Source organism: Empedobacter sp. R132-2, assembly GCF_030324375.1.
In the GTDB taxonomy this organism is placed as follows: Bacteria; Bacteroidota; Bacteroidia; order Flavobacteriales; family Weeksellaceae; genus Empedobacter; species Empedobacter falsenii_B.
The window spans coordinates 126,261-183,931 of record NZ_JACAGG010000003.1 but is presented as its reverse complement, the minus strand read 5'-3'; the positions used below and the strand labels follow the sequence as shown (position 1 = coordinate 183,931).

Here is a 57,671-nt window from a genome sequence, read left to right as displayed (position 1 = left end):
CATGTTGATCTTTCAAAGATTTAGAAACAAAAGTATTTGTTCCATTAATTCTATATGCATAAGCGGTCATTCCCAAAATCATTCCTTGGTTGATAAGTTTTTTTGCATACTCATCCGTTGGAACTAAACCTTTATCGAATAAGAATTTTTGCCAAAAACGAGAATATAATAAGTGACCAGTAGCATGCTCAGATCCACCCATGTATAAATCTACATTTTGCCAATAATCAACAGCCTCTTTAGATACAAAATCGTTGTCGTTTTTTGCATCCATATAACGTAACCAATACCAAGAAGAACCTGCCCAACCTGGCATTGTATTTAGTTCTATTGGGAAAATAGTTTCGTTATTGATTAAAGTATTATCTACAACTTCGTTTGTTGTTGTATCAAAAGCCCATTTTGTCGCACGTCCTAATGGTGGCTCACCATCTTTTGTTGGCAAATATTCGTCAACTTCTGGTAAAATAATTGGCAATGCTGCTGTTGGAATTGTATAAGGCATTTCGTCTTTGAAGTAAACCGGAACCGGCTCTCCCCAATAACGTTGACGAGAGAAAACTGCTTCGCGTAAACGGAAGTTTGTTTTTCCTTGTCCAAAACCTTTTTCTTCTAAAGCTTCAATTGCTTTTGCAACCGCTTGTTTATAATCTAATCCGTTTAAGAAATCAGAATCTTGTAATTCGAATCCACCTTTTTCTGTAAAAGCAGCTTCAGAAATATCTTTTCCTTTGAAAATATTAATAATTGGTAAATTGAAATGATTTGCAAAAGCAAAATCACGTTCGTCACCAGCTGGAACAGCCATTACAGCACCCGTTCCATAAGAAGCTAATACATAATCACCAATCCAAATCGGAAGTTGTTTTCCTGTGAAAGGATGAATGGCATAAGCGCCTGTAAATTCTCCCGTAATATTTTTAGCATCTGCTAAACGATCTCTTTCCGAACGCTTTGAAGTATAATCGATATAAGCATCAACTTTTGCTTTGTGTTCTGCAGTTGTAATTTGAGAAACCAAAGGATGTTCTGGCGCTAAAGTCACGTAAGAAACACCAAAAACAGTATCAGGACGAGTTGTAAATACTTCAATTTTAGCATCGTCGAAATTCGAAATTTGAAATTCGATACTTGCTCCAGTCGATTTACCAATCCAGTTTTTTTGTGATTCTTTGATCGGATCTGGCCAATCTAATTTATCTAAACCAGTTAATAAACGATCAGCATAAGCCGTGATACGCATCATCCATTGTGTCATTTTTTTGCGCACAACAGGGAATCCTCCACGCTCAGATAATCCGTTAATCACTTCGTCATTCGCTAAAACAGTTCCTAAATCTGGACACCAGTTTACTTCTGCTTCTGCTAAGAAAGTTAAACGATATTTTAATAAAATTGTTTGTTGTTCTTTTTCAGAATAAGCATTCCATTGCTCTGCTGTAAAGATTTCGATATCATCATCTGCCACAGCGTTTACATTCGCATTACCTTCTGATTTGAATGTTTCAATTAATTTAGAAATTGATTCAGCTTTATCAGTTGAATTATCATAATATGAATCAAATAATTGATTGAAAATCCATTGTGTCCATTTATAATATTCAGGTTCCGAAGTTCTGATTTCGCGATCCCAATCATATCCTAAACCAATTTTTTTCATTTGGTTTTCGTATCCAGCAATCACATTTCCTTGTTTATCAACTCCACCTTCGATATTCGTTGTTGTTGTAATCGCAGGATGTTGACCAGTTTGAATCGCATATTGCTCCGCAGGCAAACCAAAAGAATCGTAACCCATTGGGTGTAAAACGTTGAAACCCTTTAATTTTTTGTAACGAGAATAAATATCAGACGCAATGTATCCAAGTGGATGACCTACGTGTAATCCTGCTCCAGAAGGGTAAGGAAACATATCTAATACGTAAAATTTAGGTTTTTCTGATTGATTTTCAGCTTTGAACGTCTTGTCTTCAATCCAAAATTTTTGCCATTTTGGTTCGATTTCATTCGGATTATATTGCATTATTGGAAGTTATATTAAAATTAAATTTATGCAAATTTACATTTTTTATGTATCTTTTGGGTTAGAATAGCGATATTTGTACATTAACAATCAACACCTAAACCAAATCCATGAAAAAAGAATTGATATTATATTATATCGGTATCCTTATTTTTTTTACTATCCTAATATTTTCTGTTCGTCATATTGTAAATACAACACGCATTTTTGTGGGGTACGAAGATGGTTTTAATCCTGTTAATATCAAATGGAATTTTGATGAAAAGGATTCAACACTTCGTGTCAAAGATCCTATTTATGTCAGAAATGATTATTATTTAATTGATTATAAAGACAAAGCATTCTTAAAAAAAGATACAATTCTTTATGCTGAACTTTTTGAGGATTCGTTGGCTGTAAAAGGAAATGTACTGAATTTGAAACCTCCTTATTTCTTGTGGAAAGAGGCTAAAAATGATACATTAAAAGTCTTTAAACACAACGTTACCTTGAAATTTACCAAGAAGCGAGGACAATATTAAGCCTTCTGTAAATAAAACGAAAAAGTAGAACCTTTTCCTATTTTACTTGTTACATAAATTTTTTGTTTATGAGCTTCTAAAATATGTTTTACAATTGCCAAACCAAGTCCAGATCCACCATTGTTACGATTTCGAGATTTATCAATTCGGTAAAAACGTTCGAAAATTCGGTCAATGTCTTCTTGTTTTATCCCAACTCCTTGATCTTTTATTGAGATTTGAATTTTATCATCATATTCTTCAAAATCGATGTCAATTTCTGTATTTGGATTTGAATAATTGATGGCGTTTACAATCAAATTAATCAAAACTTGTTGAATTTTCTGAATATCACCTACAACTTTTATCGGTTGATGAATAGGATAATTTAGAGAAATTTTGATGTTATTTTTTTCAGCTTTAATTTCTAATAAATCAATCACATCTTGTACAAGCGCTGTCAAATTGAAAACCGAAAATTCGATATTGATTCGTCCACGTTCAAGTTCTGCAATCATGTCCAAATCTTTGACCAAATAAATCAATCGATCAACCGATTTATTAATTCGGTTTAAGTATTTATCGCGAATAGATTCGTCTTCAACTCCACCTTCTATCAGCGTTAATAAATAACCTTGTACCGAAAAGAGAGGCGTTTTTAATTCATGTGAAATATTTCCAAGAAAATCTCTTCTGTAATTTTCTCGCTCATGCAAAACATCAATCTCTTTGGATTGATCTTCTGTAATGGTAGAAATTTTTTGAGAAAGTTCTTCAAAATCCATTGTGCTGGATTGAAATTGAGGAATATTTTTCGAGATTTCAGTAAAATCTTTTCTTCGTTGATTTTTTAAAGAAAACCAATAAAATATTGATAATCCAATCAATAAAAGAAGCATTAAACTGATGAAAAATAGTTTTTCTTGGAGAATAAAATCAATATTTCCAAACCATAAAAAAGAGAACAAAACAAATCCTAAAGCCAAGAATAATGTACTGAGAAAGGCAAATAGAAAAATGTTTTGAACTTTGAAAGTTGAAGCCATTACGAGCTTTTAGTCATTTATTTTGTATCCAATTCCTTTGATTGTTGAGAAACGATCGTTCCCAAATTTTTCGCGTAATTTTCGCATATGTACATCAATTGTACGTCCACCAACGACAACTTCATTTCCCCAAACTTTCTCCAAAATTTCTTCACGTTTGAAAACACGTTCTGGATTTGAAGCCAACAAAGCAATCAATTCAAATTCTTTTCGAGGTAACAAAAAGTCTTGTCCTTGGTAATTTACTTTATATGTTTCGCGGTTGATCTCGAAATTATTCAATTTGATAAATTCGTCTTTTGGCGCTTCGTTAGGTTGTTTTAATTTCAATAAAGCATTTAGTTTACTAACTAAAACTTTTGGTTTGATAGGCTTTAAGATATAATCATTTGCACCAGCATCATAGCCAGCTAATTGAGAAAAATCTTCGGCGCGAGCAGAAAGAAAAACGACCAAAGTATCTTGAAAAGAATCTAATTTTCTCAACTCTGCACACATTTCCATTCCGTCCATTTGTGGCATCATTACATCTAATAGAATCAAATCTGGGCGAAAAATTTTGGCTTGTTTCAAACCTTCTAGTCCGTTTTGAGCTGTTTCTACTTCAAAACCTTCTTTTTTTAAGTTGTAACCAATAAATTCTAAGATATCTGGTTCGTCGTCAACTAATAAAATTTTAATGTTCTTCATAATTGTTTGTAATAACTAAATAAAATTAGTCGATGTAAAATTAAGCTTAAATTTTAGGAGAAATTAGGTAAAAACATTTCTTAACATTCATTTAAAGTTACGATAATTTCATAACAATTACCTAACAAAACCTTTACAATTTCTAAAAATGTTTTTCATTGGATTGCAGCAACTTTGCCATCAAACAAACACGAATTATACAATCGCAATGAAACGCAATTTAACTTTACTTTTATTATTAGGTTCGGCAGCACTTTTTGCACAGACTAATATTAAATTAGAAGGAACTTTATTTGATCAAAAAACAAACCAACCACTTTCTGAAAAAACTTTTGTGGTTGAAGGATTAAATATTCAAGCAAAAACAGACGATAAAGGTCACTACGAAATTTCTGTTCCAGATGATACGTATCAATTAGATATTAAAGTAGATGGTTATCAATCTATTTCTCAAAATTTATCAGATTCGAATACATTAAATATGTATTTGAAACCAGAAGATTTAAAAGATACAAAGATTGATTTATCAACTGCTGTTGTAACAGGTAGAAAAGATAAATCTGGAGAAGCTTCTTTACTTAATATACAGAAAAAATCTGTAAAAATGGTGGAGAATATTGGTGCAGCAGAATTGGATCGTAAAGGTGTAAGTGATGCGGCTTCGGCAGTTGCGAAAATGGCTGGTGTAACGAAACAAGAAGGAACAGGAGACGTTTTTGTACGTGGATTGGGAGATCGTTATAATTATACTTCATTGAATGGTTTACCAATTCCGTCAGAAAATCCTAGTAACAAGAATGTTAAATTGGATTTATTTCCAACAGACGTTATTGATTATATTTCGTTGAGCAAAACATTCAATGTAAGAATGATGGCTGATTTTGGAGGAGCAAATATCGATATTGCATCAAAATTATACGAAGGAAATGGTTTATTAGAAATCGGAACAGGATTAAATTTAAATTCTAATGCGATTACAAATAAAAATTTCAATTTGCAAGATGGACCAAATTGGTTTGGTTTCAAAAAAACGAAAATTCCAGCAAATGCAACAACAGGATATCACTTTACAAATAGTTTCAATCCGCAATCTAAATCTGCCGTAGCGGGAGGTTTTAATATAAAAGGAGGAAAAAGTTACAAGTTTGAAAACGGAGCAAAATTCGGATTCTTTGCAACAGCTTCTTTTGATAACTCAGCTCAAAGTATCGAGAAAGGTTTAGCACGTTCTGTTGATGCTCAAGGAAATAATTTGAAAGGTTTCAACGAGTATACAAAAGATAGTTATAATACGAATACAACAGGAATGGTGAATTTGTATTATGATTTTAATCCCAATAATAGATTAAGAGCAAATAGTATTTTTATTAACAATACTTCTCAAAGTTTACAAGAATACAAAGGGTTTATTAGAGATTTAGCGGAAGATAATAATGGATTTATTCGTCGTGGAACTTACGAAAGAAACCAAGTTTTTGTCAATCAATTATTAGGAGACCACAGATTAGATGATAAATCTGAGTTTCATTGGGGCGTTTCTTACAATACGGTGAAACAAGATATGCCAGACCGTTTGCAAAATACCATGCGTTTGGATAAGCAATCTGGACAATATGTGTTAGCTTCTCAAGACGCTTCGTTAAGTAACCGTTATTACCAAAATCTTAATGAGAATGAGATTTCTGCGAACTTGGAATATAACAGAGTTTTTGGTGGAGATTTGAAAGATTATAAAGCTAAAATTTCTATTGGATACCAAGGAAGACATAAAGAAAGAGATTTTGAAGCGAATCAATTTAACTTCAAAATTTTGAGAAGTGGGATTCAAGTTGACCCAAATAATTTAGATGCTTTCTTCAATCAATCAAATTATGGTTCAGGGTTCGAAATCACAACGTTTGATATCAAATCTGACGGAAGCTACAGATCTCAAGTTTACAGTGGACAAAAAGATATACAAGTAGGTTTTGCTGAGGTAGAATATAATTTTACAGATCGATTAACAGCAGTTTTGGGCGTTCGTGCAGAATATCTTAAACAAAGCATCGATTGGTACACAGCTTTATCACAAGGTAAAAACTCATTCGATCAATTCGAATTATTACCAAGTTTGATGTTACGTTATAAATTAACAGATAATCAAAACTTGCGCTTCGCTACATCTAAAACATATACACTTCCTCAATTCAAGGAAACAGCCATGTTTGTTTATGAAGATGTAACAGAAACTTTCCGTGGAAATCCAATGTTGTATCCATCGACAAATTACAATGCGGATATTAAATGGGAATGGTTCCCGAAAAGTGGAGAAGTAATCTCTTTGGGAGGTTTCGGAAAATATATTCAAGATCCAATCAATACAACAACAATTGCTTCATCATCTAATGATATTTCCTATGCAAATACAGGTGATTGGGGATATGCAGTTGGTGCAGAATTAGAAGTTAGAAAAGCAATTTTAGATAATAAAACATCGAATCCAGAACAATTAACAGTTGGGTTTAACGGTGCTTATATGTATTCTAATCAAGAATTAAACAATGAAAAAGTATACAAAGAAACATTGTTTAATGGACAACGAATCAATACCAATTTTACAAATGCAGAAGATGCATTTACGGGAGCTTCTAAGTTTATTACAAATGCAGATTTATCTTATTCTAAGAAATGGGCAAGTGGAGGAAGCGTAATGGCAACTGTGGCTTACAACTATTTCTCTGATCGTATTTATGCGCTTGGAACTGAAACAAGAGGAAATCAAGTAGATAAAGGATTTAGCACATTAGATTTCATTTTACGTTCAAAATTGAATAAAAATATTGGAATCAATTTCTCTGCTAAAAACTTATTAAACCCTACAATAGACCGTGTACAAGAGAATTTGAATGGAGATGTAAAAACATTAAGCTATAAAAAAGGAATGAACTTCGGTTTATCTGTAAACTATCAATTTTAAAAACAAAATAAAACAAACACAATAAAACATTTAATTATGAAAAAATCAATTTCTAGATTATTCTTAGTAGGAGCTATTTCTTCATTAGCTTTAGTAAGCTGTAACAATGATGACGATAACAAAGGTAATGGAAACACAAACCCTTCTGGATTTGTTGCTAACCCAGCTGATTTCAAAGGAGAGTTAAAAAGTGGTGATAAAATTACTTTAGATGCAACTAAAACGTACTATTTAACTGGTAAAATCCAAGTAAATGATGGTGCTGTTTTAACTATCCCTGCAGGAACTAAAATCATTGCAAATGGAGGAACTTCATCTTTTATCGCAGTAGCACAAGGAGGTCAAATTTACTCTAATGGTACAGCAGAAAAACCAGTTGTATTTACATCAGAAAAAGGAACTCCAGGTTCTTGGGGAGGTGTAGTATTATGTGGTAAAGCACCAATTAACAAAGCTAAAACAGCAACTGCAGAGGTTTCTGAATTAACTTATGGTGGTGATGTAGCTACAGATAACTCTGGGTCAATTACATATACTCGTATCGAATTTGCAGGTGCTATTTATAACTCTGAGAAAGAATTTAATGGTCTTTCATTATTCGGTGTTGGTAGCGGAACAAAAATCGAGTACGTACAATTATACGCAGGATCTGATGATGGTGTAGAATTCTTCGGAGGAACTGTAAACACAAAATATATCGTATCTAACGAAAACGAAGATGATCAATTTGACTGGACAGAAGGTTGGGTTGGTATCAACGAATACTGGTACGGAAAAGAAGGTCGTAACAAAGGAAATAGAGGTATCGAAGCAGATAATAACTCAAGCAACCATACTTTAACTCCAATCTCTAATCCTTCAATCAAAAATGCTACTTTAATCGGTTTAGGAGCTACTTATACAGGAGAAGGTGAAAACCAAGCAATGAAATTACGTGTTGGTACAAAAGGTAAATTTGAAAACTTTGTATTAGCTAACTGGGCAAAAGGTATCGATATCGAGCATGATGCTACTTTAGCTTGGATTCCTAACGATTTATTCCTTAAAAATGTACAATTCGTAAATGTAACGACAGAAGCAACAGGTAAAACTTCTGCTGGTTTAGCAGTTGATGTATCTAAAGCATATGCTAAAGCAAATAATAATGGTGCAGGTGCAGGTGTAGATGTACCTACTTGGGCTAAAGGATGGACAAGAGGTCTATAATAATCATTATATAAAGAAAAACTTTTCTTATAAAAAAGTTCTTCGTGTTTGTAAATCGCTTTTTCGGATTCTCCGAGGGAGCGATTTTCTTCTATTATAACTATTTTATTTTAAGTCATTAAAAATAGTTATTTAGAAAAATTCCACATAAAATAAACTATTCGTACATTTGCAAATAATTAGAGTTGATAACAATGGCATTAACAGAACAACAATTAGATTCGATTGGAGAAAAATTGGTTGAAAAATTCAAAACAGTTTACGATCCAGAGATTCCAGTTGATATATACGAATTAGGATTAGTTTACGATGCACAGGTAAATGCAGATGGTGAAGTAAAAGTTACCATGACCCTTACATCTCCAAACTGTCCAGTAGCTGAAAGTTTACCACGAGAGGTAGAACAGCGTGTTGAAGAGATAGAATATGTAACGAAATGTTATGTAGAAATCACATTTGATCCTCCTTGGGATAGAGATATGATGAGCGAAGAAGCAAAATTTGAATTAGGAATGTTATAAGAACATTCCTAATTTTTTTTTGTACCTTAATCCAACAAAATTCAAAACACTAAAACTTATGGGAAATTTCGGACTAATAATATTTATCTTCTTATTTGCGATAATAATTATCTTCTTATTCATTTTTACAGTCAAACAACAAACTGCGATTATTATAGAACGTTTCGGGAAATTTAATAGTATTCGTAATCCTGGATTGCAATTCAAAATTCCGATTGTAGACAGAATTGCGGGAAAAATGTCACTTAAAATTCAGCAATTAGATGTTGTTGTCGAAACAAAGACGAAAGATGATGTATTTGTACGATTAAAAATTTCTGTTCAATATCAAGTCATCAAAACGCAAGTTTATGACGCATTTTACAAATTAGATAATCCTTATACGCAAATTACTTCTTTCGTTTTTGATGTTGTTCGAGCTGAAGTTCCAAAACTTCGTTTGGATGATGTTTTCGAGAAAAAAGATGATATTGCCGTTGCTGTAAAAAGTGAATTGCAAGAAGCGATGAATTCATATGGTTACGAAATTGTCAAAACGTTAGTAACTGATATCGATCCAGATGAGCAAGTAAAACATGCGATGAACCGTATTAATGCTGCGGAACGCGAAAAATTAGCTGCGCAATATGAAGGTGATGCTGCACGTATTTTGATTGTAGAAAAAGCAAGAGCAGAGGCAGAATCGAAACGTTTGCAAGGACAAGGTATTGCAGATCAACGTCGTGAAATTGCAAAAGGTTTATTGGAATCTGTAGATGTATTGAATGGAGCAGGAATTACTTCGCAAGAAGCTTCTGCGTTAATTGTGGTGACGCAACATTATGATACATTGCAAGCGATTGGAGAAAAATCTGGAAGCAAATTAGTTCTGTTACCAAATTCGCCAACAGCCGCTTCGGAAATGCTGAATACAATGGTTACTTCGTTTACCGCAGCACATGAACTGAATGAGCATCAAATAACAAAAGAAGACAATCCAACTCAACGAAAAAATAAACCAAATCAAGGTGATTCGTTTACTTTTCCAGAACATCCTTAGAAGATCATTATATCAAGTATTTTCTTAATATTATATGAAAGTCAAATCCACTAAAAAAAGAAACTTAAATAAGTGTTATTTTTTGTTTTTGGTAACCGTTTTAATGACTTTTTCGTTATATGGACAATCTAATAAAACAATTAATCAGGATTCTATCAATCAATCAAAATTATATGATGAGTTTAGAATTGATTTTGATAAATATGAAAAACAATATGGTCATTATATTCAGACAGATAATGTGAAAATGCATTATTTAGAGTGGGGAAATCCTAAAAATCCTACTCTTATTTGGATTCATGGAACTTATAGTAATAGTTATGAACTTTATGAAATTATTGATAATCTTGTCAAAATGAATTTGCATGTCATTGCAATAGATTATTATGGACATGGTTTTACTGAGATTCCTAAAAAAGATGTAAGTATCTATCATGTTGTTGATGATATAAAATTCTTGATGGATAAAAAGAGTATTAAACAAGCTATTATTGGTGGTTGGTCGAGAGGAGGTACAATAAGTTCTGCATTTTATGATGCATATCCAAAATCTGTACAAGCATTGATTTTAGAAGATGGTGGCTCAGTTGCTTGGGATTTTAATGAAAAAGTGGCTAATATTGTCAAGAGTATTGAAGAGGCAAATCAGTATTATGCAAATAAAAAATCATTGATTTTCGATTCAGAATTTGACGCTTATTGGTACATTTATAATAATTGGGGAGTAAGAGGAAAACAAGATGAAAAACTTAAAAAAGAAATTTTCATTTTGTATGCAAGAATTAAAAAGAATAATCAAAACAAATTTGAAATAAATCCAGGTGCTGAAGAGCTTACAGGAGAAAATTCTGCTGAAGAAAACATTTCAATTATTTATACTCCTTTTACTTCAAAAACAGCTTTTGGAGCTTCAACACATCAATTAAATCCTAAAATTATTTACAGAAATTTAGATAAACCTATGTTAATTTTTGATCCGATAAATGATCAAGATTGGTTTGATTTTAAAGCTGAAAATGAAAAACTAACCAATGAACATAAAGCTTATATTACGCACAAAGTTTATGAAAAAACATGGCATGGAGTAAAAGATGAAAGACCGAAAGACGTTTTAAATGATATAAAGTCTTTTTTACAATCTAATAAAATAATTAAGAAAAACTAAATATCGTAATGGCAATTAACGATTTAAATCATCAATATGTTATTGCAACTGAATTTAAACTAAAATAAAAATAAAAGCCACTTCGATGAAGTGGCTTTCTAATATCTCAATACTTATATCTAAAATCTAAGTCTATCCAACTTGAACGCCGTTTGGCGTTTCTTCTTCAGGATTTACAAATGTTAATTTTCCGTCTACTTTATCAGCGAATAATAACATTCCGTTCGATTCGATTCCACGAATTTTACGAGGCGCTAAATTTGCTAAAACCATTGCTTGTTTACCAATGATTTCTTCTAATGTAAAATGTTCTGCAATACCAGAAACAATTGTACGAACATCCATTCCTGTATCAACTTTTAGTTCGAATAATTTGTCTGCTTTTTCAACTTTTTTCGCTTCTAAAATAGTTCCGATACGGATATCCATTTTTTGGAAATCATCAAAAGAAATCAATTCTTTTTGAGGTTCTGCATTTGGATTTGTCATATTATTTTTGACTTTACTTTCGTTTAATTTATTGATTTGTGCTTCGATTGCTTCGTCCTCAATTTTTGCAAAAATTAATTCAGACTGTCCCAATTGATGTCCAGCTTTTACAAATTCGTCAGTTGATTCTAAATCGTCCCAACTCATTTTTTCTACATTCATCATAGCCAAAATTTTCTCAGAAGCGAATGGAATAAATGGTTCTCCCAATTGTCCTAATGCAGCAGCAATTTGCGTTGCAGTGTACATAATTCCTTTCACAGCTTCAGGATCATCACCTTTTTTCCAAGGTTCTTGCGCTTGTAAAAATTGATTTCCAAGACGAGCCAAATTCATATATTCTGTCAATGCAGCACGGAATTCATATTTCTCTAAATGATCACCAATGCGTTTTGCAAAATATTTGATTTCAGTTAATTCTTCAAATTCAATTGTTTTTGCAGGAACAATTCCTTCGTAATATTTGTGAGAAAGAACCATTACGCGGTTGATAAAGTTTCCTAAAATTCCAACTAATTCAGAATTATTTTTAGTTTGGAAATCTTTCCACGTAAAGTTATTGTCTTTATTTTCAGGCATATTCGCCGTTAACACATAACGTAATGTATCTTGTTGATTTGGAAAATCTTCTAAATATTCGTGTGCCCAAACTGCCCAATTACGAGAAGTTGATATTTTATCATCTTCTAAATTCAAGAATTCGTTTGCAGGAACATTGTCTGGCATAATGTAATCGCCATGCGCTTTCATCATAGTTGGGAAAATGATACAGTGGAAAACGATATTGTCCTTTCCGATGAAATGAACCAATTTTGTTTCTTCATTTTGCCAATAATCTTTCCAATTTTTACCGTTTTTCTCTGCCCATTCTTGCGTGAAAGAAATGTAACCAATCGGTGCATCGAACCAAACATACATTACTTTTCCTTCAGCACCTTCTACTGGAACAGGAATTCCCCAGTTCAAATCGCGTGTCATTGCACGAGGTTTCAAACCATCGTCTAACCAAGATTTTACTTGACCATAAACACTCGATTTCCAATCATTTTTGTGACCTTCTAAAATCCATTTTGATAAGAAATCTTGGTACTGATCTAATGGCAAATACCAGTTTTTAGTTTCTTTTCTGATTGGTGTATTTCCAGATAAAGCAGAACGAGGGTTAATCAATTCTTCTGGACTTAATGTTGATCCACATTTTTCACATTGATCTCCATAAGCATCTGTGTTTCCACATTTCGGACATTCACCACGAATGTATCGATCTGCTAAAAATTCGTGCGCATCTTCGTCATAAAATTGTTCCGTAACATCTTCTGTAAACTTGTTGTTGTTATATAACGTTTTGAAGAAATCTTGTGCAACTTCTCTGTGTTTATCTGATGTTGTACGAGAATAAATATCGAATGTCACACCAAAATTTGTCAATGTATTTTTGATATTTTCGTGGTAACGATCAACAATGTCTTGAGGTGTAACGCCTTCTTTTTTGGCACGAATTGTAATTGGAATACCATGTTCATCAGAACCTCCAATAAATGCTACATCTTTTCCTTTTCTTCGTAAAAAACGTGCATAAATATCAGAAGGAACGTAAACACCTGCCATGTGACCAATATGCAATGGTCCGTTAGCATAAGGTAAAGCCGCTGTAATTGTATATCTTTTTGGTTGACTCATTTGCTTAAAAACTATAAACGACAAAGATACGATTTGTTGTTTGTTTTGTTAAAACCTTTTTCTAATTTTATAAGGTTAATTAATTTATGATGGAATGAATATTAGAAAAGAGGAGAAGAGAGATTATGAACAAGTTTTTAAATTGATTGAAAAGGCATTTGAAAATGAAGAATATAGTGATCATCGTGAACAATTTTTAGTAGAGCGATTACGAGATTCTGATGGTTTTGTACCTGAATTGTCTTTGGTATTTGAAATGAATGAGATGATTGTTGGTTATATTTTATTGACAAAAATTAAAATTAATCATTCGGATTCTTCTTACGATTCTTTAGCACTTGCTCCTGTAGCGGTTTTACCTAATTATCAAGGAAATGAAATTGGTGGTCATTTAATAGCATTTGCTCATAATAAAGCGAAAGAATTAGGTTTTGAATCTGTTATTTTATTAGGTCATCCAACTTATTATCCTAAATTTGGTTACAGAAAAGCATCTGATTTTGATATTCAGTTACCTTTTGATGTTCCAGATGAGAACTGCATGGCAATTGAGTTGATTGAAGAAGCTCTAAAAAATGTGAATGGAATGGTAGAATATCCGAAAGAATTCTATCAATAAAAAATATTTCCTATGGAAGAAAACGCTGTTGTAACGCCAGATGAGGTGGTAACTGATACAATTACGAACTTATTTACGTATGCTAATTATTTTTTGGTTGCAGCGCTTGTAGTGTTGTTAACGTATATGACGATTCGAGATTTTAAGAAAAAACAACGCGAAAAGAAATTGTCACAAGAACGTGAAGCGTACAACAATCAGTTTGATAACGAAGAGGAAAAAGAAGAATTATAAATCATAAAAATAGCCACTCAATTTTGAGTGGCTATTTTGTTTATATAATTTAATTATTGACCTTCTTCATCAGGAATTTCATAGTTTTCGCCTACGCTTTCACTACCACTTCCTTCGATAATTGGACCTGGATCATACATTTCATCATATTGATGGAATCCGTATGTATTCGAACAATCCCAGTGTTTTTCAATGTCTTTTGGTTTGTCAAATTTATCTCCAGCTGTTACGCCAAACTTTCCTCCTTCTTTGTAAACGCCTTGCATATAATAAGCCCAAATTGGCATAGCTGTATTGGCTCCTTGTCCTGTGGCTGTACTCGCAAAGTGAGCAAATCGGTCTTCTGCACCAACCCAAACTCCAGTAACTAAATTTGGTGTTAATCCCATAAACCAACCATCAGAGTTTTCGTTTGTTGTACCTGTTTTACCAGCAATTTCGGCAGTCATTCCGTAGCGATTTCTTAATCTCGCACCAGAACCTCTATCTACAACACCTTTCATCAAATCAATCATAGTGTACGCTACGTTTTCATTAACAACTTCTCGTGTTTGAGGTGTATAATCTTTGATAACTTTTCCTTGTTTATCTTCTATTCTTAAGATTAATTGGGGTTTAATGTAAATACCACCATTAGCAAAAGCACTCATCGCACCAACCATTTCATATAAAGATAAGTCAGCAGAACCTAATGCAATTGTAGGATCTTTTACGATAGGAGATTCAACTCCAAGGTCCCGAGCCATTTGAATTACAGGTTCTTCACCTGTTTGCATAATCAAACGGGCAGCGACAATATTTGTTGAATAAGCTAATGCAGTTCTTAAATCTTGAGATCCACCATATTTACCGTTAGCATTTCGAGGAGACCATTTTCCTGGTATTCTCTCATTAGAAACGGTATGACAAGGTGTTAATCCTAATTGGTTAATAGCTGTTGCATAAACAAACGGTTTGAACGTAGAACCTACTTGACGACGTGCTTGTTTTACGTGGTCAAATTTGAAATAATTCCAATCGATTCCTCCAACCCAAGCTTTGATTGTTCCATCTTTTGGATCCATTGACATCAAACCAGCTTGTAAAATATGTTTGTGATATTCGATTGAATCCATCAATGTTTTCCCTTTTTTGTACTGAATTCCGTTCCATGTAAAGAACTGAACAGAGTCGCGAGGTGTATTGAAAACAGTTTCAATTTCAGCTTCAGATTTTCCTTCGGCTTTCATCTTTTTGTATAAATCTGTACGAGCCATTGCTTGCTTAAAGATTTGTGTTCTTTTTGCAGCAGAAATATTATAAAATGGTGCTAAACTACGTCCACGTTGCTCTCCAAAGAATTGATCTTGTAAAACTTTTAATTGTTTTTTAACCGCTTCTTCAGCTAAATTTTGCATTCTTGAGTCTAACGTTACATAGATTTTTAAACCATCTTTTTCAAGGTTATAAGATTTTCCTGTTTCTTTCTCATAATCAACCATCCATTGTTGAATTTCCTTTCTCAAAGCAGATTTGAAATATGCTGAATGTGATTCATCATGTTTCATAATATCTTGTTTATCTGTAACCAAAGGCGCATTTTGCGCGGCTTCTCCTTCAGCTTGAGAAATTTTGTTGTATTTCATCATTTGCTTTAAGACAAGATTTCTTTGCTTTTTAGAAACTTCAGGATATTTTACAGGATTATACGCAACAGGATTTTGAAACATCGAAACCAATGTTGCAGCTTCATCTAAATTTAATTCTTTCGTTGTTTTGTTGAAATAAACTTTAGAAGCAGATTCAATTCCTTTTGCATTATAAATAAAGTCGAACTTATTGAAATACATTGCAATAATTTCTTCTTTTGTGTACAATTTTTCTAACTGAACAGAAGTTACCCATTCTTTTAATTTCTGTAAAACACGTTTTACTTTATTAGAAGAAGGATCTTTTGTGTACAATTGTTTTGCTAACTGCTGTGTAATTGTAGAACCACCTCCAGATTCTCCTCCAGAAGTAATTGCACGAGCTGCTGCTTTTATGTCTACACCTGAGTGATCAAAGAAACGAACGTCCTCTTTTGCTAACAATGCGTCAACTAAATGTGGAGGTAAATCTTTGTAATCGACTGGTGTTCTGCGTTCTGCTTCGAAACGATCTAACAAAACACCATCAGAAGAAATAATTTCTGATGAAACATAAATATCAGGATTTTCTAAATCGCGTACATTGGGAATTTCACCTAACCATCCGTTAGATGTAGCCCAAAAGATTCCGAAAATTCCTAATACGGCACAAAAAAACAGTACCCAAATGGTAACGATTATTTTTTTGGCTAATGAAAAGCTATTGAACTTCTTTTTTGCTTTAGAAGTTGTGCTTGTTTTAGAATTTTTATTGTTTTCCATTCTGTATTATTCAGCTTTATCAACAATCAAACTAATGTCTTCGATTCCTTTCAAATTTTTTGTTCGCATACCTTGCCAAACTTTTAGTTGATAGCGACCAGAGTCTTTTATTGGTAAATTTTCGCGATAAACCAACATCATTTCTTTTGTTGTCATTCCTTTACCAATCCAGCTTCCATCGGGATTTGCAATATAATACTGTAAAGTATCAATCATTTCATTTCCTTTAGGATCGATGAATTTCGTGAACAAATATAAGTTACTATATTCATACGACGTATTATTTCTTAACACAAATCCAATGTTAACAGCCGAAGGTTTAGGATCTTTTACATCAAACGTAAAGGTTTGAGGTTGATTATTCTTCCATTCGTCTTTCACATCTTTTGTGTCTTGATAATAATGTTTAGCCTCGCAACTAAACAATAAAAAGACTAAAATAAAAAGCAAACTACTGTTGCGTATCATCTGGTTTTGGCCCACGATTAAATCTTTTTTTATTTCGATTCTTCGATTTATTTGGATTCGGTTGAGAATTATTTGCTTGATTCTCGTCCTTAGTTTTCGGTTTTTGCTCAGCATTTTGATTATTTTGCTGAGGTTGTTTTTTTGGTTGTTGAGTTGACTGATTAGCCTGATTTGTTTGATTATTTTGTTGGCTATTATTGCTCGGATTATTCGGTTTTCGCTTTTGTTGATTGCGATTGCGATTATTTCCTTGCGGCTTTTGCTGATCAGTATTTGGTTGAGCTTGTTGCTCTTTCGCTTGAGTTGGCTGTTGCTTCTCTTTTGGCTGATTTTGTTGTTGCTGATTCTGATTAGGATTCGAATTTTTGTTCGGTCTATTTTGATTATTCTTTTTAGACTGATTTGGATTCTTTCCTTGTTTATTTTCAGGACGATTTGCTTTATCTTTCGTCTCGTTAGGCTGTTTTTGTTTTGCCTTCTGAGGTTTCAGATTATTAGCATTCGCCGCAACTTTTTCGTTTCCAGAATTTTGATTATTCTTAATTCTTTTACGTTTTTTGTTCTGTTTTTCTTTACGTTCAAAACGTTCTAAAGAATCTTCACCAATTACATCTGTAAAATCTGGTTTCGATTCTTCTACATTTTTAGCTAAATCCTCTAAAGGTTCAGTTTTTTGACCTTTTGCAGTGATTGCTAAAAACTCTTGAATATCGTCTACCGAAAATTTGTACCAAACAATTCCGCCTTTGTCATAAGCAAACCACATTTCTTTCTTGAAAACGTCGATTTTAACACAATGTGCCCAACCTTTTTCAGTCTCGAAACGGCTTTCCATTGATGGAAAACTATTTAATGCATCTAAATATGAATCCAATTCAAAATTTAAACAACATTTTAATTTACCACATTGTCCAGCTAACTTTTGCGAGTTAATTGACAATTGTTGATAACGTGCTGCAGCAGTGCTCACAGAGCGGAAATCTGTTAACCAAGTAGAACAACATAATTCGCGTCCACAAGATCCAATTCCACCAACTTTTGCTGCTTCTTGACGATATCCGATTTGTTTCATTTCAATTCTTACGCCAAATTTCCCAGCGTATTCTTTGATTAGTTGTCTGAAATCTACACGTCCTTCTGCTGTATAATAAAATGTAACTTTCGCTCCATCTCCTTGGTACTCAACATCACAAATTTTCATTTCCAAATTAAGGTTTTTCGCCATAATTCGAGAATCAACCATTGTTTGTTTTTCTCTATCACGAAACTCTACCCAAGTTTCTATATCTTTTTGGTTCGCTTTGCGATAAACCTTCTTGACATCTTCCGCAGTCCACGAAAGATTCTTTTTTTTCATCTGGATTCTAACAAGCTCACCCGTAAGTGTAACAACCCCAATATCATGACCAGGTGTTCCTTCAACAGCGATTACATCGCCAATATTTAGAGATATGTTGTTTTCGTTTTTATAATAAAACTTTCGATCGTTTTTGAAACGAACTTCCACAAAATTGAACTTTTCTTGTCCATTTGGAAGTTGCATATTCGATAACCAATCAAAAACTGATAATTTTCCACAACCATCAGTGCCACAAGCACCATTATTGTTACATCCTTTCGGAAGGCCATTAGAAGTTCCACAAGATCCACATCCCATGCTTCTATAATTTTTTTAAATGACAACACAAAGGTATGAAAATATTTTTCTGAATTTGTGAAATCATTTCGGTTATGAAATTGATTTTAAATTGAATCAAAAACTTCTGAAAATGAATAGGTTTGATCTAATCTAACCCCTTTTTCTGTTAATTTTAACGTAGCTAATTCGTTGACATGGTCATGTTCAAAAAACAAAATATATTCATTTTCGACTGCTTTTTGTAAAAACGTTCCTTTTTCTTCAACTGTTATTAAAGGTCGTGTATCAAACCCAATTACATAAATTAATGGAATATGCCCTACAGTTGGGATTAAATCTGCGATATAAACTATTTTTTTGCTTTTATATGTAATGATTGGTAACATTTGCTTTTCGGTATGTCCATCCACAAATAAAATATCAAAACCAAGTGGAGAATTTTCTAAAATTGATCCATTTTGAGGCAAATCAATCAAATTAAGTTGTCCACTTTCTTGTAGAGGTAAAATATTTTCTTTCAGGAAAGACGCTTTTTCACGTGGATTTGGATTTACTGCCCAATCCCAATGATTCGCATTCGACCAAAATTTTGCGTTTTTGAATGAAGCTTCTAAATAATCTTTCTCTTTGTTGTATTGAATTGCGCCACCACAATGATCAAAATGCAAATGCGTCAAGAAAATATCTGTAATATCATCGCGATGAAAACCATGTTTGGCTAAAGAGTTATCTAAAGTAGCATCGCCCCATAAATAATAAAAACCAAAGAATTTTGCATCTTGTTTAGTTCCGATTCCTGTATCAATCAATATTAATCGTTTACCATCTTCGATTAATAGACATCTCATCGCAAGGTCGATTAAATTTCTATCATCAGCAGGATTGGTTTTATTCCAAATCGATTTTGGTACAATTCCGAACATGGCACCGCCATCTAATTTAAAATTTCCTGTTTCTATTGTATATAATTTCATTTTTATGTGGTTTTATTTTGTTGAATTTTCGTTTTACGAAGATAAAAAATAGAATATTATTTAAAATAAATATCTATTATAGAATTGAACGACTTAAATTTGCAAAAATTTTGATACAATGGCAAAAGAAGTTCGTGTAAGATTTGCGCCAAGTCCAACAGGTGCGTTACACATCGGAGGAGTCCGTACTGCGTTATACAATTATCTTTTCGCAAAACATAATAACGGAAAATTCTTATTAAGAATAGAGGATACAGACCAAACACGTTATGTGGAAGGTGCTGAACAATATATTATCGATTCGTTGAAATGGTTAGGCTTAACTCCTGATGAAGGTGTTGGTTTTGGTGGAGACTTAGGTTCTTACCGTCAATCAGAGCGTAAAGAAATCTACAAACAATATGTAGACGAATTATTAGCTTCAGGAAATGCATATTATGCGTTTGATACGGCAGAAGAATTAGACGCTGCACGTGCAAAAGCAGAAGAAAATAAAGAAACATTTATTTATAACTGGTCGACAAGAGGAAATTTGAAAAACTCTTTATCGTTGACGGAAGATGAAACAAAAGCTTTAATTGAGAATGGAACACCTTATGTGATTCGTTTCAAAATTGATGATTCGCGTACAGTTTTATTGGATGATATGATTCGTGGAAAAATCACGATTGATGCAGCAACTTTAGATGATAAAGTTTTGTTTAAATCTGATGGAATGCCAACGTATCACTTAGCTAATATTGTGGACGATCATTTGATGGGAATTTCTCACGTAATTCGTGGAGAAGAATGGTTACCATCAATGGCTTTACACGAATTATTGTATGATGCATTTGGTTGGGAAGCGCCTCGTTTCGCACATTTACCATTAATCTTGAAACCAGAAGGAAAAGGAAAATTAAGCAAACGTGATGGAGACAAACACGGATTTCCAGTTTTCCCAATGGAATGGAAAACAGAAGAAGGAATTGCAAAAGGATACAAACAAGAAGGTTATTTTCCAGATGCAGTGTTGAATATGTTAGCTTTATTGGGGTGGAATTCTGGAACTGATCAAGAGATTTTTACAATGGAAGAATTGATTCAATTATTTTCATTAGAAAAAGTTTCGAAATCAGGTGCACGTTTTTCTCCAGAAAAAGCAACTTGGTTTAATCACCAATATTTACAACAAGAATCTGTTGAAGAATTATTGCCATCTTTCGAAGAAGTTTTAAAAGAAAACGGAATCGAACCGAATCCAGTTTTAGATGCAAAAGTGGTTGAATTGTTAAAAGAAAGAGCAAACTTTGTAAAAGATATTTTCGAGCAAGGTCAATTCTTTTATATAGCTCCTTCTACTTACGACGAAAAAGCAGCTAAAAAAGCATGGAAAGATGATTCGAAAGAGATTTTAGGAAAATTTGTTGAAGTTTTAAATTCATCAGAATTTACTTCAGAAATTTTACACGATGCAATGGCAGAATTTGTTACAGCTCAAGAAATTGGATTTGGAAAAATCGGAATGCCTTTACGTCTTAGTTTAGTTGGTGCGTTACAAGGACCAGATGTTCCTGTGATTATGGCAATTTTAGGAAAAGAGGAAACGATTGCACGTATCAACAAAGCGATTGAAGTTTTAGGATAAAATTATTTCTATCATAAATAAAAAAGCCATTTGCATTGCAAATGGCTTTTCTGTTATAAATTGATTTTAACTTCGTCTAATTGATTAAGTTCTTCTTGAGAGAATATTCGATAATTGACTTTAAATGTTTTGCCAAGCGGAACTTCTAACGAAAAACCTCCTGCGCCAATCGCATCAATTACATCTAATTCGAAATGTGCATGTTTCCAATATTCGAACAGATCTTTGTCAATCCAAAATTCTACTCCATCAATTTCTCCAATGCAAACATCTTTGTATCGAAGATAAAATTCTCCTTTTCTGAAACATTGTGGTTGTGTTCCTTCACAACATCCTCCTGCTTGATAAAGCATTAAATCGCCATGTTTTGCTTTTAATTCATTCAATAAATTAATCGCTTTTTCAGTTGCATCAACACGTTTCATTTTTTTGAGATTTTTAATTAATTATTGATTTAGAAGAAACCTAATTTCTTTTTGCTATAAGAAACTAACATATTTTTAGTTTGACGATAATGATCTAACATCATTTTGTGGTTCTCACGTCCGATTCCAGATTGTTTATAACCTCCAAAAGGCGCTCCAGCAGGATAACTATGATATTGATTAACCCAAACACGACCAGCCTGAATAGCACGTGGAATTTGATACAATTGATGTGCATCACGCGTCCAAACACCAGCTCCTAAACCATAAATTGTGTCATTAGCAAGCTCAATCGCTTCTGCTTCATCTTTAAAAGTTGTCACAGCTAACACAGGTCCAAAAATCTCTTCTTGGAAAATACGCATCTTGTTATTTCCTTTAAATAATGTTGGTTTGATGTAATAACCATTTTCGATATCTCCTTGTAAATGATTAGCATCTCCACCAGTTAAAACTTCTGCACCTTCTTCTTTTCCTAATTTAATATAACTTAAAATTTTGTCATATTGAATTTGAGAAGCTTGCGCACCAATCATTGTTTCAGGATCAAGAGGATTTCCTGCTTTAATCATATTTACACGCTCTACAACTCGTGCAATAAACTTATCATAAATAGATTCTTGAATCAATAATCGAGAAGGACATGTACAAATTTCACCTTGATTAAGTGCAAATAATACTGCACCTTCAATTGCTTTGTCTAAGAAATCATCATCATGATCCATTACAGATTCGAAGAATACATTTGGCGATTTTCCACCTAATTCTAACGTAACTGGAATAATATTTTCTGTTGCATATTGCATCACGAAACGCCCTGTAGCTGTAGATCCTGTAAATGCAGCTTTCGATACTTTAGGATTTGTCACCAATGCGCGACCTAATTCTCCACCGAAACCATTTACAATGTTAACAACTCCTGGAGGTAATAAATCTCCAATTAATTCGAATAAATATAAAATCGAGATAGGAGTAGATTCAGCAGGTTTTAAAACCACACAGTTTCCAGCAGCCAAAGCAGGAGCTAATTTCCAAACCGCCATCAAAATTGGGAAGTTCCAAGGAATAATTTGCGCAACAACACCAATTGGCTCATGGATAATAATTGAAACAGTATCTTTATCTAATTCGTTGATAGAACCTTCCTCAGCACGAATTACCGAAGCAAAATATCTGAAATGATCGATAGCTAAAGGAATATCAGCATTCAACGTTTCGCGAACTGGTTTTCCGTTATCGTAGGTTTCTACAGCCGCAACATTTTGTAAATTTTCTTCGATTCGATCTGCAATTTTATTCAAAATAATGCTTCGTTGCGTTGGCGAAGTTTGACTCCAACTTTTGAAAGCTTCGTGAGCAGCATCTACCGCCTTTACTAAGTCTTCTTCTGAAGAATGCGCAGCTTTTGTAAAAACTTTTCCAGTAAGTGGCGTTACAACATCAAAGTATTTTCCATTTGTAGGTGGCGTAAATTGACCATTGATGTAATTGTCATAATGATCTTTGAATGTAGGTACATTAACTAAGTTTCCCATTTTATTAAAATTTTTTGTGAATTAAATTTTTTCTAATTTATTCAAATTTGTTCAATAATTATGTTTAGAAAAAGTTAATTCTATTTGGTATAAAATTTGTACATTTGGCATCCGTCAATTATTTATTGACAATTTACTTTATGGGGCTGACTGGTTTTGACAGCAAGGCCAATGGGTAAGTAAGCATGCAGTGATAGGTTGTGTACTCACTTTAATCAGGCACTTCAACTTTTTAACTGGCAACGAAGAGTACGCTTTAGCTGCATAATTCTGAATTTTAGTAAGAATACGCCACGTCTATACTAGGTATAGAAGCTGAATGTCCCTCAAAAGCCTTGACTTACGGCGTTTGATACAGGGACACGGGAAAGTAAGAATAGAAACCTTAGTGCATCGGATAGGTTTCGAGATTTTAGATGATAAGCGGTTGACAGAGTGTTTATTCTCAGGATATCGTCGAAAATTAATAATAAACTAAGCATGGAGAAAGCTTATTTGTTGCTTGTTTGGACGCGGGTTCGAATCCCGCCAGCTCCACTTTTTTAACAGCATTTAGCAGTTAAAAGCCTTATTTCAGCAGAAATAGGGCTTTTTTTATGTACATAATATACCTTTAACGGACATATTTAGACATTTAAGGAGAGACCAAATCGAGACCCAAAAGAATTCCTAAAATTAGGGTCTCGCTAAAATTGAAAATCCCTTTATTCATAAGGCTTACAAACAGTTTCTTTAACATTTTTAATGGGTGTATTAATAGCCTTTTTTATAACCTATTCATATATCGAACATCTTGATTCTTAAGAAAAAACCAATTAATTTTTTATTAACCATCAAAAATTGATCAAATGAAACAAGATTTAAAACTTCACATTTACCCAAGAAGTGCTAAAGCCAATAAAACAGGCTTAACTCCGTTGTATGTAAGAATCACCATTAATGGAAAACGTTGGGAATTCAGTACCAAAAAATTCATCGATCCTAGAACTTGGGATGCAAAAAATTCCAAAATCAAGGGTAATTCTAAAGAAGCCAGTTCAATCAATGGTTACCTTGATGTTCTAAAAATGAAGATTATTAACATCGAAATCGAATACAGTTTACGAGATGAACAACTTACATTAGATGATGTCAAAAACCTTCTAAACCATAAAAAAGAAGAAGCAGTTCGTATGCTCATTCCAATCTTTAAGCTACACAACGAACAAATGGCTAAATTAGCTAACAAAGAATTCGCACCTGGTACTGTACTCCGTTACGAAACAACTTTAAAGCATTTACAAGATTTCTTAAAGCATCAATACAAAGAAGAAGATATCCGTTTAGACAAAATAGACCATGCTTTTATTATGGATTTAGATTTCTATTTTCGTTCTGTTCGTAACTGCAATAACAATACAACAGTTAAATACATCAAGAACTTCAAAAAGATTATTAATTATTGTTTAGCGAATGATTGGATTCAGAAAGACCCTTTTATCAATTATAAAGTAAAGATTGAAAAGGTCGAACGTATATTTCTTTCACAAGAAGAAATCATCAAAATTTATGAAAAAGAACATCCAGCTGAACGATTAAACATAGTTCGTGATATTTTCATATTCTCGTGCTATACCGGATTAGCTTATGTAGATGTGGATAACTTGACCAAAAATCATATGGTAAAAGGAATCGATGGACAATTATGGATTCATACGTACAGACAAAAAACCTCAACTCCGACAAAAATTCCTTTATTAGATATCCCAATAGAGATTATAGAAAAGTACAAGAATCATCCTTTATGTAGTAATGGCAAATTATTACCTGTATTCAGTAATCAAAAAATGAATGTTTATTTAAAAGAGATTGCAGCACTTTCGGGTATTGATAAAGAATTAACATTCCATTGTGCGCGACATACATTTGCTACTACGGTTACTTTGTCTAATGGTGTTCCTATTGAATCAGTTTCAAAAATGTTAGGACATAACAGCATTACAACTACTCAACATTATGCAAGGATTACCGAACAGAAAGTGAGCAACGATATGCAGCAGCTCAAAAACATTGTTCAAAAAAAGAACATAATGTGAGTATAAAACAAACTATACTTTAAAGCTCCAATTATGGAGTGTTGTATATGTTTTTAAATATTTAATTTAGATTGATTAAATAATTGTTAACTTTATGTTAATTAACATACTAGTATACTAACCAAAATTTTTATGGGTAAGAATTTGATTTCTAATTTTGGCAATTTTGAGAGTAAATTAGCTGAAATAATATTTAAAAGCAATGATCCAATAACTGGAGCTAAAATTGCGATTAGATTAATTACTGAGTTTTTAGATGAAACTCAAAACATCTTGTGTTCTCATGAATTTAGTTCATCCGACACAGAAGTTGATTTTTTTAAAAAAGAATATCCCAAAATATATGAAAAGCTTCATTACTTTAAATCAATACAGAATTTAGAAGCTAAAAAGTTATCATTTTGTATTACAGATGAACAAGAAGTAGAACTTCTACAAAAAAAAAGAGAAAGTTTAAAGACTTTACAGGATCACGAAGTTCAAATGTTATCATACTTTAATTTAGTAGAAGATGAAGAAAAATTCTTTCTTCGTGCGCATTACAAATGGAGAAAGAACAATTTTATTTTTGCATCAAACGAGAGCTATGCCATCAATTCTATTTCAGAAATTATAGGTAAACGAAATGCTATAAAAGCATTAATTAAATATATTGATGAAAGATTGTACCAGTTAAAAAATCCAAACTCTATAATATCATCTAATTTAAAATGGACGGATACTAAAGTTAATTTAATTATATTAATTTATGGTATTTATTTATCAGACTCTGTTAATAAAGGAGAAGTCGAACTAAATCAATTAATCGAATTATTTGAAAAAATATTCAGCATTGAACTTAAAAATTTCCATACTCAACTCAACGATATTAAAGCGAAAAAAGGAAATCAACTAAAATACATTGATTTGTTTAAAAGTAAATTAGAGGACAAATTCAATTCTTACTAATAATTTAATATTCTATAACCGTAGCTTCTTGTTACGGTTTTTTTTGTTTTTAAAATACCTTATGAATAAAGGGATAAAAGAAATTTATAAAAAAATCTTTCTCTACTTGAGTTCTACTATAGAAAAATATATTTTCAACTTCTTCAACTTTGTTTCAGTAAAAAATTAAGCCTGACACAAATGAAAAAATGTAAACGTATTCATCCAGAAGACATTCAACAAATCACAAATTTGATTTGTACTGATCTTAAAGATTATTTAGAGCATAACATCAAACACAAATGGTTACGTACCAAAGATGTGTGCGAACAATTAGGTATCTCAAATTCTACACTCAAAAAAATGAGAATAAATAATCAAATTACATTCTCACGCATTGGTAAAGTGTATTACTATGACGTAGAAGATATAGATAAGTTACTCGAACAGAATAAAGTAAGTAGGTTACTTTAAAGATATTTTTCATTTGGTTAGTTGGTTTAGGTTAGGCAGGTTTAATTACGATTCAAAAAGTAATAACCCTGCCTTTATTTTTCCAATAACCACCTATAATCAACATCTAACACGTAGCAGTCATCCTGAACTTCTTTCAGGATCTCATCACACTAACATCTCAAATCTAACATCCAATATTAACATCTAAAAACTAATAATATGAATTACATCAAACACTTATCATTTTTCTTTCAAAAAATACAAGGAGACCATGAGATGTCTCCAAGTCAAATCTCAATTTATTTAGCCTTATTCAATACTTGGAACAGGCAGCAATTCTCTAATCCAATTATTGTGATTCGAGACGAAATTATGCGTCTAAGTAAAATTATGTCAAAGAGTACCTATCACCGTTCAATGAAGATTTTACATAACAATGGGTATATTATTTACGAACCATCGTACAATCCATTTTTAGGGAGTAAAGTGTACTTAATCGACTTTACAAATTCAGCTCAATTTTCAAGAATAAGCAGTAAAAAAAATACTCAAGCTAAGACAACGGATAAAAAACAAACTGAAGTAAAAAATGATAGAGCTATTAAAACAGATACCAATACAGCCATAGAAAAAGGTATCGAGCCTTTTATAAAACATATAAACAACAAACATATAAACCACAAGCAGAGCTTGTGTTCGCAAGCACAAATTCCTTCATTAATTTTTAATGAAAAAGAAAAAAATAACGTAACTATAAATCAGTCTACTGATAAAATCGAAATGAACCAAAAAGAAAAAAGTTCCGCCAAAAAAGAAAAAGGTACAATTCCAACATTAGATGAGGTCATTGCTTTTTTCCAAGAGAAGTATCAAAATACAGTAGAGGCTGAAAAATTTTATTACTACTTCGAGTCCAATGGTTGGTTAGTCGGTGGGAAATCCAAAATGATAAATTGGAAAGCAGCTGCAAATAATTGGATGATTAATGCTGATCGTTATACCAAAACGAATCCACCAAATTTCGGTGTGCAAAAACCATTAGATACATCAATCAACAAACGTTACGACGAACCATTATAACAAAAACATAAAGCAATGATCAATTACCAAAAATTTCTTTATCACTTCGAGCAATTAGGGCGTAAAAAATATGGCCCTAATTATACACTTCAAAAAGAAGATTTATCATACATCGTACGCTTAGCAGCTTATTTCTTTAAAGATGAGGCGAAGTGTAAAGAATTAGATTTAGACCTCAACAAAGGAATTCTTTTAACTGGACCAATGGGCGTAGGTAAAACAACATGGTTTAGGCTAATGCAGTTCATCTTAGCTAAAGAACATAAATTTTATTACATCACCTGTCGTGATGTCAATTTCGAATTCCTACGCAGAGGTTTCGATGTTATCGAAAAATACACAAAAGGTTTACCTAACGAATTCCAAAAATGTAGTATTTGCTTTGATGATTTAGGAACAGAAAATAACATCAAATACTTCGGAAACGAATGTAACGTTATGCAAGAAATCCTTCTTAGTCGTTATGACTTGTTCATGGATTATGGATACAAAACTCATTTAACAACAAATCTCTCCGCTTCCGAAATCGAAAAATATTACTCCGAACGTGTCCGCTCTCGCCTTCGCCAGATGATGAATGTGCTTTCTGTGCCTGCTGATAGGAAGGATAAAAGAGCGTGAATATTATAACCTCTTAATATTCAATCTATGGTTTTAGTAAAATAATATTTACTAAATTTGGGAAAACTCATTTTTAAACCAAATTAACTTACCAAAATGGCTAAAAAGAAAAAAGAAGAGGTACAAGAAACCATCGAAAAAACACTGTGGAAAGCGGCCGATAAACTACGTAAAAACATCAACGCTGCCGAGTACAAAGATGTGGTTCTTGGACTAATCTTCCTAAAATATATCTCAATTGCATTTGAAAAAATGCACGCAGAATTAACTGAACAAATCGATCAAGGAGCAGATCCCGAAGATAGAGAAGAATATACCGCAGAAAACGTATTCTTCGTGCCATCATCAGCGCGTTGGTCGTTCTTACAAAGTTCGGCGAAACAAACTACGAATGGTAAAATTGTAGACGATGGGATGGATGCTATTGAGGCAGAAAACCCTCATCTGAAAGGGATTTTACCAAAGGTATATGCCAAACAAAATCTGGATCCTACCAGTTTAGGAGATTTAATTGACTTAATTGGTAATATCGACTTTGGCGATACCCAAGAGCGTTCTGCCGATGTATTAGGACACGTTTTCGAATACTTCTTAGGGCAGTTTGCTTTAGCTGAAGGTCAAAAGGGAGGACAGTTCTACACGCCTCGTTCGGTAGTAGAGTTATTGGTCGAAATGTTAGAACCTTACAAAGGTCGTGTCTTCGATCCGTGTTGTGGTTCGGGTGGTATGTTTGTACAGTCGGAGAAATTCGTAACCGAGCGTCAAGGTCGTATTGATGATATCTCGATTTTCGGACAAGAGTCTAACCAAACCACTTGGCGTTTGGCAAAGATGAATTTAGCCATTCGTGGGATTGATTCTACGGGGGTTAAATGGAATTCGGAAGGTTCGTTTTTGAACGATGCACATAAAGATTTAAAAGCCGATTATATCATTGCCAATCCTCCGTTTAACGTGAGCGATTGGTCGGGTGATTTATTGCGTAACGATGCGCGTTGGCAGTTTGGTACACCGCCTGTAGGTAATGCCAACTTTGGTTGGTTGCAACATTTCATCCATCACTTAGCACCAACAGGACAAGCGGGTGTGGTATTAGCAAAAGGCGCGTTAACCTCTAAAACTTCGGGAGAAGGAGAAATCCGTAAAAACTTGATCGAAGAAGGATTAATTGACTGTATTGTGAACTTACCTGCTAAACTTTTCTTGAATACGCAAATACCTGCGGCCTTATGGTTTATGCGTCGTAAGAAAGTACCAAATCCTAAATACCGCAATACGGAAAATGAAATCTTGTTTATCGATGCACGAAATTTAGGTCATTTGATTAACCGTAGAAACCGTGAATTAAGCAAAGATGATATCGACTTAATTGCTTCTACCTACCACAATTGGCGTAATGTCGATGGGGAATACGAAGATGTAGCAGGTTTCTGCGCTTCGGTTCCGGTATCTAAAGTAGCGGAGTTGGATTATGTATTGACGCCTGGGCGTTATGTAGGTTTACCTGATGAAGAAGACGATTTTAACTTTGTTGAACGTTTTATGTCATTGAAAACAACTTTAGAGCAACAATTAGCCAAAGAAGCGGAACTGAATACGATTATTGCGGAGAACTTGTCTAAAATTGAACTGCCAAAAGAATGAGTAAAGATTTAACCCTTTCCCAACAACATATAGAAAACCGAATTTTTACGATTCGGGGGAAACAAGTCATGTTCGACAGAGATCTGGCAGAAATGTACCAGGTGGAAGTAAAAAGGTTAAATGAACAGGTAAAACGCAACATTGACCGGTTTCCCGAGACATTTCGTTTTCAATTGAATACCCAAGAAAAAGATGAACTGGTCGCAAATTGCGACCGGTTCGAATCGTTAAAACATTCCGCTGTAAATCCGTATGCGTTTACAGAGCAAGGTGTAGCCATGTTATCAGCCGTTTTACGAAGTGATATCGCTGTAAAAGTCAGCATTCAAATCATGAATGCTTTTGTAGAATTGAGGAAATTAGTTGGTCAAGAAACGCTACAACATATACGTCTTTCAAGTATTGAAAATAAATTGATCGAGCATGATCAAAAATTTAACAAGCTCTTTTCCGCATTAGAAAATAATGAACTACCACAACGCGGGGTGTATTTTGATGGACAAGTTTACGACGCCTATCAGTTTGTGAGCGATGTGATTAAAAACGCTAAATCATCCATTATTTTAATAGACAATTATATAGACGATAGTGTACTAACCTTATTTGCTAAACGTAAAAAAAACGTTACCGCCACGATATATACAGCAAGTATAAGCAAACAGCTTCGGTTAGATTTAGAAAAACACAATGCACAATATCCTGAGGTAAAAGCAGAATTGTTTAAACAAAGCCACGACCGCTTTTTAATCATTGATGAAAAGGAGCTGTACCATATTGGTGCTTCACTCAAAGATTTAGGGAAGAAATGGTTTGCCTTCTCCAAAATGGACAGCTTGTGTAAAGATGTATTGAGTAAAATTAAAAAAGGAGAATGATGGAGAATAGGAATTTAAGGGAAGTAGATTGGGGATTTATACCAAATCATTGGGAAGTCAAAACAACAGAGGAAATTACAGATTTTATTACTGATTATGTTGCAAATGGAAGTTTTGCGTCACTGGCAGAAAATGTTAATTACAAAAGCACTCCTGATTATGCCGCATTAATTCGATTAACTGATTATAATAATAATTTTAAAGGAAATTTTGTCTATGTTGATAAACGAGCTTATGATTTTTTAAAGAAATCAAAATTAGAAGGTGGTGAAGTAATTATTTCGAATGTTGGGGCATATGCAGGGACTGTTTTTTTAGCACCTAAACTAGATATTCCTACTACATTAGGACCAAATTCTATAATGATGAATTTTAAAACCGATAATTTGTTTTACTATTATTGGTTAAAAAGTTTGTATGGACAGCATATGCTAGAAGGCATAATTTCTGGTAGTGCTCAACCCAAATTCAATAAGACTTCGTTTAGAAAATTAGAAGTACCAGTTCCCCCACTTCCCGAGCAAAAAGCTATTGCTTCGGTATTGTCGAGTTTGGATGATAAAATCTACTTATTACACCAACAAAACCAAACCTTAGAGGCTTTGGCTGAAACTTTATTCCGTCAGTGGTTTATTGAGGAAGCGAAGGAGGATTGGGAGGAAAGACCTTTGAGTTCAATTGCCAATTTTTTAAATGGATTAGCTTGTCAAAAATTTCCACCAAAAGATAGTATTAATCGATTACCTGTTTTAAAGATTAAAGATTTAACATCGGGAATTTCTGAAAATTCAGATTGGGCTACAACCGACGTTAAACCTGAATATATTATTAGAAATGGAGATGTAATTTTTGCATGGTCAGCTTCTTTAATGGTTAAAATATGGGATGGTGAAGATTGTATTTTAAATCAGCATTTATTTAAAGTTACTTCAGAAGAATTTCCAAAATGGTTTTATTACTTCTGGTGTAAACAACACTTAAGAGAATTTATTTCTATTGCTCAAAGTCACGCTACTACTATGGGACATATAAAGAGAAGTGATTTAGATGAAGCTATGGTTTTAATTCCTGATAATGATGAAATTGAAAAAATGACATTTCAAATGAATCCTATATTAGATAAGATTCAGCTTAATAATAATCAAATCAACTCTCTTTCTAAACTTCGCGATACCTTATTACCTAAGTTAATGAGTGGCGAGGTGAGGGTGAAGATGTAAGAAATAATAAACCATAAAAAACATACTATGTCTGAAACTATTGAAAGTATCAAACTAAAAGTGAAAAAATATCTTGAATTAGAAAATGTGAGTTTTCTTTTTGGTGCTGGTTCAAGTTTTCACTTAGGAGCCCCTATAATTAGGACAATTCCCCAACCATTAAAAGATCAATGTTTGGTTGAAATAACTCGTTATTTTGGTGAAGGTGCAGACCCCTCATATGAAGATCTATTCAATTGTTTACAAGCTGATCGTTACCTAAAAGAAATGAAAAAAGAAGATGTCTCTTCTTTGAATGCTTCTATGGTGAAAATGCAAAAGTGGTTGTTTGCACAATGTGATACCAATAAAACCTCTATTCATTCTTTATACTCATCAGATTCAAAACTTCAGAAAAATAGATATCATTATCATGAGATATTAGTCAAGAAACTGTTACAAAGACCAGTGCATTTAAGAAGAGCAAACCTCTTTACAACTAATTATGATATGGCATTTGATTATGCTTTAGATAATTTAGGAGTACATTATATAAATGGTTTTATGGGAGTTCATAACAGATGTTTTAGACCAGAAGTATATGACTACGATTTGTATTACCCTGGGCAAAGTGCAATAGGTAAAGTACATAGAGCAGAAAAGGTTTTAAGATACTATAAAATGCATGGCTCATTATCTTGGGTATCTACACCTCCTAATGTATCAAATACGTACGGTATTAAAGAGATTCCATTAAATGATAATTTTACTATTGATGAAAATAATGAAATTATGATTTATCCATGTGTTAGTAAGAAATCTTTCACACTTGATTTACCATACTCGGAATTATTCAGACAATTTTCTCAAGCTATTAATCAGCCACAATCAGTGTTAATTTGTGTAGGATACTCTTTTTATGATGAGCATATAAATGACATTATCAAGCAAGCATTATCTATTCCTTCTTTTACTTTAATTATAGCCAACTTTGCACCAACAGCTGATCCTGAATCAGAAATAGAAAAGTTGAAGGCTTTGGGGGATAAAAGAATTATTATCTTAGATCAAACAGCATCTGATCAATCAACTTTTGTTGGCTTTGTAGATAAAATTATGCCTGATTTGTATGAAGAAGATGAAATAGTTTATGTAGCGGAAACAATGGAAAAAATTTATCCTACCAAAAAGAATGATCAAGATGTTGAAGGAAATGATGCTATTACGCATGATAAAACAGTAGAATCAGATTCGAATACTAAACAAATTTCAGATTCTACTGATGATTTACCTTTTTAATATTTAAATCAGACTTTTATGAGTAGTAACAATAGAATTATAGGTCGAGTTCTTTCAGTAGATAATTTTAGAGTTTTTATTAAAATTGAAGAAGATCTTAGAGGAACATATAAAAGTGGTGTTTTAGACATTTATGAAATTGCACGTATTAATTCCTATCTGATAATTCCTGTAGGAGCAGATCGAGTTGTTGCATTGATTACTCGTGTAACAATGAAAGAAGAGGTTGAATTTGGAGAAAATTCAACTTCAATATCTTTACCAACATCAGCTCGATATATTTCAGCTACGATGTTGGGTACAATTTCAAAAAATGGGAATAGTGAAAAATTTATTCAAGGAGTATATAACTTTCCAACATTAGATAATCCAGTCTGGTACGTTACTGAAAAAGATTTACAGCATATTTTTGATGATAAGATAGACAAGGAAAAATTAGAATTTGAAAAGGATTTTTATCTTCCTGTGGGTACATCTCCAGCATTTTCTGATTATCAAGTAAAAATTTCACCAGATCAATTTTTCGTTAAGCATGCTGCAATTTTAGGAAATACAGGTTCGGGTAAATCTTGTACATTAACTTCAATCCTTAGAAGTCTTTTCAAGTATGATTACAATGGAAATCATTTAAAAAATGCGCATATCGTAATTTTTGATACCAATGGAGAGTATAAAGATGCTTTTTTGCCTAATGATGAAACTTTAGGAAAGATGACTTCTGAGGCAAAGCAAGAATTAAAATTGATTAATGCTAATTATTATGGAGGTGAGGATAAAGTTCAGGTTCCTTATTGGTTAATGAATTGGTCAGATTTTAAGGCTTTATTAAATCCAAGTGATGCTACTCAAGCTCCACTACTAATTAGCGCCATAGGTTTTGCAAAGAATGATGAAGAGAGTAGTAATTTATCTATTTTACCGTTACATTTAAAAGCTGACGTAGAGAGTGTATTAACATGTTCCACTGAAGATCTTAAAAAAAGGACATGGGATGCAGGCGGGACTTGGAGATGGAAAGATGATAATGAGATTTTAAATATAGCCGAAGCAATTAGACCTTTTGACAATGATTTAGCTAATTTAGTGTCAAATTTGGGTGCAGAAATAAGTTTTAATAATGCTGCATTGCAAACACCAATCAGAGAAGACATTCAAAATCGTTTAAATGTATTATCAGAAGAAGCTACAGAAACACAAATTACTAGTTCCCAAAATATAGATTTACCAATATATTTTAGTTATCAAGAGTTGTGTACTAAATTTTTAGATGCAGCTATAAAAAATGAAGGTTCTGGAAACGCAAGGCTTAATGAGTTTATCTCTACTTTACGTTTAAGGATGAATAGTTTTCTGAACGACAAAAGAATGGCAATACCTTTGATGTTAAAGAATACAGAAGAAATAAATAAACATGTCTTACCACAATTTCTAGCTTTTCTTTTAGGTGATTATAATAATGTTTTTTCGGAAGAAACTGAAGAACATTTTATTAAGAAATATAATGATACTTCTAGAGCCTATGATAAGACGAGAACCCATCAAGTAAATATTATAGATGTTTCTCAACTTCCATTTGAAGTATTGGAAACGGTTACAGCATTATTAGGAAGAATTATATTGGAGTTTGTTTCATATTTTGTTCCTGCGGACAGAGGAAAATATCCCATTGTCATAGTTTTAGAGGAAGCTCAAAATTATGTTGCTGAGAATAAATATTCAGTAGCTAAAACTGTTTTTGAAAGAATAGCAAGAGAAGGGAGAAAATATGGAATTTCATTAATTGTGAGTAGTCAAAGACCGTCTGAATTATCAAAAACAGTTTTATCGCAATGTAACTCATTCATTATTCATCGTCTGCAAAATCCAGAAGATCAAAAATATATTCGTGGATTGGTATCTAGTGCAAATGCCGATATTTTAGATCAGTTACCAGTTATTCCACAGCAACATGCAATCATTACAGGTGATTGTGTACGTGCACCCATACAAGTTAGAATTGATGATGTTTATCCAACTCCTAACAGTCATAACCCTAGATATATTGAAAATTGGTTAGGTGATGAAATAATACCGTACCAACAAACAGTTAGCCGTTGGTTAGGAGAAAATAACAATCAAGGAGAATCAGAAAATAATATAGCACCATGACCGAAAACGAAATTGAACAACTCGCTATAGCATTATTAGAACAGCAAGGATATACCTATATCAATGGGGTTCAATTAGCTCCTGATGCATCAGATATGGAAAGAACTTCATTTGAAGAGGTGGTTTTAAAACAACGTTTAGAAAATGCAGTTCGTCGTATTAATCCAATGATTCCTCTTGATGCACAACAAGACGCAGTGAAGCAGATCTTGCGCATTGCTTCCCCTGATGTGTTATCCAATAACGAAACATTTCACCGTTTACTAACGGAGGGTATTCCGGTTACCAAACGTGTAGATGGGCAAGAACGAGGGGATCGTGTGTTTTTAATAGATTTTGAAAATCCATTAAACAACGAATTTTTAGTAGTCAACCAGTTTACAATTGTAGAAAACGGAGTAAATAAAAGACCAGACATTATCCTTTTTGTCAATGGTTTACCATTAGTTGTTATCGAATTAAAGAACGCTACGGATGATAAAACCACCATTCAGTCTGCCTTCCGCCAAATAGAAACCTATAAAGCAATGATTTCTTCATTGTTTACATATAATGCGTTTTCGGTTATCTCAGATGGTTTAGAAGCAAAAGCTGGAACAATTTCGGCAGGGTTGAGTCGTTTTATGGCTTGGAAAACCACTGATGGTATCTCTGAAGCTTCAAAACAAATCAGCCAAATAGAAACATTGATTAAAGGAATGTTACAACCAACCGTATTATTGGATTTGGTCAGACATTTTGTGGTTTTTGAAAAATTTAGAAAGGAAGACGCTGATGGAATTGTTACCGTACAAACGGTAAAGAAACTAGCAGCCTATCATCAATATTACGCAGTAAATCGTGCGGTAGAATCTACTAAAAGAGCTTCGGGGTTTATCTCAAAACAAACATTAGGGAATTTATTAAATGAATCTCCTGAAAGCTATGGTTTACCAGGCGTTAAAAGCCAACCTGAAGGCGACCGAAAAGGTGGTGTAGTTTGGCATACACAAGGTTCGGGTAAATCGTTGTCTATGGTGTTTTATACAGGTAAAATTGTATTAGCCTTAGATAATCCAACGGTTTTAGTGATAACAGACCGTAATGATTTGGACGATCAGTTATTCGACACGTTTGCGTCTTCGAAACAATTGTTGCGCCAAGATCCTGTTCAGGCAACGGATCGCAAACAGTTAAAAGACTTATTGAAGGTAAATTCAGGAGGAGTAATTTTCACAACGATACAAAAATTTCAACCGGAAGAAGGCAATGTTTTTGAAACCTTATCTGCTAGAGAAAACATTATCGTAATAGCAGACGAGGCACACCGTACACAGTATGGTTTTAGTGCTAAAACGGTTGATGATAAGGATGAGAAGGGAAATGTAATTGGTAAAAAAATCGTGTACGGTTTTGCCAAATATATGCGTGATGCCTTACCAAATGCTACCTATTTAGGTTTTACAGGAACACCAATTGAAAGTACGGATGTCAATACGCCAGCAGTTTTCGGTAATTATGTAGACATTTATGATATTGCTCAAGCTGTAGAAGATGGTGCAACGGTTCGTATTTTCTATGAAAGCCGATTGGCGAAGGTAAAATTAACCGAAGAAGGAAAGGAATTAGTAGATGAGCTGGATGATGAATTGGATCAAGAAGATTTAACAGCCACTCAAAAAGCCAAAAGTAAATGGACTCAGTTAGAAGCCTTGATTGGCGGGAAAAAACGTGTTCAAAATATAGCTGCTGATATTGTCGGTCATTTTACGCAACGTCAGGAAGTGTTTCAAGGGAAAGGAATGATCGTGTCAATGAGTCGTCGTATTGCGGCGGATTTGTACAATGCGATTATTGCTATAAAACCTGAATGGCATTCGGACGATTTGAAAAAAGGAAAGATTAAAGTTATTATGACTTCTGCATCTTCTGATGGTCCTGAATTAGCTAAATTCCACACGACCAAAGAGCAACGTAGAATGTTAGCCGAACGTATGAAAGATCCGAATGATGAATTAGAATTGGTGATTGTCCGTGATATGTGGCTAACAGGTTTCGACGCGCCAAGTATGCATACCTTGTATATTGATAAACCTATGAAAGGTCACAACTTGATGCAGGCAATTGCTCGTGTAAATCGTGTATATAAGGATAAGCCAGGTGGTTTAATCGTTGATTATTTAGGCATTGCTTCCGATTTAAAGAAAGCCTTAGCTTTTTATTCGGATGCGGGAGGAAAAGGAGATCCTGCTGTGGCACAAGAACAAGCAGTTGCTTTGATGTTAGAAAAAATTGAAGTGATTTCGGCCATGTATCATGGTTTCCCTTATGAAGATTATTTTGATGCCGATACATCGAAAAAATTGTCGATGATATTAGCTGCAGAAGATCATATTTTAGACCAAGAGGATGGCAAGAAAAGATATATTGATGAAGTATCCGCTTTATCAAAAGCATTTGCTATTGCTATACCACACGATCAAGCTATGGATGCTAAAGATGAAATCTCATTTTTCCAAGCCGTTAAAGCAAGGTTAGCAAAGTTTGATACTACAGGATCGGGCAAAACAGATGAAGAGATTGAAACAACCATTCGACAAGTGATTGATCAAGCTTTGGTTTCTGATCAAGTGATTGATGTTTTCGATGCAGCAGGTATTAAGAAACCTGATATTTCTATATTATCCGATGAGTTTTTAATGGAATTGAAAGATATGCAACATAAAAATGTGGCGTTGGAAGTCTTGAAAAAATTATTGAATGATGAAATAAAATCCCGATCAAAATCCAATTTAGTACAAAGTAAAAAGTTATTGGAAATGTTGGAGCAGTCAATAAATCGCTACCACAATAAGATTTTAACAGCAGCAGAGGTGATTGATGAATTAATTCATTTAAGTAAAGATATTGTTGAAATGGATAATGAACCCAAGAAGTTGGGATTAACAGAATATGAATATGCTTTTTATACGGCAGTTTCTAATAATGATAGTGCTAAGGAATTAATTCAACAAGATCGATTAAGAGAATTAGCCGTAGAATTAACGACTACTATTCAGCAAAATGCAAGCATTGATTGGAATATTAAAGAAAGTGTACGAGCAAAATTAAAAGTGGCTGTAAAACGATTACTACGTAAATACGGTTATCCACCAGATATGCAATTGCTGGCTACAGAAACAGTATTAAAGCAAGCGGAGATGTTAGCTAAGGAGATATCGAATATATAATAAAGTTAATAAATTTAGTTCGCTAAATAAAGATGATAATCCTCAATCATTTATTGGTTGAGGTTTTTTATATTAGAATAAAAACATGAATTTTCTTCTGAAGATTTATAATATGATTTGTTGTTTGAAATGATTTGCTTTAACTCTATATTTACTATATAAACAAACATATGAAAATACATTGGACACTTCGGTAGTAAACTTGTATTGTTAAACAACTAATCTAATATCAATTATGACGACTCTAATTTCTAAATCAATTATTAGCAACTCTATTGTATTATTATTAAATCAATATGCAGACACCAATACTTTAATTACAATTAAAGGGCTTCCGATTGAGTTTATTCCTGATGAGATAAAAGATTGTTTTATCGATAAATCGGTATTTAAAGAAAATAAAATTTCGGAAGAAGTTTTATTTAATCGAAGAACGCGTTTAGAATTGAAGAATAAGCTTCTTTATGATTTGGATATTCCTACCTTAATCAATTACGAAACTTTGTTAATCTTAAAGCCTTACAAGGACGAATTATTCGAAAATGAAATTGTGATTATTGATTTTTCTATTACATCTTATGTTGCAAATAATTTTGACAATTTTAATTTAAACATTACTGATTTGAATGAAATTGCGGAGTCTTATGAAATGAATGAGATTTATGCTTCGATAATATCTAATTCAATTCAAGTGAATGATCAATTTTATCTACAATTTGCAGACGAAGAATTGAAATCTAAATCTAAATGGGTTGAAAAAATTATTTCTCCAATCGTTTGGGAGTTTAATGGATTAGATAAAATCAATGAAGATGAGTTGGCGATTAATGATTTTGTTTTTAATCCCGAATCAAACGAATATCTAAATTTTTATTATCAATTATTTTCGGAACAAAATAATAGACTAACAATTTATGTAGATAATGAAACGATTAAAAATCATTTAGGAAAAGAAATTATAGGTAAATTAATTCAGACTGCTGAATTAATGGAAAAAGAGCTTGAGCTAAAAAGAGTGATACATAATTTAAATAAGGAAGTTCGACCTGAATTATTTAATTTATTACAAAAACATTGGAATGCTAATCCTCCACAATTTAAGCCTTTAAGGGTTTATGCTGATCCAGATATTTCAAAGGAAATAATTGAAATAAGTCAATCTGATGTGGTTGAGAATATCATACAACAATTCGAAAATGGATTGAAAGAAAAGGATGTACAAGATATTTTCTTAACGGCTCCGACTGGTGCTGGGAAGTCTTTGCTTTTTCAAATGCCAGCTATTTATATTGGTGAAAAGTACGAAGCATTAAGTATCGTAGTTTCTCCATTAAAGGCTTTAATGGTAGATCAGGTTAATCAATTAATTCAAGAAAAGAATTATCATAAAGTCGCTTATATCAATTCTGACATTACTGTTATTGAAAGAGAGGATATATTAGAGAGGATAAAAAATTATGAAATTGATATTCTGTATCTAGCGCCAGAATTATTACTCTCTTATGAAATTAATTATTTCTTAAATGGAAGAAAACTAGGGTTATATATCGTAGATGAAGCGCATACGGTTTCAACTTGGGGTAGAGATTTTAGAATCGACTATTGGTATTTAGGATTTCATATTAGTCGTATTCGTAAGTATGTTAAAGATGAAGATGGAAAATCTTATCATTTTCCTGTTATTGCTGTAACTGCAACTGCTACATATAATGGAGTTCATGATGTAGCTTTTGAAACGATGAAAAGTTTACAAATGAAATCGCCAATTAAATATATTGGATATGCTCGTAGAGACAATATTGTTTTTGATATTCAACAAACTCAAATAGAAGGTAACTTACAAACGGGTAAAACTCAAATTACTGTTGATAGAATTGATGAATATTTAGATAAAAAAGAAAAGGTAATTGTGTATTGTCCATTTACCACTCAAGTAACATCTGTGGCGAATAAAGCAAAAGATGAAAAGTTGAATGCGTATAGTTTTCATGGAAGTATGAATGTTTCTGATCAAAATGTTTCATATGAGAATTTTAAAAATCAAGAGTCAGTAGCAATGGTTGCGACTAAGGCATTCGGTATGGGAGTTGATATTAGTAATATTGATCGTGTCTATCACTTTGCACCCACAGGATTATTACCAGATTATATTCAAGAAATAGGACGTGCTGCTAGAAATCCAAATTTGATTGGCTATGCTTCATTGGATTATTCAGATCGTGATTTTCAGTTCATCAATCAACTGCATGGTTTAAGTCGTTTACATAACTGGCAATTGACAGAAGTAATGAAGAAGCTGCTTCGAATTTTTGATGAAGATAACAAACAAAATCATTTGTTAAATATTGATGATTTTGCATATATCTTTCAAACGGATTCTCCAGACAAATTAACAAATGAAGTGAAAAAAGCTTTATTGTTATTAGAAAAAGATTTGAATGAAAAATTTGATCGAATTCCTGTTATTATAGCCCGTCCCAAAAATATGTTTTCAACAGTATTTGCTAGTATTAAAGATGTTGAATTAGAACAATTTGTTGCTCAATATGGAAATCAGGCGGTAAAAAGATTACCAAACAATCAATTTAGTCAACATCAAAAATCAGTAATTAAAATTGATTTAGATAAAATTTGGGAAGAAAAATTCAGAGAAATTCCTTTTAGTGTTTTAAAGCATAAATACTTTAAAAATTCACTTTTTGAAGGTTGTGATATTTCACCTAAACTGAAAATAGCGTTATCAATCCAATCATCTTATGGAGAAATGATGAATTCTTTTCAATATAACCTGAATATTATTGATGCTTCATTAAATAGTATGGATGGATTTTTTAAAGTGAATGAGTTTAAAAATAAATTGATTCGTTTTAAGATGAACGAAGAAATGGCAGAACGTGTAAGTCATATTATTTTGTCCATGTTCAGTAAAAGTTCTAATTATAATTTAGGTTTTAATGATGTGATCAGTGATAATAATTTTTTACAATCTAGAAAAGAAGCAGGAGAAATTGAGCCAAAATACCGTTTAGTAGACAGAGCTTTTGGAAAAATAGCAGGCAACTTAAAAAGAGCTTTATCAACAACTTTTGGAAGTGGTAAAACAGAAATGGAAAAATATTTTTCACCAGATTCTGCTCAGAAAAAATTGTATGTAAAATTGGGGCAAATACTTGAACTATTTGATTTGGGAAGTTACGAAGTAGTTGGAGGAGAGAATCCAAAAATGTTTGTCCGTATCAATGATCCATTCCGATTAAGATTAGAAGCAAATAATAATTATTATAAGAATAATCTTTTAGAAGATGTAAGAAGTAGACATTTTTCAGGGGTTGAATTAATGAAAGAATTTTTTAATTCAGATTTGTCTTCAGATGAACGTTGGGATTTTATAGAAGATTATTTGTTAGGTATAAAACAATAATTTTGGACTTACCCCAACTCCACAGTTGGGGCTTTTTTTTCATTCAGAACGGAGCGATAGCGAAGTGAAGAATCTCACGTCACCCTGAATTCATTTCAGGGTCACATTTCGCTAATCTCATCTACCAACAAAAGCAAAAACTCCATCCTACACATACCACAGCAGGGAGTAACCAGCCGCTCCACCCAAGCTATGTTTACATAACGTGGCATTATAGTCACCTACGGGCTATCGGGGTCAAGCCCACTATAATCACATTATGTATAATAGCCGCCTTACGTTTTCAAAACAAAATCCAAGATTAACAAAATCGTTTTTTGTCCTTGTTGAAGTATGATAGTATCGCAACAATCATTTTTGTACTAACGATTTACTCCGTTAGGTTTATTTTTAGTGTCATACTAAACTCGATTTAGCATATCATCCAGTTTATCCACTCTAAAATCTCAAATCTAAAATCTCAAATCTAAAAAATAATCCCAACTACGCAAACCAAGCCTAAAAACAAGCTTTCCTTTCAGTCAATCCTGTTTTTAAACGGCTTTTCGTTCCACATAAAAATGCTCGTTTTGCGATAAGAAATGCCACGCACCCCCGCCACCCAAGATATAGGTTGCAGGTACATAAAAGCAAAAGAGTTTAGTTAAGGTACATTTGTGTATTGCGCAATTTCGCTAGTCGCATCACATCGTTCGGTACTCCATACTTCGTATTCGTAATCCCTCACTTTTGTGCTGCTTGATAGCTCCTTTGCCCACACAAATTGGCTCGGTGTAGCCAAACATCCAATCGGATGTTCCACTACATATCCTCACCACCTTAAATTTTTAAGTCGATTCGCTTTTATTCACCTGCGCATATTGCCCCAGTGCGAATAATATTCAAGAAAAATAAAAAGGTCGCAAAGGAAGTAAATGGTTGTTTTGCTTCAAGGTCAAGCCCTGCGGGTTTTTTGCAAAATCTCCACCCATTCAGGTAGTATTTTTCAAAAAAACCTTGCCTTAAAAACACCCATTCTCGATTAATGAGCTTTCTTTTTTTTCTCTTTTTTTCTTTTCAAGAAAATAGGTTCCCCATTATGAAGAACCTATAATTTTACTTATCTAATTTTTTAAGAAAGTACGAAACCACGAAACTCACAATCGCACCAACTCCAGCGAGAATGGCAGTTTGTAACAAATCACTTAAACCTATATTCCCGATGATACTAAACGTAGTACCACAGAGAACCCCCATTTTCATTTGACTATCCTGTATCATCTTTATTCACACCATCTACAACGGTCAATTGACTAACTGCACCCAATACACCTCCAGCAACAGTCAAATATCCACCAAGATTATTTAACCATTCGGGTAATTCGGTAGGAGGGGCAAAAAGCACTCCACCAACTGCAGCTAAAACCAAACCTATATTTCGGAGCCATTGAAACAATTTAGGCGTTGGGGACTGTAATCGATCTACTATTTTCATCCAAAATATTTTATAATTAAACATTACTAAAAACAACCGGCATTTAAAACGATACCGTTAAGAAAATGAATTGTGTGAAGGATTAGAATAAATTAGTGACTGAAAGGAATCATTTAATTTATTCCCGAAACACGATTCATTTTTAGGTCAATCGTTTTACAGCCTTGACTTTTTTGGTTCGTTTTTGTGTCAAGACTTCCCCGAAGGGCATATGAATTCATTTGAAAACAATTAAAAAGTCATGAATAAAAATGAACATAAAGATTAAAGTAAAGCAGTCTTAATTTTTGATAATTCTTTTATCAAGAAAAAAGTGATAATAAAACTTAAAATACCTAAGCTCCACTGGAGCTTCTCCTCTTAATCTCAAATGTTTTTGTGTCAAGACTTCCCCGAAGGGCATATGAATTCATTTGAAAACAATTAAAAAGTCATGAATAAAAATGAACATACAAATTAAAGTGAAGCAGATTTTATTTCAAGAGTAACAGTCTCTCCTTTATCAATCGCTTGATAAACCAAATCCTTCACTTTATTAAAAGCTTTTCTGCTTTCCCATCCAATTCCAGCACCACCCAAAGAGGTAACCGGAGCAATACAACCCAATAATTCTTTTTTGGCATTATTCGCAGGATGCATCAAAATAAAAGTCCTATTCGGAACATCTTTCAACAAAATATGCCTTCCAAATTTCTGACTGTATCGCTTTACTAAAACATATTTCCCCTCCGGAATACACGATTTTCTCACTTCATTGTTTAACCACGGCAACTCGATCGTATAACAAATGAATCCCTTTGAATTTTGAAGAATACCATTTGTACCATTAGGGAAATATGAGCGTATCAGTTCTAATTTCATTACGCCTTATTCACCTCTATCAATTGCAACGCATTGTATACACCATTTTTAAGTACATACTTTTCACCGTTAATTTCTTGATAGAATTCGACACCCAAAACCAAAAAGATGGGTTCTGTACTGTTCGCAGGTAAAGTAGTCGCCAAACTTATCGCAGTAGTTTCAACCGCATCATAAGGTAAAATTCCAGTATCTGCATTCGAAACATTAAACGAACCATCATTGAAGTTGACATCTGCTGCTGCAGCTTCAATTTTAAAATGAGTGGTTCCCGAAGGCGCATTAATCATGTTAACCGGAACGAATGCCGGAATATCTACAAGCACATCACCTTCTGCACGATCTAATGTAGTCGTATAAGGAGCATAAATCGTTGTTGATAATTTCCCATTAATATTGAAATCAAAACCTTTTAAAAGTGCTAAATCACCATTAATCACATTACGTTTCCCACGTTCGCTTACCATATCAGCCTGAATCACCTTAACCATATCACGAGTTAATCGACCTACCATTCTCGAATCAGCAGAGTTTAACAACACTGCTCGAAACGCAGCTCGCAGCATCTTCCCAGATGCACCTGCTCGTCCAAACTCCTCACCATTTTCACGCGTACGCTGAAAGTTCGGATCATTCATAATTCGGCTCTTATCCACACCACCTTTTTCGCGTGCTAAGAAACCTTCTTTCGCTTTATAAAAGGTAATGTCACCAACAGTACCTAATAACTTAATTATACCTTTCTGTCTTGCCATTTTTTTACATTTTAATCGTTCTACATTTTCAATCCTACCGGTAGACAATACAAGTGTAGAAAAAAGCGTAACTTTATAAAAATCAGCAAATACCAAATGACTTTTTAATCATCTTTTGTCATCAAATGACCTATAGATGAAGCACATAAACGGTATAGATAAAGCATAGATAGTGTATGAAATTGAATAATTATGCAGCAGAAAAAGTTACAACGGATTTGCATTTACCCAAAGGACATTCAAATCATTACAGGTAAAAGTTATAGGCAATCACTTCGCATTTATAACCAAATTAAAGCGCACTACAACAAACAACCTCACCAAGTCATTACCTGGGAAGAGTTGGGGGAGTATTTGGGGATTAATGAGGATGAAATAAGATAATTTATTTTTTTATATATATTTTTTCCGAAAAAAATTAAAAACACTTACATTATATATATCTATAAATCAATTGATTGCATTTTTAAATAGCCTATACAGTATTTGAAACGTAAAATAACCCTCTTTAAAAACAATAAATATTATGAGTTAGTATTTTAAGTGTTTTTATCTAATATTTTTTCATATATTCACATAAAATAACCCTATAAAAACTTAAAATATGGTAAATAAAAAACCTAATATTTTTAATATAGCAACAAAAGAATTGCATCAAGATGCTTTTATTACTTGGCTAATTCAATATGCAGATAATGAATGTAAAATTTTAGATAATAATTTAAATAATTGTGCGAAAGAGTTTATTATTCAATTAATCCAAAAAAAATATCCAGAGTTTAATGAAGATATAGAAAATGTTTTTGCAGGTCGACAAAGGAATAATATTGATGTATGGGCTGAAATAAATAACAAATATTTTATAATTATAGAAGATAAGACGAATACAGCACAACATTCAGATCAACTAAGTAGATACAAAAAAATAGCAGAAAAATATACGAAAGATAAAAATTATAAAGAACCGATTTGTATATATTTAAAGACAGGAAATGAAAGTGAGAATAGTTTAAGAAGTATTATAAATCAAGGTTATCATATTTACAACAGACAAGATTTCCTTTATTTATTAAATTCTCATCAAGAAATAAATAATAATATTTTTCTAGATTTTAAAGAAAGGCTTCTCAAATTAGAAAAATCTAATAATGAGTTTGAAAATAAAAAATTAAAAAATTGGAAAAGTGAAGATTGGCAAGGTTTCTTCCAATTTTTAGAAAAAGAGATTGACGTAATTAATTGGAATTATGTAAATAATCCAAGTGGTGGTTTTTGGAATGCTGTATTGACTTGGGATCAAGGGGATATTTGTCCTGTGTATATACAATTAGAACAAGATAAATTATGTTTTAAGGTTTCTACTCATCCTCAAGATACACAATTACCTGAAGGTATTAATAGAACTGAAGCTAGAAATAGTTTGTATCATTTAATAATGGAAGAATCTAAAAAAAGAGGTTTCAATGAAATCAAAAAACCTATTAGATTCGGTAATGGTAATTATATGACATCAGCAGTTGTTGAAAAACAAAATTGGCTCGGTAATGATGAGGATATAATAGATAAAAGTTTAGTCATATCTAATATTACTAAGTACACTAAGTTCTTAAAAGAAATTATTTAATTATAAACATTAACACTAAAAAAACAATTCTATGATTTCAGATGTAATTTTTAAAAACAAGATGTATTATGCTCTAGATGAAAAAGGTAAAGAAATTTCAAAAGATTGGGAAAGTAATACAGGAGAATTAATGGGTTTTAATTCAGAATTTATGCTTTTCCTAAAAAATAAAATGTATTATACAAGAGATTCTAATTTTAAAGAAATTTCAAAAGATTGGGAAAGTTCATTAGGTGATTTTAAAAGTATTTCTGGGAAAACTGTGAATTTTATAAAGAATAAAATGATTTATACAAGAGACAGTAAACTTAAAGAAATAAGTAAAAGATGGGCTTAAAAGTTCTGAACTTCTTATACACTTAATAAAGTAATCCAATTAAACCTAACTAATTATTAGTTAGGTTTTTCATTTTCAAATAGATAGTTTGTATCTTTGTAAAAGAATATAAGAGTTCTTTAGAAATATATCGAGACCAAAGCGAGACCATTTGATAAAACAGATTTTCAATCCCTCTGAAATAAAGGATTTTTGGCGTAGGTTCGAATCCCGCCAGCTCCACTAGTTATTATTACAGTTTAAGACTGGTTATTATTAAAACTCACTATTACAGTGAGTTTTTTTTATTTCAATTTCCAAATGATCTTAAGTAATTTTAAATTCTACCTGAAAAATCATCCCCTTTTTTATCCCCTTTTGAATTTTTCACATTATCTTTATTGTAAATTAATTTTATGAAGATTACTTTTTGTTTAAAAGAACCTAAGTCTAAAGAATCTACATTAATTTATATGATATGTAGATGGGACGGAAAACAATATAAAATATCATCTAAACAATTTATACTTCCTCTGTATTGGGATAAAGATAAATGTAAAATTAAACAGACATCTAAAGTAAAAAATGTACATACGATAAATAATACTTTATATGATTTGGAGAATTCTGCAAGAGAATCATTTGAATTTTTCATCAATGAATTTGGTAGAAAACCGACAGGAGAAGAATTTAAAATGCTAGTTAAAAAGCATTATTTTGATCAAAAACCTTTGCATACAAAATCTGAATCCAAAACGGTTTCGGAATATTTTGATTTATATATTCAAACAATAAAGAATGATGTAACGGAATCAACTATTCAAAAGTATAAACAAGCTAAGTATAATTTTCAAGAGTTTGAAAGATTAAATAAGTCAATCTATAATGTTGATATGATTGATAATATGGTTAGAAATTCATTTGTAGATTATCTAGTAAATATAAAGTTATATAAACCCACAACAATTTATAGAAAAATGAAATTCCTCAAAACGGTTTTACTTTTTACTAAAAGTTTAGGCGTGGGTATTCATCCATTTATTGAGAATAGAAATTTCTTAACAAAGGATGTTGAAGTTGATAATTTAGCTTTAGGAGAAACTGAAATTAAAGAGTTAGAAGAAATTGATTTGAATGATAATAAGAAATTATGTCAAGTAAGAGATTTGTTCTTATTACTGTGTTATACAGGTCAAAGATTTTCTGATTTACAGAAGATTAATTACTCTAATATTATTGATGATCAATATTTGTCAATAAGACAACAAAAAACTAAAGAAGTAATAACAATTCCTATCACTACAAAGGTTAAACAGATATTAGAATCATATAATGGAAAATTACCAAAAATATCAAACGTTAAGTTTAATGTTTATTTAAAAGAATTAGCTCAGAAAATAGATTCATTAAATATGGAAGTTGGTAAAAATGTGGATAGTTCAATTATATATAAATATGATTTAATAAAGAGTCATACAGCAAGAAGAACTTTTGTTACTTTAAACTTTAGTAGAGGAGTTGAGTTAGATGTTTTAAAAATTGGTACTGGTCATAAACAAACAAAGACTCTACAATCTTACGTTAAAATGTCAGATAAACAAAAAGCAGATTTATTAAGAAGTAAATTAGAAAAATAATGGTAAAAGAAAATAATAGTATTGCATTTATTGATAAAATATTTGAAATAACGAATGAATATAAAAATATAAAATTTAATAGAAATAGATCAATTCACATTAAGACTCAGTTTATTGATAATCAAAATTCTATATCTAGTTACTTGAATGAAAATATTGATTTAAAAGAGTTAGTTGATTCATTTGAAAAACTGAAAAAAAAATATAAATCAAACGAAGAATTACAAAAAATAAAAACAGAATATTATAGATTTAAAAATGAATTAAGAAATATTAATAACGTAAATAATATAGTTGAAGAATATGTTGAATTTAACGTACGTTATTCAAATAATAAGTTCTATAGAGAATTTTTAAATAAACTAAAAACTCTTGATAATTATATTACCAAAAATAAAGATTTTCAAAATTTATTAAAAGATCATGAAAGAATAAAAATTGAATCGGATGATTATATAGATTTATTTCAAAATAAGAAATTATATAATGATAATTTTGAAAGTTTACTAAAATTTGAATTTTTAATCGAATTATCAAATATTACTAAAATTTATCATGAAAACTATATAATTAGTGAAGATTTAATGGAAAAAGAGTTGTTATATAGAGAAAAATTAAAAAAACATCAAGAAGAAATAAATGTTATTTTAGAAGAAGAGGAGGAGGATTTAGATGCAAGTCTAAATGAAGAATTGTTTGAATTGATTTCTTCTATATTTTATGATTCAATGATAACTTTTGAATTTGATGGTTTTGAAATTGAAGAGAATGAAAATGATTCTGAGAGATTGAATTACCAAAAAGCTATATTTCTTTTAATGTTAAAACATTATAAACTTGAAGAAGATTTCGTTTATGAAAGTTGCATAAGCCTTATAAATTTGTGTTTTAATGATAATATTAATGAAAGTACTGGATTAACCAATAACTCATTTGATATTATTAAATATTTAGCAAGTTTTTTATATAATAGTAATAAAAAAAATAATAATGCTAATGTGTTTATAGGTAACGAAGTGTCTAATAATGAATTTGATTATATAAAATTGTTGACGGATTTATATTTTTATTTAATCGATATTATTGAAACTTATTCATATAAAAAGAATCCTTCAAATGATTATATTATTAGATTAATTGAAATTTTAGCAGAAGTTAATCATTATATTATTCCTTATAAAATTATAAAGCTTAAAAAAATAAATGATATAAGAAACAGAATAATTGCAAATTTAGGTGATCCGAAAGTTTTAATATTTCACTACATAAATAATTTAACAATAGATCCAAAATTTAAATCTACAAGACCAAAAAAAACTCCTGAATTATTTACAAATGAAAGTGTTATAAAATTATATAATAAAAGAAATAGAATTACTAAATCTAACTTATCACCAAAATTATTAGGATACTTATGGATAAAATTAAATTCAAGTATTCCAAAATATACAGATGAAAAACAACAGAATAATTTGATTGCTTTATCACTAAGTGTGATTACGGGACATGATTTAGAAACTATAAATAAAAATTATATTAAAAACGAAATAATTTTAAGCGATCCTGAAAAAAATAAAATTAAAAATTTTCTAGAAAAGATAATTGAATAAGTAATTTTAGATAATCTGATTTTCAGTAATTTAAATTTTAAAAGTATGATATTAATATGATATCATACTTTTTTAATTTTTACCTAATCTACATTTGCTCCAAGAAAAAACAGAAACAATGAAACAAAATTATTTAATTCAATTAACTCCTGAGGAGCTAGGAGTTATTATTAAGGAAGCATTAGTAGCTTCAATGGGACAATTTATTGAGAATATAAATCTTAATAAAAAAGATAAGTTATTGAATAGAGAACAAGTGGCTAATATTTTAGGAAAATCCGTTTCAACTATTGATAACTATAAGAGAAACGGACTTTTACCTTTTACAAAAATTGGTAGTGCAGTTTATTTTAAGGAGTCCGACATATTATCTTCATTAATTCCTATTAAGTATTAGGTTCTATAATACTTGAAGCGTTATACTTTTTACGCTTTAAAATTCAAAAAAATAATTTTTACAAACAATGTTATCCAGATTCAATGTGAATATTGGACAGCCAAAACTATGTTTAAAAATGAAAAAATATAAAAACTAAATATCTACTTATAACCTGTGTGGTGAACACTTTATTAGTTTGGTTATAGTATTAATATTTATTAGGAGAGACCTAATAATTAATATAAAATACATTTTATAAAATGTTTAATAATAAAAAAACAATTTAATATGAAAATAAAAATTTCAAGATTATTAAATCCTGTATTATATACAATCGCAGTGGAATTATCAACTGATACAATAGGACAAGTAGTAGATTTAGATGATGTTTTAATTAATACAGAAGAGTATGAAAAGTATAATTCATACTATGATTTTATTCATTTAATGCTAAATATTTATGAATTTAATGATGATTATTTACATTTTCAAGATATAATTAATGATATCAAGAACAATAATATAGATTCTTATAATCAATATATATTTGATGAATACTCAATATTTAAAAATTTAGATCTTAATGACAATAACCAAATTTCTGATATATTAATAACTGTTATTGATGATTTGTATTTGTCAGTTAATAATGATGAAGAACGATTAATTTGTTTAATAAAAAATACAGTTTTATCAATTGAGTATTTTTCAAATAATAAAAAAGAGAGTACTATTTCTTCTCGAAATGAGCCATTTGAAAGTTTTACTTACTTAAGTATATTGCAATTAAACGGCTTTAACTCTTTGAAAATGGAAGTTGATGAGGAATCATTTGGCTCTGGTAATATTACTTTTCTAGTTACTGATTACCATAAAGAAGTGATATTGAAGATATCGAATATTATATCATCAATTGAAAAAAGCGATTTTTATTCATTTAGAAATTTAATCATGGTATTTGAAGAAGAGATAAATATTGCATTTGAAGAATATGATGACGAGAGAAATAATATAGATTACGATGATCTTCAAAAATTTATTAATCTAATTGAAAAAAATGGGTTAGATTTTATATATGATTTATTCAAAGTTGATTTAGATTATGAAGAATTAGATTTCTATAATACAACTTTCTTTGAATATAGTTACTTAATCATAGACATTTATAACCATATTCACGATAGTTATTTTAAAAGCTAGTCATTTTAGACTAACTATTTTTTATATGAACAATTAATTGGTTAAACTATCCAGTTTTATTAAACCTCTAAATAGGTTAATTTCCAAATTCTTTATAAATAAAAAATTTATCCAATATCAAAATTGATATACTGGACAGGGCAACTTATGTTCAAAAAATCTTTATTAATTATCAAAACAAAGGCTCTGTTATGGAGCCTTTCACTTCACTGTATGAAAAAAATAATTCTTCCAACATCACTTGATGTTCAGAAAATAATATTAATGGCAAACAATCAATATTATGACAACATAACAGGTCAATTAAAGATATATAAATCCGATTTAAAGATACTAAAAATTGAATCCATCAACTATATTCTGTTTATGATATTTCGTTCAACTATGTTTAAATTAAATGCCTTAAATGAAGCGGAAAGATCTACATATTTTAAGGAAGGAAGATTGTGTAAAAATGATTTTTACATCGAGCTTCCATCAACCATTCTGGTTAAAATTGAACGTAACTACAATAATATTATGGACTTCTTAACAAATAAACACTCTAATTATGATAACATTTTATTTCGTATGAAATATGAAAAAGGGAAATCTTTTAGTTATTGTTTGAATTATAATTTGATAAACGACCAGTTTAATCTTATAGATATAACAAGGAAATCTATTTATAAACACATGAACGAAGTTTATCAACCAAAAGTTTCTAGTTCTATTATTAATCGTGAATTGATCGCTTTGAAGAATGATTTCTTAAATAAGTTTAGTATCGACTTTAGTGGTCTTTCAACCCAAATAGACAGCTCAAAAATTGTAACTGAATACAACTCTATCCTTGGATTGATCGATTATCATAATGGCAAAAAATGGATGAGTCTAAATACAGAAAAAGACGGAAGATTACATACGAATTTTACTATTATGTCTTCTAAACATAGGAAGTTAATACGTAATAATAAAAACGAAGAATTTGTCGAAATTGATGTTGGCTCTTGTATTCCTTATCTATTTATAATGAGTATTATACAAAAAGTAGAGTTTTATGGTGATGATCATCTTAAAAAATATCAATTGCTATTTAATAAACTTAACTCTAGAATGATAGAATTAGGAACAGTGGAACTCCTAAAGGCTGAACTTAAGGTCATGCTTATAGCTTTGGAAGAAGATCGTTTTTATCGACTTTTTCCTTTGTTAAATAAGATTGAAATCTTAAGCTTCTTCTTTTGTAAAAATGGATCAAAACCTAGTATTGAAAATATAATTGAATCAACATTTCCAAATTTCTATTATTATGTATTTCAAATGAAGAATAATAAGTTTTGGGTTGATCAGTACCAATGCCCTCCAAGATTTGACTGTAACGAACTTTTAGCTCATTATTTATTCCATCTTGAAGCTACAGTGATGCTTTACAAGATTTCTAAAAGAGTAAAGAAAAGTATAAGAGGTATTGAAATTATAACAGTACATGATTGTTTAATGGTTCCCAAACAATATGCTGAGGAAGTAAAGTTAATAATGGAAGAAGAGTTTAATGATATATTTAAATTATCACCAATTATTAAAATAAAAGGCTTACCATAATATGTTTGTAAAATCTCTTTAATATTCGATAAACAGAAGGTTTTTAACTGTAATAAACCTTTTGTAAAATAGAAAACCTCAACCAAATTATCGGTTGAGGTTTATATGAGATTTCTCTATATTTTACTGATGGATTTTAAAATGTTAAATAAGATGACGAACTTTAAACTTCTTAAATTTCTTACCCATACCAAGCATTATTGCTTGATTATTTTTTATTATTAATTCTCCTTTTCCAAGCGAAGCTATTGCTTGTTTTATTTCTTGTAATTCTGAAGCATTTGCACCATAAAGATCTTTAAGTACACCATCATTGATAGATTGCTGTTTCATTATTAATGGATATTGAGCATTGGCATAAAAATCAAAATGTTTTGATTTAAAGTGTTCCATATTTTGCGTTGCTAATACTACGCTCATTCCTTTGTTTCTTCCAACGGCAATTAAATTTCGTAGTGGTTTATTATCAAAGTCTAGCATATAGTGAGCTTCATCTATAATTGTAAAATGTCGTAATTGAACTTTTTCTCCATCGTTTGCTTGTTGAGGCAAGTTTTCATAGATTGAATTAAGCTTTGAAATAATGAAATATACAATTGCTTTCCCTATAACTCCTTCACTTGCATATTTCTCCATTTTAACAATAAAACTATTATTAATTAAATCAACTTTATCTTCAGTAGAAAATATATTTGCTCTTATTAATTGACTAATTACAGATTTTACACTATCCATTTTCTCCTTATCATTCTTAGGTTGAAGTGATGTGTAAGATTCTAGAAGTAATTCAAATGTAATAGGTAAACCTTTTGTATGTTTATACGCATCTATTATGGCTTCTGAAAGACGATTACTCATATTTGCACTAATTGTAGCCTTGTCTATAGAACAAAGCGCATTTGCCATTTCTGTAGAATAGATATTAATCTCGTTCTGGTTCGCCTTAACAAAATTTTTAAATGGAGTGAACGGTAATGGTTCTTCAATTGGATCAAGAATAGACTTTCTATCTACTGCAAAATGATTTAACCAATCGTTATTTTGAATATCCGAAAATTCTCCTTTATAGTCGAAAAATAAGAAGTTAACAGGGTAATTTGTTTCAACAGATAATGTTCTGATTTCATTCATTAATACAGCTAGTAAATTTGACTTTCCAGATCCTGTTGTACCCGCTATAAGTATTTGAGTATTTGTAACAGATGTGCTATTCATATCAAGATATGCAGGAATATTATCTGCATATTCACCAATATTTAAGTTCAAATGAGGAATTTCGTTAGCGTTACCATTGTTGTTTTTTGTATAAGATAACCAATCCTCTAAATTTGTTCCTTGTAATAGATATTCAGCTCCCTTTAGTACCTCAAAACATATTACTTTACTTTTCTTTATATTATCTTCCCAATCAATATTTAAATGATTATATCTTAAATTAATTAAAGTATTAATTGTGTTTGCTAATCCATGTACAGTAAATAATGTAGGTTGTATGCTATTACTAGTCATTGATAATTTTAAAAAATCATCATTTCTAGTATAGTTTAGAGACAGCCCTATAAGTAAAGCTATTCTTATAAATTTAGCATTTCCTTTTACAGAGAATGGAAAATCATCAAATTCATATTTTTCTAAGTTAATTAGTGTTTCATATTTTAAGCGTAAATCATCCATTTTATGTGGAACTTCTTCCGCTATTCTTAAGCCTGTTTGTAATGCTAACATAATTAAAATTTTAAGCGTTAAAATATCCCTCTTTTACAGTTGTTAATTGTTTTTCCTTATCTCTATTTAGAATATACTTTTTAGCTATAAATTCATCAATCTTTAAAAGATCTTTATCCGTTCTAATTTCACTATCCGTACTTAGTAAAATAGTTTGATGAGAAAGTTTAGGAAAATAATTTTCTAATAAAGAAGCTCTACTATCCTCATCTAAATATCCCATTACGGTATCAATCATTACAGGTGGGTTGTAATCTCCAAATTGATGTAATGCCTTTAGTAATACTTGAACAATAATTTGTTTAGACGCAGCATTTAATTCTTCTAAATAGATTTCATTTCCAGCTTTATGATATATTTTGAATGTTAAATCTGCTAAATTTTCAGATAATTCTACTTTACCAATTTGTCCTGCATATGCTACTAATGTTGAATTTAAATCATCCAACATGGTTTCTTCGATTCGTTGTTTTTTAGCATTTAATAAAGCACTTGTTATTTTATCAAATAGAGGTTCTATTTTTTTACATAATTCTAATTTTGGATTAGGAACATCTATATCAGGAATATCATATCTATTAATTTTAATTGTTATTTTTTCAATTTCGGACTTAAAATTCTTAATAGCTTCTTTAATTTCTGCTAATCTAGCTTCATTTGACTCATATGTGTTAATTATAGAGTTTTCATCAGCTGTCAAATGGCTTTTTGCTTCTTCTAATTGAGCTCTAAGTGTTGGTAATTGATTTAATTCATTTTCTAAACTTTCTTTCGATTGCATTAGATAACTATAACTATTTATAGAAGTCTGATTAAGCATTAAACGAATTGTATCCAATTCATCATTTGAAAAATAATTATATGGATTAACCTCATCTTCCCCTTCACTTCCTATTTTTAGATAATCTATGAAACTTTCTGTAAAGGATGTATGATCAACATTAATTTTTCTTAAAGCTATATAATTGCTTAATTTACTCTCAATTATTTCTAATTGAGATTGATTAAAGTGATTGCTTTGAGTTGAATCGTTTTTAGCGAGAATAAGTTGTAACTCTTCTCGAATAGAATCTATTGTTTTTGGTAAGAAAACTTGAATTTCAATATCGTTTGTAAATTTTGAAACATTTACTAGATATTCAGCTTGTTTTCCTTTTAAATCTTCTATTTTATTTTGTAGAAATTGAATACGTTCTTGGTACTCTTTTTGAAGATTTAAACCATGTTTTGCTTTGTTATAAAGTTCTTTATTATTGATTGAATAACCAAGTTTACTTTGATATTCATCATTTAATTTCTTAATATTTTGTTCAAAACCGTCTTTAGAATCGACTAAGTTTTTATACTCTTCTCTTTCAGTTTCAATACCAATAGATTCTGATATATATTTTTCTTTTACTTTAATAGTAGCATCTTTCAAATAAGAATATTTATTGAACCCCATCACGTTTTCAATATTCTCTTTTATTACTCTGGATAAGTAATCCTCTTTTAGGATATTTCCTGATTCCATTGCATCAAATAAAAAATATTTACTTAGCTCTTTAGGTAAGTTAGCTTTAATGATCTTATTAACTTCTGCTTCCATTTTAGCTCTTTGGGAGATTGGCATTGCAGTTCCATAGGTGAATGTATCACCATTAAAATTTAATGAAACAGACTCTACAGGTTTACTTTGAGGATTTAGTGCATATACACGTTTTATTTTATAGAAATAGTCTTGATTTAATACTTTTCCTTTAAAATCAATTTCTAATTCAATTTTTAAATCATTTGAAAACTCAACTGAAGCGTTAATTAATCTTTTAAAATGATCTTCATTTTTAATTTCTAAACCATATAGAGCAGAATAAATGGCTTTGAATAATGTTGTTTTACCCCCTCCATTTTGACCTCCAATTAAGATTATTGGTTGTTCTGGATTAACATTTAGATCTAAATCTAGATCTTTGTATGTTTTGTAGTTTTTTGCAGCAATTCTAGTTATAAGCATAGTAGTTGGTTTTACTTATTCTTTAAAGCATTTTCAATTAACTTCTGTATCAAATTACCTTCAGTTTCTTGATTTTTCATCTTTATTTCGTGATATTCCTTTAAAATTGAATCTTTAAACCATTCAAAATCTACTTCATGTTCATCACAAATTTCTTTAATAATTATCATATCCTCTTTTCGGATACCATAATGCATAAATGTAGCATCTAGTCCTTTATTCATAGTAATATTAGTTTAAATAGTATTATTGAAATTTAACATGTTACAATTTTTTACTTTTTGTAACACGTTTTATTAACATGTTACAATTTTTTACTTTTTGTAACACGTT

General features: G+C 31.4%; 44 protein-coding genes and 1 other RNA gene (1 of these 45 only partly in view). 29 read left to right on the top strand and 16 right to left on the bottom strand.

The genetic code is table 11. The features are described 5' to 3' along the window. Positions 1-2,023, bottom strand: partial view of a leucine--tRNA ligase gene (gene leuS / locus HXZ69_RS03670; RefSeq protein ID WP_286495039.1) — the 5' portion only. It extends 836 nt beyond the left edge of the window; 2,023 of the gene's 2,859 nt are visible here — the first part of the coding sequence; its start codon is at positions 2,021-2,023; the stop codon falls past the left edge of the window. A gap of 110 nt (positions 2,024-2,133) precedes the next feature. Here leuS and HXZ69_RS03665 point away from each other — a divergent pair, with 110 nt between their 5' ends. Then, a complete protein-coding gene (locus HXZ69_RS03665) occupies positions 2,134-2,544 on the top strand; it encodes a hypothetical protein (RefSeq protein WP_286495038.1) in 411 nt (136 codons plus the stop codon). Here HXZ69_RS03665 and HXZ69_RS03660 read toward each other — a convergent pair. Both HXZ69_RS03660 and HXZ69_RS03655 read right to left on the bottom strand, forming a co-directional pair. After that, positions 2,541-3,569: a sensor histidine kinase gene (locus HXZ69_RS03660; RefSeq protein WP_280061926.1), complete on the bottom strand. Its 1,029-nt coding sequence runs from the start codon at positions 3,567-3,569 to the stop codon at positions 2,541-2,543. The genes HXZ69_RS03665 and HXZ69_RS03660 overlap by 4 nt on opposite strands. Positions 3,570-3,578: 9 nt before the next feature. Continuing rightward, positions 3,579-4,259: a response regulator transcription factor gene (locus tag HXZ69_RS03655; protein WP_280046206.1), complete on the bottom strand. Its 681-nt coding sequence runs from the start codon at positions 4,257-4,259 to the stop codon at positions 3,579-3,581. 148 nt (positions 4,260-4,407) lie between these two features. Here HXZ69_RS03655 and HXZ69_RS03650 point away from each other — a divergent pair, with 148 nt between their 5' ends. From HXZ69_RS03650 to HXZ69_RS03630, 5 genes are all read left to right on the top strand, one after another. After that, entirely contained in the window at positions 4,408-7,215 is a 2,808-nt protein-coding gene (locus tag HXZ69_RS03650) for a TonB-dependent receptor domain-containing protein (RefSeq protein WP_286495037.1), read from the top strand. A 36-nt stretch (positions 7,216-7,251) separates the two neighbouring features. Continuing rightward, the gene (locus HXZ69_RS03645) at positions 7,252-8,421 is read left to right on the top strand and encodes a beta-helix domain-containing protein (protein ID WP_286495036.1); all 1,170 of its coding nucleotides are present in this window, start codon (positions 7,252-7,254) and stop codon (positions 8,419-8,421) included. A 194-nt stretch (positions 8,422-8,615) separates the two neighbouring features. After that, the gene (locus HXZ69_RS03640) at positions 8,616-8,942 is read left to right on the top strand and encodes a DUF59 domain-containing protein (protein ID WP_282629608.1); all 327 of its coding nucleotides are present in this window, start codon (positions 8,616-8,618) and stop codon (positions 8,940-8,942) included. 58 nt (positions 8,943-9,000) lie between these two features. After that, complete coding sequence (locus tag HXZ69_RS03635) at positions 9,001-9,981, top strand: SPFH domain-containing protein (protein WP_286495034.1); 981 nt, start codon at positions 9,001-9,003, stop codon at positions 9,979-9,981. 103 nt (positions 9,982-10,084) lie between these two features. Beyond that, positions 10,085-11,146, top strand: coding sequence for an alpha/beta fold hydrolase (locus tag HXZ69_RS03630; RefSeq protein ID WP_286495033.1), 1,062 nt, complete (start codon positions 10,085-10,087; stop codon positions 11,144-11,146). A 132-nt stretch (positions 11,147-11,278) separates the two neighbouring features. Here the strand turns inward: HXZ69_RS03630 and metG are convergent, their stop codons facing one another. Beyond that, positions 11,279-13,315, bottom strand: a complete 2,037-nt coding sequence (gene metG / locus HXZ69_RS03625) for a methionine--tRNA ligase (protein WP_286495032.1) — start codon at positions 13,313-13,315, stop codon at positions 11,279-11,281. A 94-nt stretch (positions 13,316-13,409) separates the two neighbouring features. Here metG and HXZ69_RS03620 point away from each other — a divergent pair, with 94 nt between their 5' ends. Both HXZ69_RS03620 and HXZ69_RS03615 read left to right on the top strand, forming a co-directional pair. Then, positions 13,410-13,934 carry a GNAT family N-acetyltransferase gene (locus HXZ69_RS03620; protein ID WP_286495031.1) on the top strand — a complete coding sequence of 175 codons (525 nt, stop codon included), beginning with the start codon at positions 13,410-13,412 and terminating at the stop codon, positions 13,932-13,934. A gap of 12 nt (positions 13,935-13,946) precedes the next feature. Then, positions 13,947-14,168 (top strand): hypothetical protein, encoded by a 222-nt coding sequence (locus tag HXZ69_RS03615; protein WP_286495030.1) that lies wholly within the window; start codon positions 13,947-13,949, stop codon positions 14,166-14,168. A 53-nt stretch (positions 14,169-14,221) separates the two neighbouring features. On the opposite strand, the gene HXZ69_RS03610 is transcribed toward HXZ69_RS03615, so the two are convergent. The 4 genes from HXZ69_RS03610 to HXZ69_RS03595 form a co-directional block, all read right to left on the bottom strand. Next, positions 14,222-16,558 (bottom strand): transglycosylase domain-containing protein, encoded by a 2,337-nt coding sequence (locus HXZ69_RS03610; RefSeq protein ID WP_286495029.1) that lies wholly within the window; start codon positions 16,556-16,558, stop codon positions 14,222-14,224. Between the two features lie 6 nt (positions 16,559-16,564). After that, a complete protein-coding gene (locus HXZ69_RS03605; protein WP_221854739.1) occupies positions 16,565-17,026 on the bottom strand; it encodes a gliding motility lipoprotein GldH in 462 nt (153 codons plus the stop codon). Continuing rightward, entirely contained in the window at positions 17,010-18,683 is a 1,674-nt protein-coding gene (locus HXZ69_RS03600; RefSeq protein ID WP_221854738.1) for a PSP1 domain-containing protein, read from the bottom strand. The genes HXZ69_RS03605 and HXZ69_RS03600 overlap by 17 nt, the downstream gene beginning before the upstream one ends. 86 nt (positions 18,684-18,769) lie before the next feature. Continuing rightward, positions 18,770-19,639 (bottom strand): MBL fold metallo-hydrolase, encoded by an 870-nt coding sequence (locus HXZ69_RS03595; protein ID WP_219034838.1) that lies wholly within the window; start codon positions 19,637-19,639, stop codon positions 18,770-18,772. 118 nt (positions 19,640-19,757) lie between these two features. Between HXZ69_RS03595 and gltX the strand changes: the two genes are divergently transcribed. Further along, positions 19,758-21,266 (top strand): glutamate--tRNA ligase, encoded by a 1,509-nt coding sequence (gene gltX / locus HXZ69_RS03590; RefSeq protein ID WP_286495027.1) that lies wholly within the window; start codon positions 19,758-19,760, stop codon positions 21,264-21,266. 53 nt (positions 21,267-21,319) lie between these two features. Here the strand turns inward: gltX and HXZ69_RS03585 are convergent, their stop codons facing one another. Together HXZ69_RS03585 and HXZ69_RS03580 are read right to left on the bottom strand one after the other, a co-directional pair. Then, a complete protein-coding gene (locus HXZ69_RS03585; protein WP_180905490.1) occupies positions 21,320-21,691 on the bottom strand; it encodes a DUF779 domain-containing protein in 372 nt (123 codons plus the stop codon). Positions 21,692-21,720: 29 nt separating this feature from the next. Next, entirely contained in the window at positions 21,721-23,226 is a 1,506-nt protein-coding gene (locus HXZ69_RS03580; RefSeq protein WP_219034836.1) for an aldehyde dehydrogenase family protein, read from the bottom strand. A gap of 142 nt (positions 23,227-23,368) precedes the next feature. Between HXZ69_RS03580 and ssrA the strand changes: the two genes are divergently transcribed. The 13 genes from ssrA to HXZ69_RS03515 all read left to right on the top strand — a co-directional run bounded on the left by ssrA (position 23,369) and on the right by HXZ69_RS03515 (position 42,180). After that, positions 23,369-23,766: a transfer-messenger RNA gene (ssrA, locus tag HXZ69_RS03575) on the top strand. A gap of 308 nt (positions 23,767-24,074) precedes the next feature. Continuing rightward, positions 24,075-25,301, top strand: coding sequence for a site-specific integrase (locus HXZ69_RS03570; RefSeq protein ID WP_286495026.1), 1,227 nt, complete (start codon positions 24,075-24,077; stop codon positions 25,299-25,301). Positions 25,302-25,433: 132 nt separating this feature from the next. After that, positions 25,434-26,249: an RteC domain-containing protein gene (locus HXZ69_RS03565; RefSeq protein WP_286495025.1), complete on the top strand. Its 816-nt coding sequence runs from the start codon at positions 25,434-25,436 to the stop codon at positions 26,247-26,249. 180 nt (positions 26,250-26,429) lie between these two features. After that, entirely contained in the window at positions 26,430-26,702 is a 273-nt protein-coding gene (locus HXZ69_RS03560) for a helix-turn-helix domain-containing protein (RefSeq protein WP_038336789.1), read from the top strand. A 201-nt stretch (positions 26,703-26,903) separates the two neighbouring features. Further along, positions 26,904-27,764: a transcriptional regulator gene (locus tag HXZ69_RS03555; protein ID WP_286495024.1), complete on the top strand. Its 861-nt coding sequence runs from the start codon at positions 26,904-26,906 to the stop codon at positions 27,762-27,764. Between the two features lie 15 nt (positions 27,765-27,779). Beyond that, entirely contained in the window at positions 27,780-28,385 is a 606-nt protein-coding gene (locus tag HXZ69_RS03550; RefSeq protein WP_286495023.1) for a P-loop NTPase family protein, read from the top strand. Positions 28,386-28,481: 96 nt separating this feature from the next. Then, on the top strand, positions 28,482-30,029 hold the full coding sequence (locus HXZ69_RS03545; protein ID WP_286495022.1) for a type I restriction-modification system subunit M: 1,548 nt from the start codon (positions 28,482-28,484) through the stop codon (positions 30,027-30,029). Then, entirely contained in the window at positions 30,026-30,904 is an 879-nt protein-coding gene (locus tag HXZ69_RS03540; protein WP_286495020.1) for an ORF6N domain-containing protein, read from the top strand. Before HXZ69_RS03545 ends, HXZ69_RS03540 begins: the two co-directional genes overlap by 4 nt. Beyond that, on the top strand, positions 30,904-32,124 hold the full coding sequence (locus HXZ69_RS03535) for a restriction endonuclease subunit S (RefSeq protein ID WP_286495019.1): 1,221 nt from the start codon (positions 30,904-30,906) through the stop codon (positions 32,122-32,124). The genes HXZ69_RS03540 and HXZ69_RS03535 overlap by 1 nt, the downstream gene beginning before the upstream one ends. Positions 32,125-32,151: 27 nt before the next feature. Continuing rightward, positions 32,152-33,402, top strand: a complete 1,251-nt coding sequence (locus HXZ69_RS03530; protein ID WP_286495018.1) for an SIR2 family protein — start codon at positions 32,152-32,154, stop codon at positions 33,400-33,402. A gap of 18 nt (positions 33,403-33,420) precedes the next feature. Then, a complete protein-coding gene (locus HXZ69_RS03525; RefSeq protein ID WP_286495016.1) occupies positions 33,421-35,550 on the top strand; it encodes an ATP-binding protein in 2,130 nt (709 codons plus the stop codon). Next, the gene (locus HXZ69_RS03520; protein ID WP_286495015.1) at positions 35,547-38,759 is read left to right on the top strand and encodes a type I restriction endonuclease subunit R; all 3,213 of its coding nucleotides are present in this window, start codon (positions 35,547-35,549) and stop codon (positions 38,757-38,759) included. The genes HXZ69_RS03525 and HXZ69_RS03520 overlap by 4 nt, the downstream gene beginning before the upstream one ends. 235 nt (positions 38,760-38,994) lie before the next feature. After that, positions 38,995-42,180, top strand: a complete 3,186-nt coding sequence (locus HXZ69_RS03515) for a helicase-related protein (RefSeq protein ID WP_286495014.1) — start codon at positions 38,995-38,997, stop codon at positions 42,178-42,180. A 1,246-nt stretch (positions 42,181-43,426) separates the two neighbouring features. Here the strand turns inward: HXZ69_RS03515 and HXZ69_RS03510 are convergent. The 3 genes from HXZ69_RS03510 to HXZ69_RS03500 form a co-directional block, all read right to left on the bottom strand. Further along, positions 43,427-43,654: a hypothetical protein gene (locus HXZ69_RS03510; protein WP_038336297.1), complete on the bottom strand. Its 228-nt coding sequence runs from the start codon at positions 43,652-43,654 to the stop codon at positions 43,427-43,429. 456 nt (positions 43,655-44,110) lie between these two features. Further along, positions 44,111-44,515, bottom strand: a complete 405-nt coding sequence (locus tag HXZ69_RS03505; RefSeq protein ID WP_038336251.1) for a DUF5675 family protein — start codon at positions 44,513-44,515, stop codon at positions 44,111-44,113. Continuing rightward, positions 44,515-45,270, bottom strand: coding sequence for a hypothetical protein (locus HXZ69_RS03500; RefSeq protein ID WP_286495013.1), 756 nt, complete (start codon positions 45,268-45,270; stop codon positions 44,515-44,517). The genes HXZ69_RS03505 and HXZ69_RS03500 overlap by 1 nt, the downstream gene beginning before the upstream one ends. Positions 45,271-45,874: 604 nt before the next feature. On the opposite strand from HXZ69_RS03500, the gene HXZ69_RS03495 reads away from it, so the two are divergent. From HXZ69_RS03495 to HXZ69_RS03465, 7 genes are all read left to right on the top strand, one after another. Beyond that, positions 45,875-46,894: a PD-(D/E)XK nuclease family protein gene (locus tag HXZ69_RS03495; protein ID WP_286495012.1), complete on the top strand. Its 1,020-nt coding sequence runs from the start codon at positions 45,875-45,877 to the stop codon at positions 46,892-46,894. A 31-nt stretch (positions 46,895-46,925) separates the two neighbouring features. Beyond that, positions 46,926-47,231: a hypothetical protein gene (locus HXZ69_RS03490; protein ID WP_286495011.1), complete on the top strand. Its 306-nt coding sequence runs from the start codon at positions 46,926-46,928 to the stop codon at positions 47,229-47,231. A gap of 395 nt (positions 47,232-47,626) precedes the next feature. Beyond that, entirely contained in the window at positions 47,627-48,847 is a 1,221-nt protein-coding gene (locus HXZ69_RS03485; RefSeq protein ID WP_286495010.1) for a site-specific integrase, read from the top strand. Continuing rightward, complete coding sequence (locus HXZ69_RS03480) at positions 48,847-50,457, top strand: hypothetical protein (protein ID WP_286495009.1); 1,611 nt, start codon at positions 48,847-48,849, stop codon at positions 50,455-50,457. Before HXZ69_RS03485 ends, HXZ69_RS03480 begins: the two co-directional genes overlap by 1 nt. A 118-nt stretch (positions 50,458-50,575) precedes the next feature. Beyond that, positions 50,576-50,854: a helix-turn-helix domain-containing protein gene (locus tag HXZ69_RS03475; protein ID WP_286495008.1), complete on the top strand. Its 279-nt coding sequence runs from the start codon at positions 50,576-50,578 to the stop codon at positions 50,852-50,854. A gap of 270 nt (positions 50,855-51,124) precedes the next feature. Next, positions 51,125-52,036, top strand: a complete 912-nt coding sequence (locus HXZ69_RS03470; RefSeq protein ID WP_286495006.1) for a hypothetical protein — start codon at positions 51,125-51,127, stop codon at positions 52,034-52,036. 213 nt (positions 52,037-52,249) lie between these two features. Then, positions 52,250-53,620, top strand: a complete 1,371-nt coding sequence (locus HXZ69_RS03465) for a hypothetical protein (protein WP_286495005.1) — start codon at positions 52,250-52,252, stop codon at positions 53,618-53,620. 144 nt (positions 53,621-53,764) lie between these two features. On the opposite strand, the gene HXZ69_RS03460 is transcribed toward HXZ69_RS03465, so the two are convergent. From HXZ69_RS03460 to HXZ69_RS03450, 3 genes are read right to left on the bottom strand one after another with little or no spacing between them, the layout of a single operon-like run. Continuing rightward, the gene (locus HXZ69_RS03460; RefSeq protein WP_286495004.1) at positions 53,765-55,345 is read right to left on the bottom strand and encodes an ATP-binding protein; all 1,581 of its coding nucleotides are present in this window, start codon (positions 55,343-55,345) and stop codon (positions 53,765-53,767) included. A 10-nt stretch (positions 55,346-55,355) separates the two neighbouring features. Further along, the gene (locus HXZ69_RS03455; protein ID WP_286495003.1) at positions 55,356-57,338 is read right to left on the bottom strand and encodes an AAA family ATPase; all 1,983 of its coding nucleotides are present in this window, start codon (positions 57,336-57,338) and stop codon (positions 55,356-55,358) included. 11 nt (positions 57,339-57,349) lie between these two features. Next, entirely contained in the window at positions 57,350-57,562 is a 213-nt protein-coding gene (locus HXZ69_RS03450) for a DNA modification system-associated small protein (protein ID WP_286495002.1), read from the bottom strand. Between the last annotated feature and the right edge of the window lie 109 nt (positions 57,563-57,671).

What these genes read in the sequence shown, in the direction of transcription:
- HXZ69_RS03545 (WP_286495022.1), top strand. Translation starts at nt 28,482, where the DNA reads ATGGCTAAAAAGAAAAAAGAAGAGGTACAAGAAACCATCGAAAAAACA.
- HXZ69_RS03530 (WP_286495018.1), top strand. Translation starts at nt 32,152, where the DNA reads ATGTCTGAAACTATTGAAAGTATCAAACTAAAAGTGAAAAAATATCTT.
- HXZ69_RS03660 (WP_280061926.1), bottom strand. Translation starts at nt 3,569, where the DNA reads ATGGCTTCAACTTTCAAAGTTCAAAACATTTTTCTATTTGCCTTTCTC.
- HXZ69_RS03635 (WP_286495034.1), top strand. Translation starts at nt 9,001, where the DNA reads ATGGGAAATTTCGGACTAATAATATTTATCTTCTTATTTGCGATAATA.
- HXZ69_RS03645 (WP_286495036.1), top strand. Translation starts at nt 7,252, where the DNA reads ATGAAAAAATCAATTTCTAGATTATTCTTAGTAGGAGCTATTTCTTCA.
- HXZ69_RS03465 (WP_286495005.1), top strand. Translation starts at nt 52,250, where the DNA reads ATGAAAAAAATAATTCTTCCAACATCACTTGATGTTCAGAAAATAATA.
- HXZ69_RS03630 (WP_286495033.1), top strand. Translation starts at nt 10,085, where the DNA reads ATGACTTTTTCGTTATATGGACAATCTAATAAAACAATTAATCAGGAT.
- HXZ69_RS03600 (WP_221854738.1), bottom strand. Translation starts at nt 18,683, where the DNA reads ATGGGATGTGGATCTTGTGGAACTTCTAATGGCCTTCCGAAAGGATGT.
- HXZ69_RS03540 (WP_286495020.1), top strand. Translation starts at nt 30,026, where the DNA reads ATGAGTAAAGATTTAACCCTTTCCCAACAACATATAGAAAACCGAATT.
- HXZ69_RS03605 (WP_221854739.1), bottom strand. Translation starts at nt 17,026, where the DNA reads ATGATACGCAACAGTAGTTTGCTTTTTATTTTAGTCTTTTTATTGTTT.
- HXZ69_RS03615 (WP_286495030.1), top strand. Translation starts at nt 13,947, where the DNA reads ATGGAAGAAAACGCTGTTGTAACGCCAGATGAGGTGGTAACTGATACA.
- HXZ69_RS03580 (WP_219034836.1), bottom strand. Translation starts at nt 23,226, where the DNA reads ATGGGAAACTTAGTTAATGTACCTACATTCAAAGATCATTATGACAAT.
- gltX (WP_286495027.1), top strand. Translation starts at nt 19,758, where the DNA reads ATGGCAAAAGAAGTTCGTGTAAGATTTGCGCCAAGTCCAACAGGTGCG.
- HXZ69_RS03560 (WP_038336789.1), top strand. Translation starts at nt 26,430, where the DNA reads ATGAAAAAATGTAAACGTATTCATCCAGAAGACATTCAACAAATCACA.
- HXZ69_RS03640 (WP_282629608.1), top strand. Translation starts at nt 8,616, where the DNA reads ATGGCATTAACAGAACAACAATTAGATTCGATTGGAGAAAAATTGGTT.
- HXZ69_RS03455 (WP_286495003.1), bottom strand. Translation starts at nt 57,338, where the DNA reads ATGCTTATAACTAGAATTGCTGCAAAAAACTACAAAACATACAAAGAT.
- HXZ69_RS03550 (WP_286495023.1), top strand. Translation starts at nt 27,780, where the DNA reads ATGATCAATTACCAAAAATTTCTTTATCACTTCGAGCAATTAGGGCGT.
- HXZ69_RS03475 (WP_286495008.1), top strand. Translation starts at nt 50,576, where the DNA reads ATGAAACAAAATTATTTAATTCAATTAACTCCTGAGGAGCTAGGAGTT.
- HXZ69_RS03520 (WP_286495015.1), top strand. Translation starts at nt 35,547, where the DNA reads ATGACCGAAAACGAAATTGAACAACTCGCTATAGCATTATTAGAACAG.
- HXZ69_RS03665 (WP_286495038.1), top strand. Translation starts at nt 2,134, where the DNA reads ATGAAAAAAGAATTGATATTATATTATATCGGTATCCTTATTTTTTTT.
- HXZ69_RS03595 (WP_219034838.1), bottom strand. Translation starts at nt 19,639, where the DNA reads ATGAAATTATATACAATAGAAACAGGAAATTTTAAATTAGATGGCGGT.
- HXZ69_RS03450 (WP_286495002.1), bottom strand. Translation starts at nt 57,562, where the DNA reads ATGAATAAAGGACTAGATGCTACATTTATGCATTATGGTATCCGAAAA.
- HXZ69_RS03570 (WP_286495026.1), top strand. Translation starts at nt 24,075, where the DNA reads ATGAAACAAGATTTAAAACTTCACATTTACCCAAGAAGTGCTAAAGCC.
- HXZ69_RS03505 (WP_038336251.1), bottom strand. Translation starts at nt 44,515, where the DNA reads ATGAAATTAGAACTGATACGCTCATATTTCCCTAATGGTACAAATGGT.
- HXZ69_RS03480 (WP_286495009.1), top strand. Translation starts at nt 48,847, where the DNA reads ATGGTAAAAGAAAATAATAGTATTGCATTTATTGATAAAATATTTGAA.
- HXZ69_RS03515 (WP_286495014.1), top strand. Translation starts at nt 38,995, where the DNA reads ATGACGACTCTAATTTCTAAATCAATTATTAGCAACTCTATTGTATTA.
- HXZ69_RS03460 (WP_286495004.1), bottom strand. Translation starts at nt 55,345, where the DNA reads ATGTTAGCATTACAAACAGGCTTAAGAATAGCGGAAGAAGTTCCACAT.
- HXZ69_RS03525 (WP_286495016.1), top strand. Translation starts at nt 33,421, where the DNA reads ATGAGTAGTAACAATAGAATTATAGGTCGAGTTCTTTCAGTAGATAAT.
- HXZ69_RS03620 (WP_286495031.1), top strand. Translation starts at nt 13,410, where the DNA reads ATGAATATTAGAAAAGAGGAGAAGAGAGATTATGAACAAGTTTTTAAA.
- HXZ69_RS03495 (WP_286495012.1), top strand. Translation starts at nt 45,875, where the DNA reads ATGGTAAATAAAAAACCTAATATTTTTAATATAGCAACAAAAGAATTG.
- HXZ69_RS03500 (WP_286495013.1), bottom strand. Translation starts at nt 45,270, where the DNA reads ATGGCAAGACAGAAAGGTATAATTAAGTTATTAGGTACTGTTGGTGAC.
- HXZ69_RS03650 (WP_286495037.1), top strand. Translation starts at nt 4,408, where the DNA reads ATGTTTTTCATTGGATTGCAGCAACTTTGCCATCAAACAAACACGAAT.
- metG (WP_286495032.1), bottom strand. Translation starts at nt 13,315, where the DNA reads ATGAGTCAACCAAAAAGATATACAATTACAGCGGCTTTACCTTATGCT.
- HXZ69_RS03655 (WP_280046206.1), bottom strand. Translation starts at nt 4,259, where the DNA reads ATGAAGAACATTAAAATTTTATTAGTTGACGACGAACCAGATATCTTA.
- HXZ69_RS03490 (WP_286495011.1), top strand. Translation starts at nt 46,926, where the DNA reads ATGATTTCAGATGTAATTTTTAAAAACAAGATGTATTATGCTCTAGAT.
- HXZ69_RS03535 (WP_286495019.1), top strand. Translation starts at nt 30,904, where the DNA reads ATGGAGAATAGGAATTTAAGGGAAGTAGATTGGGGATTTATACCAAAT.
- HXZ69_RS03585 (WP_180905490.1), bottom strand. Translation starts at nt 21,691, where the DNA reads ATGAAACGTGTTGATGCAACTGAAAAAGCGATTAATTTATTGAATGAA.
- HXZ69_RS03565 (WP_286495025.1), top strand. Translation starts at nt 25,434, where the DNA reads ATGGGTAAGAATTTGATTTCTAATTTTGGCAATTTTGAGAGTAAATTA.
- HXZ69_RS03610 (WP_286495029.1), bottom strand. Translation starts at nt 16,558, where the DNA reads ATGGAAAACAATAAAAATTCTAAAACAAGCACAACTTCTAAAGCAAAA.
- HXZ69_RS03470 (WP_286495006.1), top strand. Translation starts at nt 51,125, where the DNA reads ATGAAAATAAAAATTTCAAGATTATTAAATCCTGTATTATATACAATC.
- HXZ69_RS03510 (WP_038336297.1), bottom strand. Translation starts at nt 43,654, where the DNA reads ATGAAAATAGTAGATCGATTACAGTCCCCAACGCCTAAATTGTTTCAA.
- HXZ69_RS03555 (WP_286495024.1), top strand. Translation starts at nt 26,904, where the DNA reads ATGAATTACATCAAACACTTATCATTTTTCTTTCAAAAAATACAAGGA.
- HXZ69_RS03485 (WP_286495010.1), top strand. Translation starts at nt 47,627, where the DNA reads ATGAAGATTACTTTTTGTTTAAAAGAACCTAAGTCTAAAGAATCTACA.